The following is a 57,671-nucleotide window of genomic DNA, read 5'->3' as shown; positions in this document are numbered from 1 at the left end:
TGTCATCGCTGTTCACCAATCCGGCCGTGTTGTTCGCCTACATCGGTGGCGGTCTCCAGATGTTCACCGCCGCTGTACTTCTGGCGTGATTGCCGAGCTTCTTCAATCGCTACTACGATTTGGCCCCGGACAAGGCCGGCGTCACGGCTTCCGTGTTCGTCCTCCTGGTCGGGAGCGGGATGGTGGTCTGCGGTTTCATCACAGACAGATTCAGCCGCGACGATTCGGCGCGGAAATGGACCACCGCCATCGTCTATTGCGCTATCTCATTGGTTACGCTGAGCATCGGGCTCCGGTTGGGCACGGGGACAGCGCAACTCGTGTTGCTCGGTATCGGTGCGTTCTTCTCCGCCGGTTCGTCGGGGCCGACAGCGGCGATGGTCGCGAACCTCACCCATCATTCGATTCGAGCGTCGGCGATGGGCACGCTCACCGTTGCCAACAACCTTCTGGGACTGGCTCTCGGTCCCTTCGTGGTCGGCATTCTCGCCGATCACCTGGGCCTCCTCGGCGCGCTCCAGCTTTCGCCCTTCGTCTATGTCGTCGCGGCCCTCGCACTGATTGCGGGCAAGCGAGCCTACCCGGCGGGAATGAGGCGGCTGGCGACATTGCAGAAGGGGCCCGAAAGCCTCGGCGCCACTGAAGAACAGACGTTCGGAGTTCATGATGAATGAATCAACCACGGTAGTAATGGTTCCCGGTCTGCGGGATCATGTCGAGGATCATTGGCAGACTCACCTCGCGCGCAGGCTCGACAACGTTCTGACGGTTCCTCCCCTCGAGACCGACAAGCTCAGCCGCGATGCAAGGGTTGCGGCGTTGGACGAGGTGCTGACAAGTGTTGGCGGGCCGGTGGTCCTTATCGCGCACAGCGCCGGAGTCATGACCGTTGCTCACTGGGCGAGGGCGCATTATCGAGAGATTGCCGGCGCACTACTGGTCACGCCGGCGGATCTCGAACTTCCGCTGCCCGAGTCCTATCCGTCGCTCGAGGAGCTCGACCGGAACGGGTGGCTACCGATACCGCGTCAGCGTCTGCCTTTTCCGAGCACGGTCGCGGCGAGCCGGAACGATGCGCTCGCCGGATATCGCCGAGTAGTGGGTTTGGCTGAAGGATGGGGGAGTCGGTTGCTCGATCTGGGTGATGTCGGACATCTCAATCCGGCATCCGGATACGGGTATTGGCCGCGGGCGGAATCGATGGTGTGGGAACTGCTCGAGTCGGTGTCGCTAGTCGATTCCATGGAGCAGGAGGACCACAGTCATGCTTGACCTTGCGACTCTGCTGGAAGACTCGGCCCGGCGATACCCGGAACGGGATGCGCTGGTACTCGGGAAAGCGAGGCTGACGTATGCGCAGTTCGACGCCTACTCGAATCGCATTGCCCATCTGCTCGTCTCGCGGGGTGTCGAGCCAGGTGACAAGGTGGCGTTGTCCTGCCCGAACATTCTCGAGTTCCCGATCGTCTACTACGGCATTCTCAAGGCCGGCGGCGTCGTCGTTCCTCTGAACATTCTGCTCAAGGGACGCGAAATCGCCTATCACCTGGCTGATTCGGAAGCGAAGCTGTACTTCTGTTTCGAGGGAAGTCCCGAATTGCCGATCGCCGAGTACGCCATCGCCGGGTTCGAGCAGAGCGAGAGATGTTCGTCCTTGATCGTGATCAGTGCCGAGTCGGGTGCACCGTCGTCGATCCTCGGAGTCGAGACTCTAAGCGAAGCACTGGCATCCGTGTCCGGCACGGAAACGCCTGCAGCCGCGGTTGTTCGTGAACCGACGGATACCGCGGTCATTCTCTACACCAGCGGCACGACCGGAAAGCCCAAGGGCGCCGAACTCACTCACTCCAACATGGTCTTGAACGCACTGTCGACCAACCGGTTGTTCGAGAGCGTTCCGTCCAGGCATGAGCGATATCTCCTGACTTTGCCGTTGTTCCACTCGTTCGGCCAGACAGTGACCATGAATGCGGGAATCTGCGTCGGTGCCACCTTGGTGTTGATGCCGCGCTTCGATGCGACCGCGGCACTCGAGATCATGGAACGCGAAAAGATCTCGGTCTTCGCGGGCGTCCCGACCATGTACTGGGGACTCCTCGGCGTGCTGGACGAGGTAGTGGAATCCGGGGTGGATGTCGAGACCGTTGAACAGAACATGCGGTGCGCGATCTCCGGTGGCGCAGCGCTTCCCGTCGAAATCTTGACACAGTTCAAGGAACGCTTCGGTGTTCAGATTCTCGAAGGATACGGCTTGTCCGAGACCTCTCCGCTGGCATTGTTCAGTGACCCCGAGAGTGACCCCCGGCCCGGTTCGATCGGCGTGCCGATCTGGGGTGTCGAAGCGAGGCTTGTCGATGACTCTTGGCACACGATCACCGGCCCCGATGAAGTGGGCGAGTTGGCCATTCGCGGGCACAACGTCATGAAGGGCTATTTCAACCGACCCGAGGCGACGGCGGAAGTCATGTGCGAGGGATGGTTTCGCACCGGGGATTTGGCACGGGTCGATACCGACGGAAATTACTACATTGTCGATCGTGCGAAAGACATGATCGTGCGGGGCGGATTCAACGTCTACCCACGCGAAATCGAAGAGGTTCTGCTCACCCACCCAGCCGTCTCACTCGTCGCTGTCGTCGGGGTGCCGGACACGAGCCTCGGCGAAGAAGTTGTCGCGTTCGTGATCCGAGAGCCGAGTGAAGAGATCTCCGAATCGGATCTCGTGGAATGGTCGCGGGAACAGATGGCCGCCTACAAATATCCGCGCCGCATCGAGTTCGTGCCGTCGCTGCCGATGACGGCAACCGGAAAGATTCTCAAACGTGAACTGAATCAAGAATTTTCGATGGCCGGAGGAGATCGATGACTGACGTTCGAGCAAGTGAAGCATTTCCCGTCACCCAGGCCATGAAGGATTCAGGTGGCTGGAATCCGTTGTGGGACGGCCTTTCGGAGCTGGATCCCGAGTGGACCGAGCTGTACATGACGACAGCGATGCAGCCCTGGAACAGTGGGGTGCTGTCACCTCAGGTGATCCAGTTGCTGTGCATTGCCGTCGATGCGGCGAGCACACACATGTACGCGCCCGGCGTACGACGCCATATTCGCGCCGCGCTCGACATGGGAGTGACCCCGAAGGAGATTCTCGAGGTGCTGAAACTGACCACCGTCGTCGGGATTCATTCCTGCAATGTCGGCGTTCCGATCCTGATGGAGGAAATCGCGAACCGGTGAGGGCGGTCAGTCCCGCTCGCGGTTCTCCCGTTCCTCACGCTGACGCTGGAGGAACGGGCTGGGGTTCTGTCCACCGATCGGACCGTGGCCGAGGACTCCGTGCTCGTAGGCCGACTCCGCGTGCAGTGCAACGTCGATTCCGCGGGCCTCGTCTTCACGCGAAATACGGAAGCCGAAGGTCTTGTCGATGAGCTTTCCGAGACCGTAGGTCACACCGAAGGCATAGAGCGCGACCACGACGACACCGACGAACTGCTTGCCCAACTGCGAGAATCCACCGCCGAAGAACAAACCTTCCGGACCGCCCGTCATCACGGCCGTCGCGAGGAGTCCGATCAGCAACGAGCCGACGATTCCACCGACGAGGTGCACGCCGACGACGTCGAGGGAGTCGTCGTAGCCGAGCTTGTGCTTCCATCCCACGGCGTACGAGCAGACGATGCCGGCGATCAGACCGATGACGAGCGCACCGAACATGTTCACCGTTCCGCACGACGGGGTGATCGCGACCAGACCGGCGACGACGCCCGAAGCTGCGCCGAATGTGGTGGGGTGTCCGTCACGGTTCTGCTCGACGAACAGCCAACCGAGGAGTCCGGTGCAGCCGGCGACGAGGGTGTTGAGGAAGATCTGCGAGGCCATACCGTCGGCCGCAAGTGCCGACCCGGCGTTGAATCCGAACCAACCGAACCACAGCAGTCCGACACCGAGCAGGACGAACGGCAGATTGTGCGGACGCATCGACTCGGCCTTGAAACCCATCCGCTGGCCGAGGACCAGCGCCAATGCCAGGCCTGACGCTCCGGACACGATTTCGACCACGAGGCCACCGGCGTAGTCGAGTGCGCCCATCTGGGCGAGCCATCCCTGCGGATTCCACACCCAGTGAGCGACGGGGACATAGACGAGCAAGGACCAGATGGGGACGAAGATCATCCAAGCGGAGAACTTCGCGCGGTCGGCGATCGCACCACTGATGAGTGCTGCAGTAAGGATTGCAAACGTCAATTGAAAGGTTGCGAACAACACTTCCGGAACGTTCCCGTGCACGGTCGACGGGTCGATGCCCGCCATGCCGATGTGCTCGAGTCCGCCGATGATGCCACCGTGATCGTCGCCGAACACGAGGCTGTAGCCCACGAACAACCACGCAACCGTGACGAGTGCGATGGAGACGAAGCTCATCATGATCATGTTGAGTACGCCCGTCGAGCGGACCATGCCGCCGTAGAACAGCGCGAGTCCTGGCGTCATCAGAAGTACCAGTGCAGTACTGACGAGCAACCAGGCAGTTGCTCCGGCATCGATGGTGGCGGGCACAGTCTTCTCCTCACGCACGCGGACCAGCCCGCGTGCACGGAACCCACGATGAGTGCGCGCGGTTTCCTCCGCACTGCGATTGTGTTGCGAACATGTTTCGGGAGAAGTCGACAGTGCACCCGCACCGGACCACCTGTCGTGGGTCGCCGGTAGTCTTTGCGCGTGGCCCTGTACCGGAAGTATCGACCCGCGTCCTTCGCCGAGGTGGTGGGGCAGGAGCATGTCACCGCACCGCTCAGCACGGCCCTCGACACCGGACGCATCAACCATGCCTATCTGTTTTCCGGCCCGCGCGGCTGTGGAAAGACGTCGTCGGCGCGAATCCTGGCGCGTTCGCTGAACTGTGAGCAGGGACCGACGTCGACGCCGTGCGACGTGTGCGACTCGTGCGTTTCGCTGGGCCCGGGCGGCACAGGCAACCTGGACGTGACGGAACTCGACGCCGCAAGTCACGGTGGCGTCGACGACACCCGAGAACTCCGAGACAAGGCGTTCCACGCACCCGCCGCTTCTCGCTACCGCGTCTTCATCATCGACGAGGCACACATGGTGACGGCGGCGGGCTTCAACGCGCTGCTCAAGATCGTCGAAGAGCCGCCGGAGCACCTCATCTTCATCTTTGCGACGACGGAACCGGAGAAGGTTCTCCCGACCATCCGTTCGCGTACACACCACTACCCGTTCCGCCTGTTGGCGCCGTCGACCATGCGCGGACTCCTGGAAAAGATCTGCGCCCAGGAAGGGGTACCGGTCGAGCCCGCTGTATACCCGCTGGTCATCAAGGCTGGTGGCGGTTCGCCTCGTGACTCGTTGAGTGTCCTCGATCAGCTGCTCGCGGGAGCCGGCGAAGAAGGCGTCACGTATCCGCGAGCGCTCTCTCTTCTCGGGGTCACCGACGTCGCACTCATCGACGAAGCAGTCGACGCTCTCTCCGCCAGTGACGGTGCCGCCTTGTTCGGCACTGTCGATCGCGTGATGGACGCCGGTCACGACCCACGCAGATTCGCGCTCGATCTCCTCGAACGTCTGCGTGATCTGATCTTGATGCAGGCCGTCACCGACGCCAGCGAACGCGGGTTGGTCGACGCGCCAGAGGCCGAGCTGGTCACGATGCGTGAGCAGATTCAACGGGTTGGTCCCGCCACGCTCACCCGCTTCGCCGAAACCGTCCACGCTGGTCTCAGCGAAATGCGAGGGGCAACGGCGCCGCGGCTGCTGCTCGAAGTGATGTGCGCGAGAATGCTGCTCCCTTCGGCCTCCGACGCCGAGTCGGCCGTGTTGCAGCGGCTCGAGCGCCTGGAACAAGGTATTCCGGCTGCTGGAGTCGCGGCTGCCGCCGCCCCTCGCGCGGCAGCAGCGCCGGCACCGACCGTGCCGCCGCTCGAACCGGAGATTGCTTCCAAGTTCCAACGGCCCTCGCAACGCAAGGCCGAGCCTGAGGCACGGCCGGAACCAGCGGCACCTGCGCCAGCGGCGACGCCGCCGGTTGTGGAGGCTCCTGTCGTCGAACCGCCGGTAGCGGCAGTTCCCGTCGTCGAGCCTCCCACGGTCGAGATCGTCGATCCGCCAGTTGCCGAAGCTCCAGTGGTTGAAGCTCCGGCTGCCGAGGCTCCAATAGTTGAAGCTCCAGTCGTTGAAGCTCCAGTCGTTGAACCACCGGTTCCTGCTCCGGCCGAAGCGGAAGATCCCATCGGACTCTCGGAGCCAGAACCGGACTACGAGCCCGAGCCCGAGTACGAGGAGCCGGCGGCTGCAGAAGCTGCGCCGGTCTCGGCAGGCCCCACAGTCGAGACTCTCCGTGAATCGTGGAACACCTTGCGCAACAAGGTCGGTGAACGAAACAAGGTTCTTCCGGCCATGCTGTCCGCGGCGACGGTTCACGATGTGCGTGGACATGTCGTGGTCATCGCTCACGGCTCGCCGGTCCTGGGTGCTCGTGTGACACAACCGCACAACGCGGCGGTCATCTGCGAGGTCCTTGCCGAGATGTTCGGTGGCACTTGGCAAGTCGAGTATCAAGAAGGTGCACCTACGGCGCCGGCAGCGTCGAGTGCTCCCAAGTCGTCCGAAGCTCCGAGCCGCCCTGCCGCTGCGCCGCGATTCTCTCGCCCCAGCCAGGAGCGCGCAGCGCAGCAGCCCAAGGCTCCGCAGCCCCAGCGCGGGGATTCGGACGACATTCCGCCGCCCGAGGCCCCCGACTATCCGGAAGACCCTGGACCGGCCCCTGCTCCGGAGGTCGACTACGAGGCAACTCCTCCGCCTGCAACGCCGGAGGACGAGGATGAGATGTTCGCGGAAGCTGCTGAGCCCGCTGATCCGACTGCCAGACGTGATCCCGAGGATGTTGCAAAGGAACTCCTCAAGGACGTCCTCGGAGCTCGCCGCCTCGAAAGCTGAGTTGCCCCCTTGGTCTGTGTGCGTGAAACAGCTGTCGGAATGTCGCAGCACCACTGTGTGATCGAATTGTTATAAGTGCCGTTCCCTTGTGCGCGCACGTGCCGAAAGCGCACCTGCTCGGCCCGGCAAAGCTGAATTGTGTGTGGCCGGTTTGCTGGCACATTCGTTCGCTCAGTTCCGGTGTAACGAAATGCCGATCCGGACGATGGTCGCCGAAGAATATCTGGAATTTCTCGTAGTCTGATCGACATTCGAGTGCCGTTGTTAATTCTCTGTGTGTCACGAATGCCAGATTGAAAGTTGCCGGATGTTTGTTTTGCGGTGATCGACCAATTTGGGACATTCGGCGAATTGGCCACATATTCGGCATTGTGCCATTTCAGAGAGTACTCAACTAACTATTTGCCGATCTCGAGTAGATGATCGCCGTGACGCCGGGTTCCGGTACGTATGTTCAAACCCGCCATTGACCGGCCATGAAGCAAACAAGTAACTTCAAGTTACAGCTAACTATGGATTGCTGAAAAATTGCCGTGGTTCGTTCACGGTACTGAGCGACCTTTGTTATTTGTTTATGCCTTGAGGTGAATCTGCGTTTTACACACCGATGAATGCGTGGTTAGTCTTCGGTCGATTGAGTCTCCCGTGGATGCGCGTGAAAATAGGAAGTGTAAGATGACTGAAGATTCAACTAATCCCGCGATCGCGATAGTCGGGATGAGCATGTGGTCTCCCGGAGCCCATGATCTGCAAGGATTTTGGGAGAACGTCCTCGCGCGTCGGATGCAATTCCGAAAGTTTCCCGAGTCACGGATGTCCCTCGACGACTACTGGAGCGCGAGCCCTGACGACGTCGACAAGACATACGCCGACCGCGGCGCGTTCATGGATGGTTTCGAATTCGACTGGGTCGGTCGCCGGATACCGGAGCGGACCTTCAAGTCGACAGATCTCACGCACTGGTTGGCCCTGGAAACAGCACTCGGGGCTTTGACGGACGCGGGGTACAGCCGAGGATCGGTGCCCACCGGACGCAGCGCCGCAATCGTCGGCAACTCCCTCACCGGTGAAGAATCCCGGATGTGGTCGATGCGTTTGCGGTGGCCTTACGTCAAGCGCGCACTCGCTGTGGCAGCCGAAGCACGCCAGTTGGACCCTTCTGTCGTCGATGCTCTCGCCGAAACGATGGAAGAGGTCTACAAAGGCCCATTGGTGGAGCCGAGTGAAGACACCCTGGCCGGGATGTTGTCGAACACGATTGCAGGCCGGATCTGCAATTACCTCGATTTCAACGGCGGCGGGTACGTCGTGGACGGTGCGTGCGCGTCCGGAATGCTCGCGGTGGCGACTGCCGCCGAAAAGCTGGAGTCCGGCGCGGCCGACTTCGTCTTGGCCGGTGGAGTCGACGTCAGCTTGGATCCTTTGGAACTGGTGGGATTCGCCCGTTTGGGTGCACTGACCCGTGGCGACATGAACGTGTACGACGCAAGCCGAAGCGGATTCATCCCGGGTGAAGGTTGCGGATTCGTGGCCTTGAAACGACTCGAGGACGCCAGGGCGGACGGCGACTACGTGTACGCGACGATTCGCGGCTGGGGCATCTCCACCGATGGCAAGGGTGGAATTACCAAGCCCCGCGCCGAAACTCAGGCCGAAATGATCCGTCGCGCATATTCGGGAGCGGGATTCGCGGCCGGCGAGGTTGCCTTTGTCGAAGGACACGGAACTGGTACTCCCGTCGGGGACCCTGTCGAATTGGCCGGCGTCCAGCAAGCTGCGCAGACGGACGGGCCCGTCGAGGCTCGCAGCATCGGCATGACGTCGCTGAAGTCGCTGATCGGGCACACGAAGGCGGCGTCGGGCATCCTTGCGCTGATCAAGGCGACCATGGCCGTCAATCAACGAATCCTTCCGCCGCTCGCCGGTTGCACCGACCCGAACCCGGCGTTCGCAACCGAAGCACCGGCACTCTTTCCGCTTGTCAACGGCGAGATCAGAGATCCGTCGGAGAAGATGCGTGCCGGTGCGCAAGCCATGGGTTTCGGCGGTATCAACTGCCATGTCGCGATCGAATCGGCTGATGCACCGTCCAGCAAGCTGACACCCTCGCGGGACGTCCGCACGATGATGGCGTCGTACCAGGACACCGAGGTATTCGTACTCTCCGCGGATTCGGCCGTGGACTTGGCGACGCGAGCGCGCGATGTCGCAGATCTGGCAGTTCCGTTGAGTGTTGCCGAACTGCTGGACTTTTCGGCGAAGCTCTCGCGAGTGATCTCGCCGACGGCACCCTTCCGCGCTGCAGTGGTGGCTGGTCGTCCCGCGCAGTTGGCCGAACGTATGCGTCAGCTAGCCGTGATCTGCGAGAACTCCGCTCCCGCTTCCGGCCAGGTGAAGGTCGTGAGCAACGAGATCTCGATCTCGAACAACGTCCGCCACGACATCGGATTCCTGTTCCCTGGACAGGGATCCCAACAACTCGAGATGGCTCGTGTGCTGATCGAGCGCTTCGAGTGGGCACGCGAACTGGCGGCCAAGGCGGACGGCTGGTTGGAGGGAGTCGGAGCGGAGGCGATCACGCCGCGGATTCTGCGGAACCCGGTCAAGAGCGCTGACGCTGCGGAATTGGCGAAGTGGAAGCTGGACCTCGCCCAGACGCAGTTCACCCAGCCCGCCGTCGCCTTGGCTTCGCTGCTCTGGTTCGAGTACCTCCGACGATTGGGTGTCACACCCAGTGCCGTCGCCGGCCACAGTCTCGGGGAGTTGACCGCACTCTACGCGGCAGGAGCTTACGACCAGAAGACGCTGATCACCTTGGCTGCGGCGAAGGGCGCGGCCATGTCGGTCAGTGGTGGTGGAAACGGCGCAATGGCGAGCCTGGCCTGTGACCGATCGACGGCCGAGGCGATCATCGCGGAAGCAAAGGGTTACGCGACCGTCGCGAATCTGAATACGCCTACGCAGACTGTGGTTTCGGGAACCAAGGATGCAGTCGACGCTGTGGTTGCCATCGCGAAGGCGCGCGGAGTGTCGGCTCAGGCGCTTGCCGTGTCGAATGCTTTCCACTCCGAGATGATGAACGAGGCCGAACGGGAGCTGAAGTCCACTGCGCCCGTTGACGCGCAAGTCGATTCGTTGACTTGCACCGTGTATTCCTGCGTCGAAGGGGAACGCGTGCAGACGCCACTGGCACTTCGCGAATTGGTCACCAAACAGGTTGTCTCACCGGTTGACTGGGTCAAGACGGTAAGTGGGATCTCGCAGGAGGTGGACCTGCTCGTCGAGGTCGGACCCGGCCGTGTGCTGACCGGGCTCACCAAGGCGATCAATGGGACCGACGGCGTGCGCTGCTTCCCCGTTGCGTCCAAGTCCGGACGTGACGAGGACTTCAACGTCGCGCTGGCAGCGATGTACGTACACGGCGCTCAGGTTCGTTGGAACGAACTTTTCGACGGCCGGTTCGTGCGTGAATTCGTTCCTGCCGATCAGAAGGTGTTCATCGAGAACCTGGCCGAGGCGAAGCTGTCGGTTACATCTGCTCCCGAACCGCTCGAACTGGGTACGTCCGACGGGGATCCGGCTGCGGCGCTGGCCGATTACCTGAGCCGGCGCGGGACCTTCCTCGTCGACGTGATTCGTGCCGACGTGGGCAGTGGGGTGAGTGCTCCTTCCTCTCCGATCCCGCAGGCCGTCACCAACGGGCACGAATCTGCAGCAGTGAAAGCTACTGCGCCCGCTCCGGTTCCGGTTCCGGTCGTGGAAGTGCCGGCTGTCGTGGGTGCGACGTCCGTGGAAGGTGAGTTGATCAGGATCCTCGCCGACACCACGGGGTTCCCTGCCGAGTCGATCACGACGGATCTGCGTCTGCTCGATGATCTCAATCTCGACTCGATCAGTGCGGCAGAGGCCATTTCGAAGGTTGCGCACCAGTTCGAGGTTGTCGACCTCGACCCTGCCGAGTTGGCCAATGCCACCATCGGAGAAGCAGCATCGCTGATTCTTGCGGCATCACCGAATCCCGGCTCTGCCGTTCCGGCAACGCGTTCGGTGCAGTCGGACGTATCGCAAATACTGCTCGAGGTAATCGCGGAGGACACCGGATTTCCGGTGGAGTCTCTCGACGTCGATCTTCACCTTCTGGACGACCTGAACATGGACTCGATCAAGGCCGCGGATGCAATCGCGACGGTGGCAACACGATTGGGTGTTCAGGGCGACCTGGATCCGGCCGAACTCGTGAACGTCAGCCTGGGTGAACTGATCGAAGTGCTCGATCGGTCCGCGAAAGAGAAGTCGGGGCAGCAGCAGCCGGCTGCGCGAGCGCTGCCGGCGAAGGCGAAGGGTATGTCAGCCGACAGCTTCACCTGGGTTCGCGATTACACCCTGGAAAAGGTTCGGAGCGAGACAGCATTGCACGGAGTCCGAGACCTCACGGACACGACGTTTGTCGTCATCGGCGACGACACCGGTTTGGTCGGAAGGTTGGAATCCGAACTTCGAGGTCGTGGTGCTCGGGTCGACATTCGCACATTCTCTGACAGCGCTCCTGCGCATGCGCACCACGTGGTTGCCGTAATGCCGCGCGTGACAGATGATTCCGTCACCGAAATCGGTTTGCGCCGTGGGATCGAACACATGTACAAGATGGTTCCGGCGCAGCAAAGGGAAGGCGCGCGAACCACATTGGCAGTGGTCCAGTTCATCGATGTCGAGTTGGGCAATCCAGCGCCCGTGCCGAGTGCGGCGGCTTTTGCCGCTTCGGTGCATCACGAGCGCCCCGAGTTGGATGTACGCGTCATAGGATTCGACGGCTCGACTGCGGACGCGGAGGTGGCAGCCACCGTCGTCTCCGAGTTGGATTCGGTTGCACCCTATGTGTTTGCGACCTACGACGCCGAGATGGGACGCACGGCACTGCAACCGAAGGTTCTCACCTCGAGCGACTACACCGTCCGCGAGAGCGGGTTGGGAAGTTCGGATGTCGTGGTCGTGACCGGTGGCGCGAAAGGCATCATGGCCCAATGTGCTCTGGCCCTCGGTCGAAAGACCGGCGCCGAACTGGTGCTGATCGGAAGCTCTCAGCGACAAGCAGGTGACGAAATCGCCTCCACTCTTGCGGACTTCACGTCTGCCGGTTTGAGCGCTCACTACTATCGCTGCAACGTCACGGATGCCGCGGCGGTGGCCGGCGTCGTCGCCCAGATCGAGGTCGAGGTGGGGCCGATAACCGGGTTCGTCCACGGTGCGGGAGCGAATGTTCCGCGGCGGTTCGAGAGAGTCGACAGCGCTGCGGCTTTCACGGAGGTTGCACCTAAGGTCCTGGGCGCAGCCAACTTCGTCGAAGCGCTCGCTGATCGTGACTTGAAGCTGTTCGTGGGCTTCTCCTCCATCATCGGATTCACAGGTATGCCCGGAAACAGTTGGTATGCATACGGAAACGAGCTTCTCGACGACATGGTCGCGCGGTATGCCGCCGGTCACCCGAGGACTCGGACGTTCTCGCTCGCGTACAGTGTGTGGGGAGAGACCGGAATGGGCGCCCGCATGGGCAGTGTCAACCACCTCGCGAAGATGGGTGTCATGCCGATTTCGACGGCTGCGGGAGTGGATCATTTCCTTCGCCTGGTCGACAGCGGACCCGAGGCGAGTCGTATCGTCGTGACCAGTCGACTCGGCGGTCTCGACACCTGGGCGCCGGCAGCACCGGCTCTGCCGGCGGTGTCGCGATACATCGACCAAGTCGTGACGTTCGAGCCGCAGGTAGAACTGGTGACCCGGACGACGTTGTCCACCTCGGCGGATCCCTTTGTCCTCGACCATGTCTGGAAGGGATCGGCGCTGCTTCCGACGGTGTTCGGTCTCGAGGCGATGTCGCAGGCAGCGGCCTATGTCACCGGACGCGTGACCCTGGGCCGCGTCCGCATCGACGACATCAAACTGGATCGACCGATCGTCGTCGACACGGTCGAGGGCACCGGAGTCGAGATCAAGGCAAGCGTCGTGGAGCAGGATCGTGATGCCTCAGGAACGCGGGTGCATGTCACGATCGGCACCGAACGGACCGGATACGGGCGGCCCCATTTCTCGGCCGACTTCATCTTCGGGCTGGACGAAACACTGCCGGAGTTCGAGAAGGAGTTGCCGCGACCGGTGCTCGACATCGATCCGTTGGACGACCTCTACTCGTGGTTGCTGTTCCAGGAGGGCGATTTCCGCCGACTCGAAGAGATCTCGAGCCTCGATTCCGAGCACATCCTCTTCAGCGCCATTTCGCGGGCCGACCGTAAGCAGCACCTCCTCGGTGATCCCTACTTCCTCGATTCCCTGCTCCAATCGGGCCAGATCATGGTTCCGCGGGAGATCTGCCTTCCGGTCAACATTGCGCGAATCGACATGTACGACGGACGATTCGAGGCTCGGTCGTTCACTGCGTACGCCTACGACAAGGTGCAGACAGAGACCCACATGCAAGCCGACGTGGCGGTGGTGAAGGACGGACGAGTGGTGATGCAGCTCGAGGGATATCGCTCCCAGATTCTCTCCCACGACGAAAGCCGTCCTACGGCTGAGGAGATCGCGGACCCGACTGCGCGCGATGCACAGATCATTCTCGACAAGCTCGCGCAACACAGCCGGGCGTTGGGCGTGAAGAGCCCGCGGGTTGTGGTCGCGCATACCCCGGGGATTCACGAGTTGACCAAGTCGGAACGCCACGAGCAGGAGAAACCGATCGCCGAGGCGGCCGTGAACATTCATCTCGATGAGGATGCGGTGATCAAATGAGCAATGCTTTTGCCATCGAATGGCAAGAAACCGGAAAGCCCGTCGTTGTCGGTGACGTTCCACCCTCTGTGGATGTCTCGCTCTCGCACGACGGCAGTAAGTCACTCAGTTCGGCCGGCGACTGGCCTCAGGGGTGCGACATCGAACCGATTCGTTCCCGGACCGTCGTGCAGTGGAAGGCGCTTCTGGGGTCGGCACGGATTCCGCTGCTCGACGAGTTAATTGCAGGCGGCGAATCACTCGATCGTGCGGGAACCAGGTTGTGGGCGGCGGCCGAGGCGATCCGGAAGGCCACGGGGCAGATGTCGGTTTCTCTGGCGATGGGCGCCAGAGAGGACGACGCAGTGACCTTCCGCGGCGGCGCAGAGGCAAGCGTGGTGGTTCTGACCTTTCCAGCTCTGTTGACGGACAACGAGGAGCGGATTCTCGCGTTCGTGACTCATGAGGAGGATGCGGAAGAACCGGCGCAGGACTCGGCACCGCAGTTCGACTCCGGCCCGTTGTCGGCGAATTCTCTCGCGCAGTTCGATCCGATGGCGTACGGCTCCGACGTGCATGTGGTGGCCCGAAGCGGCTATCCGGCGGTGTCGATCCGATTCCCCGTCGGGTTCCGGGACGCGTGCAACGTCGGTGGATCAGTGGGGTTCGCGAGCTTCGCGTTGTGGTTGGGCGCTTTGCGAGAGAGGGGAACCGGACCGATCTCGAAGCAGATCGTGGAGGACATGGCGACGGGTCGTTGGGGCATGGTGACCAACAACTCCGAGGTGTTCATCGATGCGAACCTGTACACCGACGACATCGTCGAGGGGACGATCTGGATCACCGAGCTCACCGGTCCGGACCGGGCAACCACCAATCTGCATGTGGAATGGTGCCGGGTCGACGGTGAGACGCGCACTCATATCGGGTGGAGTGCGATGCAGACGACGTGGGTGGAAATCCTTTCCCACGGTGTGGTGGCGGCACGGCCGATGCCGCAGTATTTCCACGATTTCATCGAGCCGATGACGATTCCGACGGGGGCGAAGAACATCGCTGTCCCCACAGAACCGACGGACGTCGATCGTGGTTCCTTGATCCGCTCGGCTCCGATGGTGCCGCGCAATCCGTACCTGCTCGAATCCGAGGTGTTCTCGACGACGTTGCAGGACGGAAATGTCGTGGGCAACATCTACTTCGGCAACTATTACATCTGGCAGTCGAGGGTTCGGGACAAATTCCTCGTCCGTTCTCAGCGTGAAGCCATGGCGGCAAGAGGTGCTCTCGGGGAACTGCGTTGTGTGCACACAAGGGTGGAGCATCTGCGCGAGGTCATGCCGTTCGACGACGTCCTGGTCACGATGTCCTTGGCTGCCCTCTACGAGCGGGGGATCGACCTCGAGTTCGAGTACTTCAAGGTCAATCCGGACGGATCACGGGAGAAGCTCGCGATCGCTCGGCACAGAACTGTCTGGACGGTGCCGGGCGCTCCGGGAGAACTGGAAATCTCTCCGCCGTCGAAACTTCCGCAGTCACTGATCGATTCGGTGCTGGAGGCGATCGACGGAAAGTAGACGGGGGTTTTCCGAGATCGAAGTGGAGAGACGGGTTGCGTTTTCCTTGCCGGAGAACGCAACCCGTTTCGATGGGGAGGGGTATGTATGGGTATCGGGGTTTCGAGAAGGTCGGTTCTGAAGGGGTCGGTAGTCGGCACGGCGGCGATTGCATTGGGTGCAAAGGCAAGTGCTGTTCCGTCCGGGAGTGCGGACGTCGAGTCACCGTTGATTTTTCATTCGCCGGAGTTCGAGCCGTTCTGTGACGAACTGCCCTCGTTGTCGACGCTTTCCGGAAACGAGATCACGCTGACAGCGCAAGTCGGGCAACATGCTTTTCATCGGGATTTTCCATCGACCCCAGCATTGTCGTACCGCAGCGGAGAGACCGGTGGCGGTTATCTGGGCCCGACCGTCGAGGCGTATTCCGGCGAGCCGATCATGTTGACGTTCGAGAACGATCTGACCGGACATCCGTTGGCCGCGGACATGGATATGACGCTGCACGGAATGCAGGCCGACTTCCGCGCGAACCCGCCGACGTCGTTGCACTTGCACGGAGGAGTCACTTCACCCGAGAGCGACGGCCACCCGGAGCTGCTCGTGATGCCGGGACAGGCTGCGATGCATCACTTTTCGCACGGTCAGGAAGCCGCGCACCTCTGGTATCACGATCACGCGATGGGCATCACCCGGCTCAACGTCTACGCCGGTCTGATCGGCAACTATTTGATCAGGGATGAATTCGACACCGGCAAGCTGGGAAACCCGTTGGGGTTGCCGGCCGAGGAATTCGAGATCCCATTGATCCTGCAGGAGAAGATCTTCACACCGACCGGCGCCCAGAACGGCCGATCCACCATCTTGATCCCGGAAGGATCGTGGGAAGGCGGAGCCGTGGGCGACGTCGGCTTGGTCAACGGCAAGGTGTGGCCGGAACTGGCTGTGGCTCGGGGCCTTTACCGTTTCCGGATCGTCAATGCGTCGTCGGCAAGTGTGTGGAATCTTCACTTCTCGAACATGATGACGTTCTGGGTCATCGGTAACGACGCCGGAATGCTCGACGCGCCCGTCGCGGTCAATGCCTTCCGCTGCGCACCGGGGGAGCGGTACGACCTCCTCGTCGATTTCACCGGACTGTCGGAGGGATCGACGGTGGAGCTTCGCAACGACGAGGCGCCCCCGCTACCCGCTGCTGTCATCGGTGAAGTGACGATGCCGCTGTTCTGCCGGTTCCGCGGCGACTCCAGGCGCGGATTCACCGGTGGTGTTCCGTCGCAGCTGCGCGGTGGACGCCGGCAACGTGACGTTCTCGCCCCGTTGGAGCAGCCGACGGTAATTCGCACGGTGACGGTCAGCCAGCAACTGGAACTGCGGAATCCACCGGCTCAGATGACTCTGAACAACCTGACGTTCAGCACCACCGACGTCGAGAGGCCGCGGCAAGGCACCGTCGAGCAGTGGAACATCGTCAACACCACGCCTGACCCGCATCCGATACACCTGCACCTGGTGAATTTCCGGATTCTCGGCAGAACGCCGATGCGGACGTTGGAGTACCTGATCCGTCATCCCCAGCCGACGATCGGCAACAAGTGGGCTCCGTCTCCCGACGGGTTCGAGGCGGGGCCGATGATCTCGCCGGCGCCGTGGGAAGCAGGGATGAAGGACACCGTCAGGGTGGACGGTGGCACGGTCACGCGGATCATCGTGCGATTCCCGACCGCAGACGAGTTGGGTTTCGATCCCGACGCGATGTTCGATCGACTACCGAAGACTGTCATGACGGGCGGTGCGATGACGGGCGGCGATCAGGCGCATCAGGGAAACGGGCACCACGGTATGAGTGACCCTGGTCGACTCCAGGGGTACGTGTGGCACTGCCACCTGCTCGATCACGAAGATCACGACATGATGTTGCCCTATCGCATCGTGCCGTGAGCGCTTCCGAAGACGCTCGTGAAATGAACAGGAGCGGGCAGGCGCACGCACGTCGGATCACCTCGGTCACCTAGCAGGATCGCTTCGGTCCTTCCCATGAATTTGGAACACGTTCTACAGTGAAAGGGCTGAGGTCTGTACCTCGGCCATGCGCCACCACCGAAGGCGGCGCGGACGATCTGCAGACCGGTTCGACGAATTACACGGAAGGAACACCTCACAGTGACCACAGAGGCATTCATTTATGAAGCCATCCGTACCCCGCGAGGCCGCGGCAAGAAGACCGGGTCGTTGCACTCGGTCAAGCCGATCTCGCTGGTCACGGGTCTGATCCAGGAACTGCGCGTGCGCTTTCCCGACCTCGACGAGGATCGGATCTCCGACCTCATCCTGGGCGTCGTCACCCCCGTTGGCGATCAGGGAATGGACATCGCCCGCGTTGCAGTCAACGATGCAGGACTGCCCGACACCGTCGGTGGCGTTCAGCTCAACCGTTTCTGCGCTTCCGGCCTCGAAGCCGTGAACATGGCAGCTCAGAAGGTTCGGTCCGGCTGGGACGAACTGGTGATCGCCGGTGGCGTCGAGTCGATGTCCCGCGTTCCGATGGGATCCGACGGTGGACCGTGGGCGCTCGACCCCGCCACCAACTACGACAACTACTTCGTGCCGCAGGGCGTCGGCGCAGACCTCATCGCCACCATCGAGGGCTTCTCGCGTGACGACGTCGACGCATACGCCGTGCGCTCGCAGGACCTCGCCGCCAAGGCGTGGACCGGCGGATACTTCGCCAAGTCGGTAGTGCCGGTCAAGGACATCAACGGCATCACCATCCTCGACAACGACGAGCACATGCGTCCGGGCACCACGGCAGAGAACCTCGCCGGCTTGGCTCCCGCGTTCGGTGTGATCGGTGAAATCGGCGGATTCGACGCCGTATCGCTGCAGAAGTACCACTGGGTCGAGAAGATCAACCACGTTCACCACGGTGGCAACAGCTCGGGAATCGTCGACGGCGCTGCCCTCGTGCTCGTCGGTAGCGAGCAGGCCGGCAAGGACATGGGTCTGACGCCGCGCGCTCGCGTCGTCGCCACCGCCACCAGCGGCGCCGACTCCACCATCATGCTCACCGGCCCGACGCCGGCGTCGAAGAAGGTTCTGGCAGCTGCCGGCCTGACGGTCGACGACATCGACCTCTTCGAGATCAACGAGGCATTCGCTTCCGTCGTCCTGAAGTTCCAGAAGGACCTGAACATTCCGGACGAGAAGCTCAACGTCAACGGTGGTGCGATCGCCATGGGTCACCCGCTCGGTGCCACCGGCGCGATGATCACCGGAACGATGGTCGACGAGCTCGAGCGTCGTGGCGGCAAGCGCGCCCTCATCACCCTGTGCATCGGCGGCGGTATGGGCGTTGCCACCATCATCGAGCGCGTCTGACGCGGCGTCCGTCCTTCCAACGAGGCTTACCAGGAGTCAAGCAAAGTGACTGATCAGAACATCATCAACTGGGACCAGGACGCCGACGGCATCGTCGTGCTCACCATCAACGATCCCAACCAGGGCGCAAACACCATGAACGACGCGTACATCGCGTCGATGAAGGCCACCGTCGACCGTCTGGTCGCCGAGAAGGACTCCATCACCGGTGCCGTCATCACCTCCGGCAAGAAGACCTTCTTCGCCGGTGGCGACCTCAAGAACATGATCAAGGTCGGACCCGAGCAGGCCGAGGAGATCTACAACCACAGCGTCGAGATCAAGGCTGACCTGCGTCGCCTCGAAACTCTCGGCAAGCCGGTAGTCGCCGCGATCAACGGCGCGGCACTCGGTGGTGGCCTCGAGATCGCTCTCGCGACCCACCATCGCATCGCGGCAGACGTCAAGGGCGTCAAGATCGGCCTGCCCGAGGTCACCCTCGGCCTGCTGCCGGGTGGCGGTGGCGTCGTGCGCACCGTGCGGATGCTCGGTCTGCAGAACGCGCTCATGGGCGTCCTGCTCCAGGGACAGCAGCGCGGACCCGTTCAGGCCAAGGAAGTCGGCCTCATCGACGAGGTCGTCGGCTCGGTGGAGGAACTGGTTCCGGCTGCGAAGGCATGGATCAAGGCCAACCCCGAAGGCGGCGTTCAGCCGTGGGATGTCAAGGGCTACAAGATCCCTGGCGGAACCCCGTCCACCCCGGCATTCGCTGCCAACCTTCCGGCGTTCCCCGCGAACCTGCGCAAGCAGCTCAAGGGTGCTCCGATGCCGGCTCCGCGCGCCATCATGGCTGCAGCCGTCGAAGGCTCGCAGGTCGACATCGACAATGCGCTGCTCATCGAGGCTCGCTACTTCACCTCGCTGGTGACCGGCCGCGTCGCGAAGAACATGATTCAGGCGTTCTTCTTCGACCTGCAGTCGATCAACGGCGGCGGTTCACGTCCGGCAGGCATCGAGAAGTCCACCATCAAGAAGGTCGGCGTCCTCGGCGCAGGCATGATGGGCGCGGGCATCGCGTACGTCTCCGCGAAGGCCGGCTTCGACGTCGTCCTCAAGGACGTCACCATCGAGGCCGCCAACAAGGGTAAGGCGTACTCCGAAGGCATTGAGGCCAAGGCACTCTCGCGCGGCAAGACCACGCAGGAGAAGTCCGACGCACTCCTCGCCAAGATCACCCCGACGGCTGACCCGGCCGATTTCGCCGGCGTCGACTTCGTCATCGAAGCCGTCTTCGAGAGCCAGGAACTCAAGCACAAGGTGTTCCAGGAGATCGAGGACATCGTCGATCCCAAGGCGCTGCTGGGCTCGAACACCTCGACGCTGCCCATCACGGGTCTCGCCACCGGCGTGAAGCGTCAGGAAGACTTCATCGGCATCCACTTCTTCTCGCCCGTCGACAAGATGCCGCTGGTGGAGATCATCCGCGGTGAGAAGACCTCCGACGAGACTCTGGCTCGCGTGTTCGACTACGTCCAGGCGATCCGCAAGACGCCGATCGTGGTCAACGACTCGCGTGGCTTCTTCACCTCGCGTGTCATCGGAACCTTCATCAACGAGGCCATCGGCATGCTCGCCGAGGGCGTCGAGCCTGCCACCATCGAGCAGGCCGGTATGCAGGCCGGTTACCCCGCTGCGCCGCTTCAGCTTTCGGATGAGCTCAACCTCACCCTCATGCAGAAGATCCGCAAGGAATCTGCCGACGCCGCCAAGGCCGAAGGCAAGGAACTGCCGGCAGATCCGGCCGGCGAGGTCATCAACACCCTCGTCGAGAAGTTCGATCGTAAGGGCAAGCTCGGTGGAGCGGGCTTCTACGATTACGCAGAGGGCAAGCGCACCGGCCTGTGGTCCGGACTCCGCGAGAACTTCAACTCCGGAACCTCCGACGCCCCGATCCAGGACCTCATCGACCGCATGCTGTTCATCGAGGCGATCGAGACGCAGAAGTGCTTCGACGAGAACGTCCTGATCACCACGGCGGACGCCAACATCGGCTCCATCATGGGCATCGGATTCCCGGCCTGGACCGGTGGCGTTCACCAGTTCATCGTCGGTTACGAGGGCGGCACAGCCGGCTTCGTCGCTCGCGCAAAGGAACTCGCTGCGCAGTACGGCCCGCGGTTCACCCCGCCGGCGTCGCTGGAGGCATAACCCCCCGTGCGCGGTTAGGGAGTCTCAGCACTTCCTAACCGCGCACAGCTTTATCCACAGGTTGGTTTTTTCGGCGAAATCCGTCTGTATGTTTTTGCAGGCTCGGCGTATGCCTTCACATACAGAAATCGATGAACTGCAGACAGTCGTCGATGCTCAGCACGGACTGGTCAGTCACACCCAACTTCACGCCATCGGATTTCCTCGCTCCCGCGTGAAACAACGAGTCGAGGTCGGGCGCTGGCAAACTGTTCTTCACGGCGTCTACTCCGTCACCACGGGCCCATTGACCAGGCATGCAGTCCTCGAGGCCGCGCTCCTGTACGGCGGCGGTTCGTCGATGCTCAGCCATCGCACTGCCGCTGAGGAATGGTCGATGCGTCGGCCGGACAGCACTGCGCCAGTACATATCACCGTTCCGTACGGGAAGTCTGCGATCTCTCAGGCTGCCACTTTCGTTCGTGGCCTCGGCGCCGAACGGCATCCGTCACCCCTGATCGGCACCGTCCTCCATCCTGGCGTAGTGGTCCACCGTTCGAGGGCTCATCGTCACATCGGTGTCGACGCGCAGATGCCGCGAACCAGCAAGGCTGATACGGCTCTCGATCTGGCCGTCGCAGAACCGACTCCGCGCGAGGCCTATGTCTGCCTCATCACCACAGTCACCAACGGCCGCATCCGTTTGACGGACATCCGTCGACGCATGGAGGAGCGCTCACCCCGTAGATACCGGAAGGCCCTCGACAGTGCGGTGAAGCTTTTGGCAGACGGGGTGCAATCGACTCTCGAATATCACTATGCGGTGGATGTGGAGCAGGCACACGGGTTGCCGTCGGCCAGACGCCAGTCGCCGGTTCGCGTCGACGGTCGCACGCTGTACGAGGATTGCGATTACAGCGAAGTGAGTGTGCCGTTGACAGTTCGTCTCGACGGTCGGTGGGCGCATTCCATGGCCGAGGTGGCATTCCGTGATCGTCGCCGTGACAATGCGGCAGAGCTGGCAGGTCGTCCGCGGTTGGTCTACGGATTCGACGAGGTGGTGAAGACCCCGTGCGAGGTTGCGCGCGAGGTGGAGACGGTCTTGCGACGTGGAGGTTGGGAGAGAACGGGGGAGAACCCCTGCGGGGCCTGTGAGTGGTTAAGGAGTGCAGAGACTCCTTAACCACTCACAGGGAGCGGAGCTCCCTAGGCCTTCCACCACGGGCGAAGCGGCACATGCGCCTCACCCTTGGGGCCGAGCTTGACGGCCAGAACCTGGTGCAGCTGAACGACATTGCGCTCGAATCCGAGGCGAGAGCCGGCCATGTACAGGCCCCAGACGCGTGCGGTTCCCTCGCCGACCTCGGCAACGCAGGCGTCCCAGTTGTCGACGAGGTTCTGGCACCATCCGGCGAGTGTCAGTGCGTAGTGCTCGCGCAGGTTCTCCTCGTGCCGCACCTCGAGACCGACGTTCTGGATCTCGGAGATGATGCGTCCCGATCCGGTGAGCTCCCCGTCGGGGAAGACGTACCGGTCGATGAATCCGCCTGCCTTGGCGCTGCTTCGGTTGTCCGGACGGGTGATGCAGTGGTTGAGCAGACGCCCACCCTCACGCAGCTTGCCCTTGAGGAACTCGAAGTACGCCGGGTAGTTTCCGACGCCGATGTGTTCGGTCAGGCCGATGGACGATACTGCGTCGAAGCCGGTCTCGGCCACGTCGCGGTAGTCGGAGAAACGGACCTGGGCGAGATCGGCGAGACCCTCGTCCTCGATGGCCTTCTGTGCCCAATCTGCTTGCTCGCGTGAGAGAGTCACACCGATCACCTTGACGCCGCGCCGGGCGGCGTAGCGGACCATCGAGCCCCAGCCGCAACCGATGTCGAGAAGTCGGTCACCCTTCTGGAGTCCGAGCTTCTCGAAGACCAGCCGGTACTTGTTCTCCTGGGCTTCTTCGAGGGTCTGCTCCGCATTGTCGTAGGCGGCGCAGGTGTACGTCATGGACGAGCCGAGTACGTACTCGTAGAAGGTGTTGGAGACGTCGTAGTGGTGGTGAATGACTTCGGCGTCACGAGTCTTGGAGTGACGCAGGCCTTCTGCAACGCGACGCCAGCGAGGAAGGTGTTCCTGGGGCGGCGGAGCGATGGGCCGCAACAGATCCCAGCCCAGCGAGCGGGTGATGCTGGCGAGGGTCAGCGCCGACGGGCGCTTGAGGTGGAGTTCGTCACCCATGATGCGCAGAATCTCGTACGGATCACCGGGGTGAACACCCTCGGCTTCGAGATCGCCGGAGACGTACGCGCGGGCCATGCCGAGATCGCCGGGCGCCGTTGCGAGATAAGTGGTTCCGCGAGTCGACTTGAGATGCAGTCCGTAGTCGGCATCTTCGGGGCCGGCGGTGCTGCCGTCGTACGCGGTGAATCGAAGCGGCAGCATACCGTCGGAAAGCGTCTCGAGAATCTCTGCGATAGAGAGCTTGTCCTGGCTTTTGGAGTCTTTGAACGTGGTCATTTACGTTGCACCGCCTTAGAGAATAGATCCAATAAACGGGATTTCGGGTCGTAGCGTTCCTTGAGTCCGATGTACCGGTCGCCGCCGTAGTACAGCTCCTCGAAGTCTTCCCTCGAGTAGTAGGAGTCGGAGTAGAGCGATTTGTGTCCGTCGAAATCGCTGACCTTTTCTTCGATCAGTCGATTTGCTGCCCCCTCGCGCTCACCGGGAACGATCGGCACCGAAGACCAGAAGCCGATGTTGACGTAGGTGCGCTTGGGTTCGAGGGGGTAGAGGGGCCACGGCCGCGATGCGGAGGCAGCGGCCGGGCTGGGCTCACGTAGGCGCAACGGGCACAACCACAGTGGTTCGATCGGGATTTCCTCGAGGAACCACGAGACGAAGTCCGCGGTTCGTTCGATGGGTACCTCGACGTCCTGGACGACGCGTTCGCGCGGGGGCTTGCCCTTGCGCTTCTCGAGGCGATCTCCGATGTCGTACTTGTGGTCGAGGGCGATCAGCTTCCAGTAGAAGCTGCTGCGCAGGTACTGCTTGGGCCAGAAGCGTCGAATCTTCGGGTTCTGTGCACCGAAAGCCCGTGAGCACCAGAACCAGTCGGTGTCCCAGCGCCACAGGTAGTCCCGAATGGTCAAGCGATCCGTCTTGGGCTGGGTGAGCGACGAGTGCTGGATCGACCGGTAGAAGATGTCCTGATCGGTGTAGTCACTGACCGGGCCTTCCTCGTCGGTCTGCACGCCGAGGGTGAGGTAGCTCTCGGAATCGGTGAAGACCACCCCGTCGAGATAGTCGACGGCAATTCCGTCGTACTCGCGCTCGGTGACGATGCGGTCCATCGTTTCTTCGAGCTTCTTCAGCGAATCGAAGCGCACGTGACGCAAGGCGACGTACTTCTTCACAGGCTCGAGTGCGATCTTCAATCGCGTCGAATAGCCAAGGGTGCCGTAGGAATTGGGGAAACCGAAGAACAACTCGGCGTGTTCACCGTCCGGTGTTGCGGTGATGATCTCGCCGCTCCCAGTCAGCACGTCGATCTCGAGTACCGACTCGTGCGGCAGTCCGTTGCGGAAGGAGGTGGACTCGATGCCCAGGCCTGTCACCGCACCGCCCAGGGTGATGGTCTTGAGCTGAGGGACGACCAACGGCGCCAGCCCGTAGGGCAGCGTCGCGTCGACGAGGTCCTCGTACGTGCACATGCCGGCGACGTCGGCTGTGCGCGCCTGCGCATCGACGGCGATGACACCGGCCAGACCGCTGACGTCGAGGCCGGGGGCCGACGTCTTGGCGCGAGCGCGGAACAAATTGGATGTCTTCTTTGCCAGGCGTACAGAAGCATCGGCGGGAATGGCGCGGTATGACGCGAGTAGGCGTTCGACGCCTTCTCTGTGCTGCTCGAACCCCATTTCACGCGCAGCATCGGAACCCGGGCCTTGCTTTGTCCGGATTCGATCTAACTTCTGAACTACCCCATTGAACGAGAGAGTCACACCCTGACGCTATCGGTAGTTGCGTGTGCAAGCTATCTGGAGGGGTCTTAATGCCCGAATTTGATCGAGTTGTTGCAAACGAACTCGGTAAATGCGCCGAGTGGTGAACCAGCTCACACGGAATGGGTAGATGGTCGAGATACCCGGGCGCAGCAGGCAGTATGGAAAGGAATATCTGCGCAGTTCGAGGTGCGGATTCGGGTAGTCAATCGCGGTATCGAGCCGCGTTGGTCGAGCAAGGAGACGTAGGGCATATGGGTCAGGTCAATGCAATGAGTTCGATAGTCGTCACAGCGGCACCCGACAAGGTGCTCGCGGCGCTCTCGGACTACGAGACGGTTCGCCCGCGAATCCTGTCCGAGCAGTACCTCGACTACAAGGTCGTCGAAGGCGGCCAGGGTGACGGCACCGTCGCGCAGTGGACGCTGAAGGCGACGGAAAAGCGCTCGCGCAACGTCAAGGCCACCGTGACGGTCGACGGCAACGTCATCACCGAGAAGGACGCGAACTCCAGTCTCGTCACCACCTGGACCGTTGCCCCCAACGGCACCGGAACGACGGTGACGACGCTCACCCAGTGGCAGGGTGCCACCGGTATCGGTGGTTTCTTCGAGCGCACCTTCGCTCCGAAGGGTCTGCAGCGTATCCAGGCCCAGGTCCTCGAGAACCTCAAGCGCGAACTCGTCTGACTGATCCTGCATCACCGAGATGGCGTCGTACCTTCACCGGTACGGCGCCTTCTTTCATGGGCCGGTAATGATCCGCCCCAATTCGGTGAGTGCGGGGTTTCCGCTTTCCCAGTAATCGCTGTGAACTCCGAACCCAGGCTCTCCGGGTGATCCGGTGAATACCTGCGCGCCGAATTCCGGGTCCGAGGGGTCGAACCCGTGGATTCCGAGGATCTTGGGGATCAATTGGACCGGATCCCAGTAGGCCGTCGTCGAATGAACATGGCGCGCCACCTCGGCCGCGTCGACGCGGTCCAGGCTCAGTTCGTTCACGCGCTCGGCATCGACGCCCGGGCTGGCGACGAAAACCAGTTCGTCGACGTCGAGGGAAGCGCCACGGGTAGTCGCAGCACCGACGACGGTGCTGCCGTAGGAATGACCGATCACCACGTTGTGTGACGGCGGACCGTCGTGTGAGGCGCGTAGCCCGCTTTGAAAACTGTCCAGCCTCGGCGCCGCGGAGTTGGCGTAGAGATCCGATGCTGCGTCGGGAATGCCTGGGGGAGAGTCGTATCCGGACCACAGGATCACTGATGTGGCTTCCGTTGGTACCGTTCCGACGGCCGCGTCGTACATGGCCTTGGTTCGTTGCAGATCGCCGCCGACGCCGGATAGCCCGGAGCCGGTTCCGGGAACCAGTGTTGCGACGTTGTCGGCGGCATCGGGATTACCGACTGCCACGACGGCGTGCCCATCCGTGACCGAGAGAAGGAACGTGTCCGGTCGAAGTTCGCCGTGCACGGCCGCATATCCCGCGGCTACCGTTCGATCCGGCAACCGCTCGAGCACAGTGAGGTACCGCCGGTTGTAGTAGTCCCGGTCGAGAGCGGGAAGGCCGTCGAGGCTACCGATGGACGGATCCCACCTCGCCAACGCGTCTTTCTCGCCGGGGCTCAGTGTTTCCCACAGTCGGTGTAGTTCTGCGGGTGTCCCGGGGAGTGTCGACCTCCCGTCGAGAATGTCGACGACTGTGCGGCCCAGAGAATCAGGCTGACTACCTAAAAGTGATCCGATCTCCCGGAATGCCTCACCCAGGGCAGTCGCGGCCCGGTTGTCTTGGTCGTCGAGCAACGTCAACGCAGTGGAGATCTTCTGCTGAAAAATCTGTGCAGCCGTGGCGTTTTCGGAATCCTGCATGACGTCGGCCACATTCCACGGCTGCTTCGGCGCGGGTGCCGATACAGCCCCACTGTCTGACACCGTCAAGCCGTGTTCGAGCGTCGCCTCCTCGACCAGATCCAGAACTGATTTTCGCGCCACACCAATCGTATTGGCCGCTCCGCCATACAGATCCGCAACTACGCGAACCGCGATCGACAGCCGAGACGAGGAAAGCGAGATGCCCGACCACAGCACTGCCGCCGCGCTCGACGCTTGTCCCTGCCAGAATTCACGGACGGCGTCGACGCTGCGTCCGGCGTCATCGCCGAGAACTTCGATCTGCCGGTCGATTTCGATCAGTTCCGAAGCGCTTGTGCGCAATTTCTCCGGTGACCACTCGCGAAGCTGAGAAACGGTGGGCCGCATCAGTAGGCTCCGCGCAGTTCGGACACCACTTCTGCCTCGGCAGCGTCGTACAGACCTGTTGCGGCAGCGGTTGCCGACGCCATGAGTCCCAACTGCGTAGCCAGGTGCCGGTACGCGTCCGCGATGACGTCTGCATTCCCGATCGACACAGCCGTGACGGCGGACGAGTTCAGGGCCGCCGAGGCTTCGAAGATCGGGCCGGCAGAATCGATCCCCGAGATCTGATCCGCAATTCGAGACAGATCAGCCGAAAGTTGCTGCAACGCAGCAATGTCTACCTGAAGTATCGGCCCCATGGCAGAACCGTATCCAGGTGAGCGGGCTACCGGGGTGGTGACGACTTTCCTGTGGACAAGCGGGATTTCTCCACAGAAGCGAGGTCAGGGGGTTGTCAGGAAGGCGGTGACTCCGCTGGTGACGGCGGCTGCGTACTCCTGCTGACCGTCCGGGCTCGTCATGCGCGCTGCCTCGTCGGCATTTCGCATGTTGCCGAGTTCGACCAGAATCGACGGCCGCTGCGACAGGTTGAGGCCAGTGAGGTCGGCGCGTGGTGCCAGCCCGTCGTCACCGATGTAGGTCGACGGGGTGAGTCCGGCTGTGACGAGTGAGTCGCGCATGGTTTCGGCGAAAGCCACGGACGGGCCGGCCTGAACCGTGTTCAGCGGGGGAGCGGAGTAGCAGACGTGGAAGCCCTCGGCGCCAGCTGCTGCGCCGTCCGCGTGAATGCTCACCACGACGTCGGCGCCGGAGGAATTGGCCGCTTCGGCGCGTGCGTCGACGCATGATCCGACGCTGACGTCGTCGGGTCGACTCAGGACGACTGTGGCGCCTCGGCCTTCGAGTTCGCTCTTGACCAGGCTCGCGACTTCCCAGTTGAAGGTGTGCTCGGGGAACCCGGCATCGGTGTTGGTGCCGGTGGTCTGGCAGTTCTTGGTGCCGCCGCGGCCCGTGGGGACCTGGGTATTGATGCTGTCGTCGTTCACCCCGCTGTGCCCGGGATCGAGGAAGACGACCTTGCCGGTGAGCGCAGCGGGGACGTCAGCGGCGACAGTGCTGAGCGGAGACACCTCGACCGAGGTCGTGGCCTCGGCAGTCTCAGTCGGAATCGTGCACGCAGCGCTCAGAAGCCCGGCCCCGACCACGGCAATCAGGGCAGTGGAGCGGAACACACGTGATGCCATGTTTGACCTACCTGACGGTTTTACGGTGTCTGACTGGTTCCGGCGCACCCGCTCACGGTAGCGCGCACCGACTACGCTGGTGGGGATAACTCTGTAGAAAGGACCGCTCGTGCAACCAGGTGGAGCACCCGACATGTCTGCTCTGTTGGCTCAGGCTCAGCAGATGCAGCAGCAATTGATGGCGGCGCAGCAGGAAATGGCTCAGGCCGAAGTGACCGGTCAGGCCGGTGGCGGACTGGTTGTCGCCACGGTCAAGGGCACCGGCGAGGTTGTCGGTCTGCAGATCGACCCCAAGGTCGTCGACCCCGAAGACGTCGAGACGCTGCAGGATCTGGTGATCGGCGCGATCGAGGACGCTTCGCGCAAGGCACAGGAAGTCGCTGCTGAGAAGCTCGGCCCGTTGGCCGGCGGACTCGGCGGAGGCCTTCCCGGTCTCCCCGGCTTCTAGAAACGAGAACGCGTGTACGAAGGTCCGGTTCAGGATCTGATCGACGAACTCGGGAAGCTTCCCGGAGTCGGGCCGAAGAGCGCTCAACGCATCGCTTTTCACCTGCTTTCCGTGGAGCCTCCCGAGATCGACCGTTTGAAGAATGCATTGCAGCGCATCCGTGACGGGGTTCAGTTCTGCACGGTGTGCGGAACTGTGTCCGATCAGGAGAAGTGCCGCATCTGCGCCGACGCACGTCGCGACCGCACGGTGATCTGCGTCGTAGAGGAGCCGAAGGACGTCCAGGCTGTCGAGCGCACCCGGGAGTTCAAGGGTCGCTATCACGTGCTCGGTGGTGCGCTCAATCCGCTCTCGGGGATCGGGCCGGACCAGTTGCGCATCCGGGAGTTGTTGGCTCGCATCGCAAATCAGGAGGACGGTGTCGACGTGTCCGAGGTCATCATCGCCACCGACCCCAATACCGAGGGCGAGGCGACAGCTACGTATCTCGTTCGCATGATGCGAGACATCCCGGGGCTGACGGTGTCTCGGTTGGCTTCGGGCCTTCCGATGGGTGGCGATCTCGAATTTGCCGACGAGTTGACGTTGGGTCGGGCATTGTCCGGCCGTCGTGAATTGTCGCGGAACGCTTGATGAGCGGCACGGGGCAAGGTCAGCAAGTGCGGCGTACGTCCGAGCAGACCCGTGCGGAGATCATCGCGTCGGCCGGGAAGGCGTTTGCGACTCGGCCGTACCGCGAGATCACGCTCAAGGACATTGCCGAAGACGCGGGAGTCAGCGCTCCGCTGATCATCAAGTACTTCGGATCCAAAGAGCAGTTGTACGACGAGTTGGTCGACTTCCGCGCGGCGGCGATAACGGTATTCGACGCACCGAACGACTCGCTGGGCGAACGCATGGTCTCTTTGTTCACCAAGCCGCTGGAGTCGTACAAGCCGCTGTCCATGAGCTTGTTGTTCATGAGCGGTGTCAGCGAAGAGAGCAACCGCAAGCTGCGCGAGAACTATTCGACGCAGATGATCGACACTCTCGCCGCTCGCCTGTCCGGCCCCGACGCCAGATTGCGCGCGGAACTGGCGATGTCGATGGTGGTCGGAGTGGCGATCATGCGCCGACGGATGATGGCCGGCCATGCCACCGGCACCCAGGACGAGGTGGTTGCGCTGTACGCACCACTCGTCCAAAAGCTCCTCGACGGGTGAGCGGCGTCACAATTCTTGCTTGGTAAATATCCGTTCACCTAATGTAGGTGAACGGATATTTACCTAGTGGGAACAGGCGGTGTGGGGTGACGACGCTCGACCGTCCACCGGGCACACCAGCAATCCCCACCCTCGATACGAGTCCGGTGCTGCCGCGCTCCCGCTTCCTGTTTCCCATCGTTGTCGCCGCCGCCGTGTTCCAGGCAGTTCTGCAGACCGTCATCGTTCCGCTGCTGCCGGAGTTGCCTCACTTCACGGGTGCCGGGCGCACGGCCGTGTCGTGGTTGGTGACCGTCACGCTGCTGGTCGGCGCCGTGGTCACTCCCATCTTCGGCCGGCTCGCAGACATGTTCGGCAAGAAGAAGATGCTTCTCGTCGCTTTCTCGATGATGACTCTCGGCTCGATGTTGTGTGCGCTGTCGTCGGACATCGCGGTCCTCATCTTCGCGAGAGCGTTGCAGGGAGCCGGGTCGGCAGTCATTCCCATCGGAATCTCCATGCTGCGCGACGAGTTGCCACGCAACAAGGTCAACGGCGCAGTGGCGATGATGAGTTCGACGCTCGGCGTCGGAACAGCTTTGGGCATACCGTTTTCCGCGATGATCGCGCAGTACTCGAACTGGCACGTCCTGTTCTGGGTAACCACCGCCATCGGGCTGTCCGTGACTCTTGCTGCGGTGCTGTTCATTCGAGAGTCCGAGCCGAATCCGTCGGGAAGATTCGACGGCGTCGGGGCTGCCGGTTTGAGTGCCGCGATGATCGCGCTACTGGTGCCGATCACTCAGGGGTCGAGTTGGGGATGGACCAGCGGGGCGGTGATCTCCATGCTGGCCGCGTCGGCGGTGCTGTTCACGCTCTGGGTAATTCAACAGCGGCGCAACGTCAATCCGCTGGTCGACGTCCGTGCTCTCGTGAAGCGTGCGGTGTTGATCCCGCATCTGGCGGCTCTGCTGGTCGGGTTCGCATTTTTCGGGAACACACTGATCACTACACAACTCCTCCAGGGGATGAAGGGGCCGGGCGCCGGGTACGGCCTCTCGATCATCGCAGCAGCGCTCTGCCAGATTCCGGCGAGTATCGCGATGGTGCTGTTCTCACCGGTTGCGGTGCGAATCACCGACCGCTTCGGTTCACGGACCGCGATGTTGACCGGTGCCGTGTTCCTCGCCGGCGGGTATGGGATTCACGCCGTTGCCGGTAAGCCGCTGTGGGGAGTGGTTGCAGCACTGGGTATCACAGCAGTCGGGACCGCCATCGTCTACAGCACGCTCTCGCTGCTGATTCTGGTTGCCGTGCCGCGTCAGCGACTGGCTGCAGCCAACGGCGTGAACTCACTTCTGCGGACGTCCGGAAGCACGATCTGCAGCGCGACGGTGGCAACCATCCTCGCGGCATTCGTGATCAGCGGTTTGGAACATTCCACGTCGTGGACCGGATTCTCCGTCGCCTACCTGGTGTGCGCGGGTTGCGCGGTGGTCGTGTTCGCAGTGTCGATCCTGTTGCCGCAGGGGCGAACCCCGAAACACATTGATCTGCCGGATCTCGTCAGGCGACCCTGAATCCCGAGAGGAAGAGCGTGATCATCAGATCCGCGAACTCTTCGGTGGTGTACTTCTGGCGGTCCGGCCAATGCGTTGTCGACCACAGGGTGTCGCGTACGGATCGATAGAAAATCTCCGGGGCCACGTCTTTGCGGAAGATTCCCTGATCGACACCTTCGGCAATCGCTTTCATCCAATGCTCGCGGACCTGGCGGGAAGGCTCGTCGACGGATTGCAGGAGATCGTTGTCGCGTAAGTAGGCCCGATCGTTCTGGTAGATCGCCGTCGGGTGGGGGTGCAGTTCGATGACGATCAGCGTCTCGCGGATCAGGCCGCGTAGGACGTCCTCGGGGCCGTTCGCCGTCTGCTCCACCTGATCGAAGCGGAGTTGAATGTCGGTGATGAAGCCGCGCATGAGCTCGGCAACTATCGCATTCTTCGACTTGAAGTAGTGGTAAAGGCTGCCCGAGAACACTCCGGCGGCGTCGCCGATCTCGCGAACGGTCGTGGTGGCGACACCCTTCCTTGCGAACAACTCGGCTGAGCTCTCCAGGATCTTCTCCCGACGATCTGGTGATGCCACTGAAATCTCCACTGGTTGTCGGTCCTGCTCAGGGCAGGGTTTCGCGGGTGCCGGGCTGCCGGCGTCGAACGTAGCGCAATCCTGCCTGATAGCTCCGGCTCGAACCAATTCGTCGCTGAGATCGCGTGTTTCCACTTCCGGATTCCTATGCTAGCTTCAGAATCAAGCGCTTGCTCAACTTTCGTTCACGGAGGATTTCAGTGCAGAGCCTGCAGACGCAATTTCCGAATTTCATCGGCGCAGAGGCCGAACCTGCCCGGGTCGCCCGCTACGCGGTCAACGAGGCGATGATCCGCAACTGGGTCGAGGCGCACGACGACCGCAACCCGATCTACGTCGACGCCGAGGCCGCCCGCAGTACCGGCCGTCGAGACGTCGTCTGTCCACCCGCCATGATTTCGACCTGGGTGATGGCGGGTTACCGACGTTATCGGCAGGTCCAGCAACTTCGTGCCGACGGAGCCTCCGAGGACTTCGCGTATTCACGACTGCTGGCGTTGTTGGACGAGGCCGGATACTCATCCGTTGTCGCGACCAACGTCGAGCAGGAGTATTTCGCGGAGCTGAGCCCCGGAGACCACGTCACCGCGCATTTCACCATCGAAGCGATCTCGCCGTTCAAACAGACTGCCCTCGGTCACGGGTGCTTCATCACTCTGTTCAAGAAGTACGTCGACCAGGACGGAAAGACGTTGGTCGAAGAGCGCTTTCGATTGCTCAGGTTCAAACCAGATGCCCAGCCCGATACCCGGCTCGATGCCCAGGAGGTAATCGCATGAGCGAGACCGGCTCCCGCAACACTGCTGTACCGAGACTTACCGTCACCGACGACAACGATTTCTTCTTCTCCGCCGCAAAAGAGGGTCGCCTCGAGATCCAACGGTGCGCGGATTGCAAGACGCTGCGCCACCCACCCGCGCCCGCCTGCCCGGAATGCCGCTCGTTCAGTTGGGACACAGTCGAATCCACGCGTCGATGCACGTTGCACAGCTTCACAGTCATCCATCACCCGAAGGATCCTGCCTTCGAGTACCCGCTCGCCGTCGGGCTCGTCGACCTCGAAGAAGGCACGCGACTGGTTGCCGACATCGCGGGGATCGATCACGAGGAACTCGAATTCGGCATGGAACTCGAAGTGGCGTTCTCCGAGCACGCTCACGGCGAGATGCTGCCGCAACTGAGGCGACGGGGATCGGTGCAATGACGAATCTTTTTGATTACGAGGTGGGTTCGGCCCTCCCCAGCCTCGAACTGCCGTTGGACCGAACGCTCATCGTCGCCACCGCGATCTCTTCGCAGGATTTCGAGGACGTGCATCACGATCCGGGTAAGGCACAGGGTCGCGGAACCCCCGACATCTTCATGAGCATCAACACCACCAACGGGCTCATCGACCGCTATATCACCGACTGGTCCGGCCCGGGATCGCGAATCGTCAAAACATCACTACGGCTTGGTGTTCCGAACTTCCCCGGAGACACAATGACATTCACCGGCAAGGTCACCGCCGCAGACGGCCGGGCGCTCACCGTGACAGTTCTCGGGCAGAACGCGCGCGGAACACACGTGACGGCCGACGTGACTCTCGAACCGGTGGAAAGGGTAATCGCATGACACGAGGATTTTCGAGGCAAGCCGCCATCGCCGGGATCGGCGCCACCGAGTTCTCCAAGAACTCCGGCCGCAGTGAATGGCAGTTGGCGTGCGAATCCGTGATCGCCGCGCTCGACGACGCTCACATCGAGGCAGAAGAGGTGAACGGATTTGCGCTGTTCACCATGGAGAACAACCCCGAGATTGCGGTCGCACGCGCCCTCGGGATCCCGGAACTGACGTTCTTCAGTCGTATTCCACACGGTGGCGGCGGTGCCTGCGCACCGGTTCAACAAGCAGCGCTTGCCGTCGCCAGTGGTGTCGCAGACGTCGTGGTCGTCTACCGTGCCTTCAACGAAAGATCAGGTCACCGATTCGGCGCCGGGCCACCGCCCTTTGCGTACAACGCGTCGACGGACCAGGAGTATCGGAACTGGATCAACCCGTACGGGCTTCTGACCCCGGCGCAGCAGGAAGCCTTCCTGGCCAAGCTGTACATGTACAAGTACGGGGCAACCAGCGCCGACTTCGGTCAGATCTCGGTTCTCTCACGCAAGCACGCCGCGAACAACCCCAAGGCCTGGTTCTACGAACGCCCGATCACTATCGAGGACCATCAGAACTCACGCATGATCGCCGACCCCATTCGCCTGCTCGACTGCTGCCAGGAAAGTGACGGCGGACAGGCGCTGGTCATCGTCAGTGCGGAGCGCGCCCGCGACCTGCCGCACAAACCGGCGATCATCAGCGGTGCTGCGCAAGGCGTAGGTCCGCAACAGATCTCGATGAGCAGCTACTACCGCGACGACATCGACAGCATGCCGGAAGTCGAACTCGTGGCGCGCCAACTGTGGGACCAGGCCGGTATCGGCCCGGACGACATCGATGCCGCAATTCTCTACGACGCTTTCACCCCGATGGTCCTGCTTCAACTCGAGGAGTACGGATTCTGCGGTCGGGGCGAGGCCAAAGACTTCATCGCCGACGGCAATCTCGAGCTGGACGGTCGCCTGCCGATCAACACCCACGGCGGTCAACTCGGTGAGGGATACATCCACGGCGTCAACGGTATTGCCGAAGGTGTTCGCCTGATCCGCGGCACCTCCACCAACCAACCCACCAAAACTCTGGACAACGTGCTCGTGACCGGCGGCTCTCCCGTCCCGCACAGTGCGCTCGTCCTCTCGGCAGATCGCTGAATCTGCCGCCTATTCGAGAAAGCAGGAACAAGATGAGCGAGCGGATCACCTACGCCAGGGCCACCCACGGCGAGGAAGAAATACAGGCGGTTGTCGACGTCTTGCGCAGCGGGCATCAAGGATTGCGCATCGGCAAGAACGTCTTCGAGATGGAAGAACGCATCGCGGCCTTGGCAGGCAAGAAGTTCGGCGTCATGTGCAACTCGGGATCCTCGGGTTTGTACTTGGCAGTCGAGCTGCTCGGGCTGCCTGCCGGAAGCGAGATCATCACGTCGCCGCTGACGTTCTCCACCGACATCGCACCGATCGTTCGTGCCGGTCTGGTGCCGGTGTTCGTGGACGTCGAACCCAACACGTTCAACGTCGACGTCACCAAGATCGAAGCCATGGTCACCGAGAAGACCGGTGCCATACTGATGCCGAACCTGGCCGGCAACTGCCCGGACTGGGACGTCATCCGCGACATCGCAGATCGACACGGACTCAAGGTGATCGAGGATTCGTGTGATGCGATCGGCGCCACGCTCCGCGGCACTCCTACCGGCTCTCGGGCCGACATCGTCGTCACCAGTTTCTCGATGGCACACATCATCACGTGCGCGGGAACCGGCGGAATGGTGTGCGTCGACGACGAAGCCAGCCGAGACAAGGCTCTTCTGCTTCGCCGTTGGGGCCGTCGTAGCGAGCCGAACCTGTTCGGCAGCACCAAGTCCGGTCGAGTCTTCCGTGAAGAACTCGACGGCGTCGACTACGACAACGATTTCATCTTCGAGCTCATGTCGTGGAACTTCGAGCCCTCCGAACTCGGCGCAGCCTACGGCGTGGTGCAGCTCGACAAGCTGGAAGAGAACTACAAGACGCGAAAGGCCACCTTTGCGGCGTTCACAGCGGCATATGGTGCTCACCCCGAATTCTTCACGACGCCGGTAGAACTCGACGGTCTCGATACCGCATGGCTGTGCTACCCGGTGATGATCAACGAGAACGCACCCTTCACGCGTAGCGACCTGCAGGAAGCCATCGAGGCCGACGGTATCGACACACGAACTGTGTGGAGCGGCAATGTCACTCGCCACCCGATGATGAACAACATCGAGTTCCGTCAGCCGGCCGAGGGCCTGCCGGAAGCCGACGCGGTCTTTGCCCGCGGCATGACACTCGGTATGAGCCACGGCCTGCGTGACGACGAAGTTGCTCGGATTGCAGAGAGCATCAATCGCTTCGCTTCGAAGTTCAAATAGCATGACGAGGCGCTTTGACGGCCGCCGAGCGCTTGTCACCGGTTCCAGCCGCGGAATCGGTGCGGGCGTAGCAGAGCGACTGGCAGCTGAGGGTGCCGACGTCGCCCTTGTGGCTCGGACACTCGGCACGCATGCAACCCTGCCGGGCAGTCTCGAAGAGACTGCGGCTCGAATTGCCAAGTACGGAACCAGAGTCGAGATAGTTGTCGCAGATCTGACGGACGAGCAGCAGCGCGACACCGTTGTGCCGCTGGCGATCGAGAAGCTTGGCGGGACGATCGACATCCTGGTGAACAACGCGGCAGCGGCGATCTATCAGCCGCTGTCGGATTACCCACTGCGGCGACGACGTTTGATGTTCGAGGCAAATGTCCATGCACCGCTCGATCTGATGCAAGCCGTGGTGCCGGGGATGGTGGCAAACGGATACGGCTGGATCGTGAACGTGTCCAGCGGCACCGTCAAACCGTGGCATGGCCCGCCTTTCACGTGGGTCGAACCGGGAACTGCCATGACCGTGTACGGCGCCTCCAAGGCGGCGCTCAACAGGCTGAGCAACGGTATGGGCGTGGAACTCTACGGCCAGGGGGTTCGCGTCAACACGGTTCAACCGCGGGCAGCGGTGCTCAGTGAGGGCGCAAGAGTCCTGGTCGGTGAGACTATCCGGCCGGATCAGGTCGAATCTATGGAACAAATGGTGGAAGCGGTCACAGCGTTGTGCGATTGCGACACCGAGTTCACCGCTCGATCGTGCGTCAGCTTGGACCTGATCGACGAGTGGTCTCTGACCGTACGTGGTCTGGACGGAACGGCACTACGAACCGAGGAGTTGGCATGAAGCCCGTCATCGTGGACGCAGCACGAACGCCGTTCGGCAAGCGTGAGGGTTGGCTGTCCGGAGTCCACGCGGCGGAACTGTTGGGTTATGCGCAGAAGGGCGTGCTGGATCGGGTCGGCGTGGATCCTGACGCGGTCGACCAGGTCATCGGTGGCTGTGTGACGCCTCTCGGTGAGCAGTTCGGCAACGTCGTGCGTACGTCCTGGATGCATGCGGGCCTTCCGTTGAAAGCGGGCTGCACCACGATCGACGCGCAATGCGGCACAGCGCAGCAGTCGGTGCAGTTGATCGCCGGGCAAATTGCCATCGGTGCAGTCGAGGTGGGGGTGGCGTGCGGAGTCGAGCTGATGTCCCGAGCTCCGTTGACGTACAAGGTGGGTACGGGCCTGGGGACACCCCGGCCCGAGTCGTGGTCACTCGATACCGTCGACCAGTACACCGCTGCCGATCGGATTGCGGTCAAGCGCGGTTTCAGCCGCGAGGATCTCGACGCCTTCGGGTTGCGCTCGCAGCAGCGAGCCGCAGCAGCCTGGGAGGCAGGACGCTTCGACTCGCACATCATCGACGTGGTCGCTCCGGGCTCCGACGTTCCGGTTCACCGGGATCAGGGACTGCGCGAATCGAGCCTCGAAGGACTCGCGAAACTGCGCACCGTCCAAGAGGGCGGATTGCACACCGCTGGAACGTCTTCGCAGGTCTCGGACGGTGCGAGTGCGGCTCTGCTGATGTCCGAGGATCGAGCCAAGGCCCTCGGCGTGCGGCCGCGGGCAAAGATACTGGCGCAGTGCGTCATCGGCGGGGACACCGAGTTCATGCTCGACGGTCCCGTCGACGCGGCGAATATCGTGCTCGGACGCACCGGTCTGACGATCGACGACATCGATCTGTTCGAGGTCAACGAGGCATTTGCTTCGGTACCGATGTCGTTCGCAAAGGTTCACGGCGTCGATCCCGAATTGCTGAACGTCAACGGTGGCGCAATTGCACTGGGCCATCCAGCCGGTGCAACAGGAATCAGGCTGTTGGCCAATGTCATCGACGAATTGGAGCGCCGGGACAAGTCCATCGCCCTGATCGCGATCTGCGCGTCCGCCGCAACCACCTGCCTGATTCTCGAACGCATCTGACCAGAACCGAAGATTGAGGAATCTGCCATGGCACTACCCCTGCTCGAAGATCACCGTGACCTGGCGGAAGCGGTAGCCGCATTCGCGAACCGCTTCGGCGGAATCGCCGATACGCGGAGCAACGTCAAGCGGTACGCCGCCGGTGATCGGCCGGACTCGTGGGATGGGTTGGTCCGTCAGGGCCTGCACGCAGTGCACCTGCCGGAGCAGTACGGCGGTGACGGGGCGGGTCTTGCCGAACTTGCAGTGGTAGTCGAGCAATTGGGTGATGCGCTCTATCCGGGACCGTACGTTCCGACGGTCATCACGAGTGGGATTCTCGCGACAGCCGCCGGATCTGCTGCGGAAACAATGCTGACCGAATTGGCTACCGGTGCAACCGGAGCAGTCTGTACCGGCGCGGGGTTGCGTGCCGCTCGCGGCGATGCGGGGTGGACAGTGAGCGGTTCTGGCGACCCAGCTCTTGGTCTGCCCGGAGCCGATGTTGTTCTCGTACGGGCGAACAGCGCAGACGGCGATTTGTGGTTCCGGCTCGGACCGTCGACTTCCGCTGCGGTGGCGATCGAGGACGGGGTGGATCTGACACGGTCGATCGGGACCCTGACGTTGACCGAATACCAGGTCGACGACGGGCTGATCGTCGACGGCCTCCAGGCGCACCGAGTCGAACTGATCGCCAACACGGTGTTGGCTGCGGAGGCGAGCGGTATCGCCGGTTGGGCGCTACGCACCGCGGTCGACTATGTGAAGTCCCGGCAGCAGTTCGGCCGTCCGGTCGGAAGCTTCCAGGCAGTTCAGCACAAGGCGGCCATGATGCTGGTCCGCTCCGAGATTGCCTGTGCCGCAGCGTGGGATGCGGCTCGGTCCGAGGATCACGACGAGGATCAGCAGAAACTCGTCTCTGCTCAAGCTGCGTTGGCGGCTTTGCCCGTCGGCATCGAGAACACCCTCGAATGTGTGACTTTGCTCGGCGGAATCGGATTCACCTGGGAGCACGACGCGCATCTGTACTGGCGACGGGCGATCAGTATTGCCGCGGTAGCAGGATCCGAGGTCAAGTGGGCACACACCTTGGGGGACCGGTCTGCTGATTCGGCCCGCGACTTCTCCTTTGTCGACCCGGAGATGCTGCCGGAACTGCGGGAGCAGGTTCGCCGGGTTCTGGACGAGGTCGCGCTGCTGCCTGACGACGGAACCACCAGCGCGAGTTGGGCCCCGGCCAAAGGTAGTGCTCGACGGGCGCGATTTGCCGAAGCCAAACTGGTTGCCCCGCACTATCGGGCGCCGTACGGCCTGGGAGCGGGACCGAGGGAACAGGCTGTCATCGCACATGAATTCGCGATGCGAGGTTGGGCTCAGCCGTCCACGGTGATCGGGGAATGGGTGCTGCCCACGATCCTCGAACACGGTAACGCCGAACAGCAGGACAGGTTCGTCGAGCCCTCTCTGCGAGCCGACATCATCTGGTGCCAGCTCTTCAGCGAGCCGGGCGCGGGATCAGACCTGGCCGGTCTGAGTACGAAAGCGCGGAAAGTCGACGGTGGCTGGTTCCTGTCGGGGCAGAAAGTGTGGAACTCGGGTGCGCACGAGGCAGATTGGGGAGTATGCCTGGCACGCTCCGACGCCGACGCTCCGAAACACCGTGGGCTGTCGTACTTCCTGGTCGACATGACCTCGAAGGGCATCGACGTACGTCCGCTCAAACAATCCACCGGAAAGTCGGAGTTCAACGAGGTATTCCTCGACGACGTGTTCGTGCCGGACGACTGCCTGGTCGCGGAACCGGGGCAGGGTTGGAAGTTGGCTGCGACCACACTGTCCAACGAGCGCCTGAGTATGGGCAGCACACTGCACCACGGTTCGAGCGATCAATTCCGCCAGGTGATAGCCGAGGCGAGCCACGACTGCCCCCGCGAGGAGGCGGTGGAAGGCCTCGGCCGCAGTATCTCTCGCGAACTGGCGCTGTCCGCGATGAATCTGCGCGGGGTATCGGCGCGACTGGCGGGTCAGGAACCGGGTGCCGAGATCAGTGTCTCGAAGGTGTACAACGCCCTGGCGCAACGTGAGGGCTCGCGGGATCTGTTGCGACTGCTCGGACCGCGCGCTGCCGTTGTCGATCCGGCAGCGAATTACGCGATAGACCACATCGGACTTCCCTCGATTCTGTTCGGCGGCGGAACCGTCGAAATTCAACTCAACGTCATCGCGCAGCGCGTACTCGGCCTGCCGCGTTCGTAGATCTTAGGAGCTTCACCATGTATCTGGATTTGTCGGAGGAGTCGAAGACTCTGCGCAAGGAATTGCGGGCTTACTTCGCGGAGATCATCAACGAGGAAGATCGCCGCGCTCTGGTCGATCAGACCGAAGGGGGCCCCGTCTTCGATCGCATCCTGCGCCGGATGGGCAAGGACGGCTGGTTGGGCTTGGGGTGGCCGGAGGAATTCGGCGGACGGGGTGAGGACCCCGAGGCTCTGTACGTGTTCTACGACGAGGTGATTCGCGCCAATGCACCGCTGTCGCTGGTCACGCTGAACACCGTTGGCCCAGCCTTGATCAAGCACGGAACGCAGGCGCAGAAGGATTTCTTCCTACGCCCGATCCTCGCCGGCGAGTTGATCTTTGCCATCGGCTACACCGAACCGAATGCGGGCACCGATCTCGCGGCACTGGAAACTCGCGCCCGCATCGAGGGCGACGAACTGGTCATCAATGGCAACAAGATCTTCACCAGTGCCGGTGTGTTTGCCGACTGGGTCTGGCTGGCCGTTCGTACCGATCCGGATGCGCCGACGCATCAGGGTATTTCCGTGGTCCTGGTGCCGACGAACTCCCCGGGGTTCTCGGTCACCGAAATTCACACCGTGGGCGGAATCAGTACTTCGGCAACCTATTACGAAGATGTTCGGGTCCCGATCGCCAATGTCGTCGGTGAGCTCAATCAGGGGTGGAAGCTCATCACCAACCAGCTCAACCACGAACGTGTCGCCCTGGCAGCACGCGGAGGCATCGCCAACGAGCTCTTCGCCGAGGTGGTCGAGTGGGCGAAGACAGAACCCGCGGGTGACGGCCGCGTCTACGACATCGGCTGGGTACGTGAGAAATTGGCGGAGGTCTACGCGCTGCTCAGTGCTGCTGATCTGATGAACCTGCGACTGGTGGCGGACGTCGCCGCCAACACCTTGGGCGGTGGGGATTCGGCCGCCGCCAAGATCTTCGGTACCGAAGCCGTCGTCAGTGCGTACGGCATGCTGCAGGAAGTGCTGGGCGCCAAGGGCTTGCTGCGCCCCGGTACACCCGGAGCTGTACTCGAAGGGCGAGTCGAGAACCTGGGTCGCCGTGCCCAGAACAACACCTTCGGCGGCGGTACCAACGAAGTGATGCGTGAAATTGTCGCAGCCAAGTGCCTGGATATGACGCTCGCTGCGCGTCGCCGGCCCGCTGCACAGAACGAAAAGAGCTGACATGGAATTCGAATTCGACGACAATCTTTCCGCCGTGCGGGATCTGAGTGAATCGATCTTCTCGGCGAAGTCCGGAGTGGACCGACTGCGGGAAGTGGAGGGCGCCGGCGGTTTCGACGCCGAACTGTGGAAGCTCCTCGCCGACTCCGACGTCCTGGGGATTGCTCTGCCAGAGGAGGTCGGGGGAGCGGGACTCGGAATGCTCGGGCTCGCCGCCGTTCTCGAACAACAGGGCCGACGCGTTGCTCAGGTTCCGTTGTGGTCGGTAGTTGCAACGGCGGCGCTACCGATTGCCGAGTTCGGCAGCACGGAGCAGAAAGCGTCGTGGCTTCCGGGACTGCTCGACGGCTCGGTGATCGTCACCGGTGCCTTCGACACCGGCTACAACGCCGAGACGGCGGTTCGCGCCGAGCCCGCCGCGGACGGCTGGGTACTGTCCGGACGTGTCGACTCCGTCCTGGCGGCCGAGTTCGCTGCAGCACTGGTGCTTCCGGTGACGATGCCGGACGGCAGTGTCACCGTCATGATCGTGCCGACGGACCGGGTCGCGCTGGTGCGTACACCGCTACAGGTGACGAACCGCGAGAACAACAGCGCTGTGCAGTTCGACGGGGTTGCGGTTACTACAGCTGACGCACTTCCCGCGGACGGCGCGGTGGTTCGAGACTGGACGTTGCGGCGAGCACGGGTCGCGCTGGCGGCCCTGGCCACCGGCGTTTGCGAGGAAGCGCTGGCGATGACGGCGAAATACACCTCCGAGCGAGTGCAATTCGGTCGTCCCCTCTCGACCAACCAGGCAGTTGCCGTCCGGGCCGCCGACGCGTACCTCGACACCGAGAGCACAAGGTTGACCACGCACCGTGCTGCCTGGCTGATGGACAGCGGAGTCGAGAGTGAAGCGGAAGCAGCTGCGCTGGTCGCCAAATGGTGGGCGTCGCGCGGTGGCCTGCGCGTGGTCCACGCGACCCAGCACATGCACGGCGGAATCGGCGCGGATGTCGACTACCCGATTCACCGCTATTTCCTGTGGGGACGGCAGATCGCCTTCACCTTGGGGAGCGCGGGGGCGATAGGCGCCGAACTCGCCGATCAGTTGGAGATCCGAGCCCAGATCGGCGCGTCGGCGTGAATATCTGAGACGACAGGTTCCAGTGACGGGCAGCGCGTCGGCAATCGTCGCGCTACTCTGCCCTTCGTGAATCGCACCAGTTCGTTCATCAGGCCGTTGGTTCCGCGGGATCCGCACGAGCCGCATCGGGTGGCGACGCCGCTCGAGCTGCTCACCGACCTCTGCTTCGTCGTGGCGGTCGCTCAAGCGGCGACCGGTCTGCACCACGCGATCAGCGAAGGGCACGCAGCTTCGGGCGTCGGACACTTCGCGATGGCATTCTTCGCGATCTGGTGGACGTGGCTGAACTTCACGTGGTTCACCTCGGCGTACGACAACGACGACGGAATCGCCCGGCTGCTGACCATCTTCCAGATCCTCGGATCGCTGGTCCTTGCAGCCGGCATCGTCCGCTTCTTCAACGACGACGCCCTGCTCATCATCGTCGGCTACGTCATCATGCGAATAGCCCTGGTCATCCAATGGCTCAGGGTGTCGCGGAACGACCCCGAACATGCGCTCACGGCTCGTCGATACGCTCTCGGGATCGTCTTGGTCCAGATCGGTTGGATCGGTTTCTACTTCGTGCCGTCCGCCATTTACGTCCCGACGTTCCTGGTGTTGGTTCTGTGCGAATTCGCGGTACCGATCTGGTCGGAGAAGCCGGGCATGACACCGTGGCACCCGCATCACATCGCAGAGCGGTACTCGTTGTTCTTCATCATCGTTCTGGGCGAGACGATCCTCTCGACCACCATCGCGATTCAGGACGCCGTGGACGGTGAGCATCCGGCAGCCCAGGTCACCTACGTCGTGATCGGCGGCATTCTGATTGTCTTCAGCCTGTGGTGGCTCTACTTCCAACGCAATGCAGGCGAAGTGATCGGCGGTGACAACGTCTCACCCTTTGTCTGGGGGTTCGGTCACTACTTCATCTTCGCCGCCGCTGCCGCCATCGGTGCGGGGTTGGCCTCGCGCGTCGACTTCTGGACTCACCACGGTGACGGCAGCGCGCTGGTGACGGGTGCTGCAGTCACCATTCCGGTCGCGGTCATCCTTGCAGCGTTGTGGTTCATCCACATTCGACTGCACGACTCCTCGGTACGCACCCTCGCACCGTTCTCGGTAGCGATAGTCGTCGTGCTCGGCGGCACCTACACCGCGGTGCCCGAACTTGTCGCGGGACTGGCTTGCGCCGCGCTGTTGGCCGTGGAACTGATTCTGACCGAGGGTAAATCGGAAACCGTCTGAGCGCTCATTCGGCGGCAAGGAATATCGCCTTGGTGACGGCGACGGTTTCCAGCGGTCCCTTCGACGGTCCGACCAGCACGGTCCACCGATCTTCGGAACGATCGATCGGATAGGTGCTTTCGGCCCATACGATGGGTGTATCCGTCCCCTGCCCTCGGCAGGAGTAGGCGCCCGCCAGACGTGGGTCGGATTCGGGAGAAGGCCACGAACCGCCGTACCGGACGCGGCAGAGAAGGCCGTTCTCGAGTTCGAGCCCGAAGGGACTCGGGTCGGCGGGCCGCGGATATGCCTCGACGCCGTCCACACCCCGAGCGGTGATCAGTTCTGTTCCCCAGGGAAATTGCAGGCAGAGAATCGAATCGGGCTCCGGGCCGACCCAACACGCGTCCGCCCCGTCTGCGGTGCTTCCGCAGGTGATGACTCCCGGCGTGATTGCCGATTGCGATGCTGCGTAGCACTCGCTGATCTTCATGACCGGTGTCTTGACACTCCAACCGGGTTTGGGTTCGCCTGAACTGTCGACGGCAACAAGATTCACAATCTCGGTGGGTGTACCACCCGCCGATGACCCCGCAGTTGCGGGCAAACACCGGCAGAGGACTATGCGGGTGATAGTTCCCTCATCCGCTTTCTTGCCTTCGGGTGTGAAGGTGATGCGATACCCGATACCTGCTTCGGAGTCGGCCGGAAAGACCGCAACCGATTCGCCGTCGGAATTGGTTGTGGCAGTGAAGGGACCGTACAGTTCGGCGGCGCGCTGCATCTTCTGGCCGACGGTCAGTCCGTCCAGTGTGGCAGCGCCGGTCCGGGGCGCAATTTCGACGAGAACGCCGTCGGTGAAGGTCAATTCGCAGTCTTGCCATTGGACGACTACAGTTCCGGTCTTCGACACCGGTGCCAGGTCGCCGGCAACCTCTCGCGCCTCGCTCTCAGTCATCCCGATACGAAGGTTGCGGAAGCCGCTGGTGGAGAGTCGCTCCCGCGCGGACTCGGGGTTCGAGGCGACCGCAAGGCGTGCGGTGAGTTGGGCCGCATTGGCGGCGTCGATCGCCATGCCCCCGGTGGCGTCGGCGATGCACTTCAGCTGGCCGGACGCAGCGGCGTCGAGCTTGAATCCGATGGTGTGGATGGTCAGGTCAGGATCGTGAGGTATCGCTTCGGTGGACTCGCACGGAGGTTCGGGTGAGCAGGTGTCCTCCCCGTCGGAGACGAGGATGATCGTGCGCTCACCATCGGTGGGGAGCGCGGCGGCCGCTTGCTGAAGTGCAGACATGATCGGCGTGTATCCCGACGCGGACAGCCCGTCGATTCCCGCTGCGAATGCGTGTCGATCAAGTGGACCGAGTGGCACGACGGTCTTGATGTCGCGGCAACCCGCGTCCTTCTCGGCGTCGCTGCTACCTGTGGCGGTGCCGTACGCGATCAAACCGAGCGCAGCATCGTCTGGAAGACCACTGACAAGAGTGTGAATCGCGTTCTTGGCGGCATCGATTCGAGGACCGGGAGCGTCGTCCTGCTTCATCGACCCCGAGGCGTCCAGCACGATGACGGTAGGCGCCGTTGCTTCTGCAGCCGGATCAGCAGCGACAGTTGCCTGCTGGGTCCCGCCTACTTCCTGGGTCCCACCCACTTCCTGGGTTCCACCGCCGCCCTGCGTCGAACACCCGACGGCAATGATCGCAGTCGCCGCAATACAGATCGCCACCCGAAGACGCATGGAACGAGGCTACGAGGTGCCGCGGCCCACCAACAGTCGTCCGAACGGACGACATGGGCTCAGCGAATTGCGAGTCGCTCCTTGCGGAGCTTGTCGACCTCGGGCAGGTGCAGGGGTTCGAGCTCGTCGACGCCCAAGGCCCGCATGAGCAGGAGGTCCGCGAGTTCCGGGTTACGCGCCAAAGCGGGTCCGTGCATGTACGTCCCGATCACCGAACCCTGCACGACGCCTTCGAATCCGTCACCGACGCCGTTTCCGACGCCGTGGGTGACTCGCGCGAATCCAGAGGCGGAGCTGCCCAGAGTTGTTCCGCCGCGGTGATTCTCGAAACCCGAGAGAGGAGCGGTGAGTCCGTCGATCAACGGTTTCGTGATGACCTCGCCGATGGAACGCTTCTCCTGCGGAGAGGTCGTGACGTCGAGCATCGAGACACCTTCGACGCGTTCGCCACTGGAGGTTTCGTACCAGTTGCCGAGCACTTGAATGGCAGCGCAGATCGCCAGAACCGGTGCACCGCGCTCGGCGGCGCGTTGCAGGCCAGGGTATTTCGCGAGGTGACGTGTCGCGAGTCGCTGAGCGGAATCCTCGGCGCCACCCAACGTGTACACGTCGAGTGAATCCGGGACGGGATCGCTCAAGGTGATGTCCACGATCTCGGCGTCGTAGCCGCGCATCCGCAGGCGCTGACGCAGGATCAGGGCATTGCCGCCGTCTCCGTAGGTGCCCATGACGTCGGGGAGTACCAGACCGATGCGAATTGTCGAGTCAGACATTGCGAGACTCCTTCGCGATGGCGGTGTTGAGATCACGGAAGGCCGTGTAGTTCGCCAGTACCTCCACCCGTCCGGGAGGGCAGGAAGCGATGGCGCGCAACGGATCCGGATCGAGGGTGTGCTCGACGCCTGCGTACGTGAGGCGAACGGCGAGATCGGTTCCGCGTTCGCCGGCGGCCACTACCTTGACGCCTTCGAAGTGCTCGAACTTCACGTCCCACAGCCAGGAGAGGTCCTCGCCGTCCGGCACCTGACCGTTCACCGCGATGACCAGGCCGTCCACCGTGGGATCGATCATCGACAGTGCTTCCTGCCAACCGGCCGGATTCTTCGCGAGCAGCATGTGAACGGAGTGCGGTCCGACCTCGACGGTGCTGTACCGGCCGGCGACTTCCTGGACCGTCGACGCGGCGGCAACTGCCCCGACCGGATCTGCGCCCAAAGCCGCCGCTGCCGCTACGGCCTGAGCGGCGTTACCGCGGTTGGCTTTTCCGGGGAGAGTCAACGTCATCGGAATCTTCAGGCCGTCGGGGCCGTAAAGATTGTCGTCGTCGAGCCACCAGGTCGGCTCGGGCCGCGCGAAGTCGGAACCGGTACTGCGCCAGTGCTTTCCCTCCCACACGATGGGTTCGCCGGTCCGCGGGCAGCTGACGGAATCGCCGGCCCAGCCGCCGCCGGCAGCAACCCACACGACGTTGGTGGCGTCGTATGCCACGGAGGTGACCAGTACGTCGTCGCAGTTGGCGACGATCACCGCGTTCGGATGAGCATTGACGCACGCGCGGAGCTTCCGCTCGATCATGTTGATCTCGCCGACCCGGTCGAGCTGATCGCGGCTGAGATTCAGCAGCACGATCACTTCCGGGTTCACGGCGTCGGCTACGTGGGGGACGTGCAGCTCGTCGACCTCGAGTGCTGCCAGCGTCGCGTCCGTACGCGCAGCCAGAGCGGCCACGATCCCGGCATCCATGTTGGCGCCGTCGGCCTGCGTGGCGACGTCACCGAGCGTCGCGAGCGCTGCGGCGGTCATACGCGTGGTCGTCGACTTGCCGTTGGTGCCTGTGACCACGACGGTGCGCTTGCCGCGTCCGAGTTGAGTCATGAGCGTCGGGTCGATCTTGAGGGCGATCAACCCGCCGATCATCGAACCCTTGCCGCGCCCGGCCTTCTGCGATGCCCAAGATGCTGCTGCGGCAGCTCGCATGGCGAGCTTTCCGCGCGCTGTGATCGATAGTCCAGTTCCCACGGCCCGAGTTTGGCACAGGGGGTCGTCAGACGCCGAGTCGCGCCGGTGGTGAGGCTGCAGGTGTGTCCGAGAAAACAGTGCCGGCGGGTTTGCGCCTCATCTGCGCGGCACTCGCTCCGGCAATCACGATGACTGCCCCGACCAGTGACAACGGGCTCGGATCCTCGTGCAGGAACAACCAGGACGCGCCGATACCCACAACCGGCACCAGCAAGGAGAGCGGAGCCACCATGCCGGCGGGATAGCGTCCCATGAGCATCGTCCAGAGCCCGGATCCGGCGATGGTGCCGAGCAGAATGATGTAGGCCAACCCGACCAGTGACGGCCAGGCGTCGGCGCTGAACGCGGTGCCGAGTGCGTGCCAGCCGACAGTGGGGCCTTCGACCACCGCGGACAGGGCGAGCATCGGCAACGGCGGGATGACGCACATCCACAACATCAAGCGCATCGGTGCGGGCTCGCCGACGGTGTTCGCCGCGGCCAAACGGCTGCCGAGATTACCGAACGCCCAGGACAGACCGCCGAGGAGCGTCAGGATGACGGGCAGCAGTGCCGCGTGGTGTGAACGGTCCCAGCCGATCAAGGACATCCCGGCAACGGCGACGGCGATCCCGGAGACCTGCCAGACGCTGAGCTTCTCGCGGAGCAGAAACGCGCCGAGTACGACGGTGAACGGCGCTGACGACTGCAGAACCAGTGATGCAAGACCCGTCGGCATCCCCGAGTGCATCGCCCAGAAGAGGAAGACGAACTGGCCGAATCCGAAACCGAATCCGTAGAGCAGCAGCCAACGGAGCGGTACCTGCGGACGCGGCACGAAGACGACCACCGGAATTGCGATGATCAGAAACCGGAGCGCAGCGAAGAAGAACGGTGGGAAATGATCCAGGCCGACACGAATGGCCAGGAAGTTCAGACCCCACAAGACGATCACGGTCAGGCCGAGGAGACGGTCGCGGGGAGTCATGACGTTAATCGTGAGCCGTACAAAGCATCAGAACAAGCGAATATAGATGCACTATCCATGTAGTTTTGCTACATGAATCCAGGGCGCTGCAAAGAAGCTGGTCACTAGATGGACGCCACACGTTTGCGAATCCTCCGCGAGCTCGCCGATCGAGGAACTGTCGGTGCCACTGCTCTCGCTCTGTCGATGACGCCGTCAGCGGTCTCGCAACAACTCAAGATCCTCGGACGAGAAGCGGGGGTCTCGCTCCTCGAACCGGACGGGCGCACGCTGCGCCTCACCGACGCGGGCCGAGCGCTGGTACTTCGCGCCGACGACGTGGTGGCGGCTCTCGACCGGGCAGCGGACGAGATGGCGTCGTACCGAGGCTCGCCGCGCGGCAAGGTGCGAGTCGCGTTCTTTCCTTCCGGTGCGGCACTCCTGCTGCCCGGTGTCCTGACGGCGCTGAAGAACTCGGATGTGGACATCGACGCCTACGACGTCGACAAACCGGCGTCGGCCGTCCCTGGGCTGTTGGCCGATCACGACGTGATCCTCACTCACCGTGACGAACGCGGAGCCGGGACGTCGTTTCCCCGGGTCAGCGTGCAACCGCTGATGCGTGAACCGATCGATCTGGTGCTGCGGCCTGATCATCCACTCGCCGAGCAGGATTCGGTTCGGTTGGAACAATTGGCCGACGAGAACTGGATCAGCGTGCGCGGCGGGTTTCCGGTCGACGACGTTCTGTTGTCGGTTGCGTCCGTTACCGGCGTCCAGCCTCGCGTCGCTCATCGGATAAACGATTTCCGCGTCATCGAAGAACTCGTGGCGGCCGGTCACGGCGTGGCTTTGATGCCGCGTTACGCCATCACGCATCCCGGAGTGTCGAGGAAACCGGTGGCGGGAGTGCGCGCTGCCCGCGTTTATGAATTGGCAACTCGGTTACATGCCAACCGCAGTCCGGCGGTCGGAGTGGTTCTCGACGCTTTTCGCGACGTCGCGCGTGCTGTTGGTGAATGAAGGGCTGTTGGTGATGGAGGGCTGTTGGTGAATGAACGGCTGTTGGTGAATGAACACAAAACGGGAGCGACACGATTAGTGTCGCTCCCGCTTCGGTAGTGAAATCCTCACGGATTGGTGAGGGCCGCTTAGTGAGGGCCGGTATCAGGCGAGAGCCTTGGCCTTCAGTGCTGCGAATTCTTCTTCGCTGATGGTTCCGGCGTCGAGAAGGGCCTTTGCATCTGCGATGGATTCGGCCGGGGACTTTCCGGCAACCTCACGGATGTAGCTGTCCTGTGCGTTCTTGACCTGCTGCGCAGCCTCGAGGGACCGCTGTGCCATTCCGTCGCTGCGAACGATCAGGTAGACGAGCGAGGTGAGCAGCGGAATGAAGAACAGGAAGACAATCCAGATTGCCTTCACCCATCCGGAGGTCTTGTGATCGCGGAACAGGTCGGTGATGATCGAGAAGAGCAGGATCAGGTACGCGATGAACGCGAAGCTGATGATGATCAGCCAGAGGAAGTCCCAAAAGGAATCCATTGTCGAGCTCCATTTCACAAGTCGGATTTGTCTGAGCTGACTATCTCACGCGCACGTGGCGTCTGCATCATCCTCGATGGGTGAATTCTTTTTGTTAACTTCGCTAACCGACTCTTTCGGGACCAATGTCATGTGGAATCGAAATCATGAAGCGATAGTCTTCAGCGCCCTGAAAACGACCCTGGTCTCACCCGAAAATCGGGTGAGACCAGGGTTTGTTCAGAAGCAGGGTTTATCAGGCGTTGAGTGTCAGCTGGCGCGGTTCACTGCCGAGACCACGGCACGCAGCGACGCTGTCGTGATCGACGTGGCGATACCCACACCCCAGACGACGGTGCTCTGACCGTCCGGGCCGGTCACGGCGCACTCGACGTAGGCCGCGGCCTGGGCGTCGTCACCGGCGGACATCGCGTGCTCGGAGTAGTCGAGGACACGGACGTCGAAATTGATGCTTCCCAGCGCGTCGACGAAGGCAGCGAGCGGGCCGTTACCGGTACCCGAGATCTCCTGCTCCTTGCCGTTCACCTTGACGATCGCGGTGATCGCGTCGGTGCCGCCGTCTTCCTCGGACGCGGTGACCTTCTGCTTCATGCGCTCGAGCGGGGTGATGGGGGCGAGGTACTCCTCGTGGAATACGTCCCACATTTCCTTCGGCGAGACCTCGCCGCCCTCGCCGTCGGTGATCTTCTGGACCGACTGCGAGAACTCGACCTGCAGACGACGCGGCAGCACCAGACCGTGATCGGCCTTCATGATGTACGCGACGCCGCCCTTGCCGGACTGCGAGTTCACGCGGATGACGGCCTCGTAGCTGCGGCCGACGTCCTTCGGGTCGATCGGCAGGTAGGGGACCTGCCAGAGAATGTCGTCGACGTCGGAGTCCTGGCTGTCGGCGTCGACCTTCATGGCGTCGAGGCCCTTGTTGATCGCGTCCTGGTGGCTGCCGGAGAACGCGGTGTAGACCAGGTCGCCGCCGTACGGATGACGCTCGTGGACGGGCAGCTGGTTGCAGTACTCGACCGTGCGACGGATCTCGTCGATGTTCGAGAAATCGATCTGCGGGTCGACGCCGCGCGTGAACATGTTCAGAGCGAGGGTCACGAGGCAGACGTTGCCGGTGCGCTCGCCGTTGCCGAACAGGCAGCCTTCGATGCGGTCTGCGCCGGCCTGGTAGCCCAGTTCGGCTGCAGCGACGCCGGTGCCGCGGTCGTTGTGGGGGTGCAGCGACAGGATGACCGAATCGCGGCGAGCCAGGTTGCGGTGCATCCACTCGATGGAGTCGGCGTACACGTTGGGTGTTGCCATCTCGACGGTGGCGGGCAGGTTCAGAATGACCGGGTTGGCAGGCGTCGCACCCAGGGTTTCGGTGACGGCGTCACATACTTCCTTGGCGTACTCGAGCTCGGTACCGGTGTAGGACTCGGGCGAGTACTCCCAGCGCCAGTTGGTGTCCGGGTACTTCTTCGACTCGGCCAGGACCAGTTCGGCGGCGTCGGTGGCGATCTTCTTGATCGTGTCCTTGTCGGCGCGGAACACGACGCGGCGCTGCAGGATCGAGGTGGAGTTGTAGAAGTGCACGATCGCGTTCTCGGCACCTTCACACGCCTCGAAGGTTCGCTTGATCAGTTCGGGACGCGACTGCGTCAGCACCTGGATGGTGACGTCGGACGGGATCGCGCCGTCTTCGATGATCTCGCGAACGAAATCGAAGTCCGTCTGGCTCGCGGACGGGAAGCCGACCTCGATCTCCTTGTAGCCCATACGAACCAGGAGATCGAACATACGACGCTTGCGTGCCGGGCTCATCGGATCGATCAGTGCCTGGTTGCCGTCGCGCAGGTCAACGGCACACCACTGCGGTGCTCGGTCGATGATCTTGTCCGGCCAGGTGCGGTCGGGCAGCGTGACCGTCTCGACCTCTTCGGCGAACGGGCGGTAGCGGAACGTCGGCATCGACGAGTTCTTCTGCGTGTTCCACGCAGGCTGGTCGGAAGGTGCCGGCTTCGTGGGCGGGGTGATGGTGCGAGTGCCGGTGGTGAATGCGTCAGCGGGGGACATGGGTGTGATCTCCAGGATTGTGGACCCGGCCTGTTGACCTGTTGGTCAAGACCATGAGTCCGGAAGGCTTGGTCGACCGGCGCACAAAAACCCCGCGGCGGGAGGCCAGTCTGGATCAGACCCCGTCGCGGCAACCAAGAAGGAGTGCGCGCTGCATGCAGAGCACTCTACTCCTGGATTTCGGGAGAAATCGGTGGGGTTCGCCCTCATGTCCAATTTGTCGCCGAATTGTGCTGCCGTTTCGGCCCCGAAAATGGTGGACTGTCGTCCATGGATCCCCGAATCGCCGTGGCGAGCACGTACCTCGACGCGCTCCGCAGCCACGATGGCAGTTCCGTACCGCTGGCTCCGGGCGCGGTTCGTCACGAGGTCGGGCTGAAGACCGGGTTTTCGGGGAATCATTTGCGGCGCAGCCTTTCCGGAGGTCCTCAGTATCGCGTGATCCGCGACATTCGTGAGGTGGAGTGGACGGTCGACGGGGACGACCTGACGGCTGACTACCTCCTTGACGCCGGGTTGTTCGGGCGGAACCTGATGACCGTTCGGGTTACCGAGACCTTCCGGATACCCGCTGACGATCACCGCATTCACCACATCACCGCGAAGATTCGACCGGCGCGCGCCAAGCACACGTGATGCGCTCGATCCGCTGGATCGTCTGTTCACTGCTGATCGTTCTCGCTGGTCTCGGTTCTGCCGGCTCGGTGCTCGCGCTGTTCGTCCACACCCAGGTGAACGACACCGACAGCTACGTCGAGACGGTTGCCCCGTTGGCCGCCGACCCCGCTGTCCAATCGGCGGTCGTCGACCGGCTGACCGAGGAATTGACGCAGCGGTTGGACAGATTTCCGCAGGTGGTGACGAGACAAGCCGAGAGACTCGTTCGCGAGGCCGCTCAGTCGTTGGTCTCGAGCGATCAGTTCGCGACGCTCTGGACCGCAGCCAACCGACAGGCTCACGCGCAACTTGCCGCGATGGTGACCGGCCGAGCCACCGACGGCATCGTTCGCGCCGACGACAGCGGAACGGTCACCCTCTCCCTCGAACCGATCATGACGGAACTGCGAACGAACCTCCGCGATCGCGGATTCACCGTGGTCGATCGCCTCCCGACCTTCGATCCTCAGTTCGAGATCGTGCAATCCGACGAGTTGGTGCGGGCTCAGGACTTCTCGGACACTCTCGACCGAGCAGCGGCCTGGCTGCCGTGGGCTTCGGTGGCCTGCGCGATTGCGGCCGTCGCGGTTGCGCCGGGGCGAATGCGCGCGCTGTCCCTGGTCGGGCTGGCGACGGCGGTGGCGATGATCGCCCTGTTGGTGGCGCTGGCCGTCGTGCGCCGGGTCTATTTACAGAATTCAGACATACCGTCGTCCGAGGCGGCAGTCGCGGTGTACGACGCGCTGGCAGTTTCCCTGATCAGCAGTATCCGCATGCTTCTCGCCTGCGGAGTTGCCGTCGCGGTGGTCGGTTACGTTGCCGGTGGTTCGCGTTCTGCGACATTGATGCGAGCGCGGATCTCGCAACTGATCCCGCGCGGATCTGAGGCGAACAGCAGTACGCATCGGGAAGTCCCAGGACCACCTCGGTAAGCTCGACCTCTGGTATCTGTAAACAATTTCGACCTGGAGGTAGAAACGCGTGGCTCTCGTCGTCCAGAAGTACGGCGGATCCTCGGTGGCAACCGCCGAGCGCATCCGACGAGTCGCTGAACGGATCGTCGAGACCAAGAAGGCCGGCAATGATGTCGTCGTCGTGGTGTCAGCGATGGGCGATACCACCGATGAGCTGCTCGATCTGGCTCAGCAGGTGTGCCCTTCCCCGCCGGCCCGTGAAATGGACATGTTGCTGACCTCGGGTGAGCGCATCTCCAACTCCTTGGTAGCGATGGCAATTCACTCCCTCGGCGCCGAAGCTCGTTCGTTCTCGGGCTCACAAGCCGGAGTCATCACGACCGGCAGCCACGGAAACGCCAAGATCATCGACGTCACGCCCGGCCGTGTTCGCACTGCGCTCGACGAAGGCTCGATCGTTCTGGTCGCCGGATTCCAAGGCGTCAGCCAGGACAGCAAGGACATCACGACGCTCGGACGCGGTGGCTCCGACACCACTGCCGTGGCGTTGGCAGCTGCACTCAACGCTGACGTCTGCGAGATCTACACCGACGTCGACGGCGTTTTCTCCGCCGATCCGCGCATCGTCCCCGACGCTCACCGCCTCGAGACGGTTTCCTTCGAGGAAATGCTCGAACTCGCAGCGTGTGGCGCCAAGGTGCTCATGCTCCGGTGCGTCGAGTACGCCCGTCGTTACAACGTGCCTGTGCACGTCCGTTCGTCATACACCACCAAGCCCGGAACAATCGTGTCCGGATCGATGGAGGACATTCCTGTGGAAGAGGCCCTGATCACCGGAGTCGCGCACGATCGCGGCGAAGCCAAGATCACCGTTGTCGGATTGCCGGACACACCGGGACACGCTGCCAAGGTGTTCCGCGCAGTTTCCGATGCCGAGATCAACATCGACATGGTGCTGCAGAACATCTCCAAGGTGGAGACCAACAAGACGGACATCACCTTCACGCTTCCGACGGCCGACGGCCCCCGCGCCGTCGAGATCCTGACCAAGCGCCAGGAAGACATCGGCTTCACCCAGATCTTGTTCGACGACCACATCGGCAAGGTTTCCCTGGTCGGCGCCGGAATGCGGAGCCACCCGGGCGTCACCGCCACGTTCTGCGAGGCGCTGGCCAAGGCCGACATCAACATCGACCTCATCTCGACCTCTGAGATTCGCATCTCAGTGCTGGTCAAGGACACCGAATTGGACGACGCTGTACGTGTCATCCACGACGCTTTCGGGCTCGGTGGCGAAGAAGAAGCAGTAGTACACGCTGGAACGGGACGGTAATTTCTCATGACGACTATCGCTGTTGTCGGTGCGACCGGTCAGGTCGGCATCGTCATGCGCACTTTGCTCGAAGAGCGGAACTTCCCCGCGGACAAGGTGCGGTTCTTCGCATCTGCACGCTCCGCCGGTAAGAAGCTGCCCTTCCGCGGCGAAGAGATCATCGTCGAGGATGCGGCCGCCACATCGGATGAGGACCTGAAGGGCATCGACATCGCCCTCTTCTCCGCCGGTGCGACGCTCTCGCGCGCCCAGGCTCCGCGCTTCGCTGCTGCCGGAGCAACGGTTGTCGACAACTCTTCGGCATGGCGTAAGGATCCCGAGGTTCCCCTCGTGGTCAGCGAGGTCAACCCGCAGGACACGAAGAACCTGGTCAAGGGCATCATCGCGAACCCCAACTGCACCACCATGGCAGCGATGCCGGTGCTCAAGGTTCTGCACGACGAAGCCGGTCTGCAGCGTCTGATCGTCTCCAGCTACCAGGCTGTGTCCGGTAGCGGCATCGCCGGCGTCGAAGAACTCCTCGGCCAGGTGCGCGCCGTTGTCGGTGACGCCGAGAAGCTGGTTCACGACGGAAGTGCCGTCGACTTCCCGGCCCCGAACAACTACGTCGCCCCCATCGCGTTCAACGTTCTGCCGTTGGCCGGTTCGCTGGTCGACGACGGAAGCGGCGAGACCGACGAGGATCAGAAGCTCCGCAACGAGAGCCGCAAGATCCTCGGACTTCCTGATCTGCTGGTTTCGGGCACGTGCGTGCGCGTTCCCGTCGTGACTGGGCACTCGCTCGCGATCAACGCAGAGTTCGCCAACCCGCTCTCTGTTGCTCGCGCCAAGGAAATCCTCGCCGACGCTCCGGGCGTCGAGCTGGTCGAGGTTCCGACGCCGCTGGCCGCTGCCGGTGGCAACGCGTCGCTGGTCGGTCGTATCCGTCAGGATCCGGGTGTCCCGGAGGGCCGCGGACTCGCGCTCTTCGTTTCGGGTGACAACCTGCGTAAGGGTGCCGCGCTCAACACCATTCAGATTGCCGAGCTGTTGGTCGGCTAGATCTTTCGTTCGGTACCGGCCCCGCACCTAGGTGCGGGGCCGGTGTCGTTTTGCTGGTGGGTATCAGTCGAGTTCGGAGATCGCGACCAGGCCGCCGAGGTAGTCTGCATCCGAATACGCTTTGGCGAGAAGCGCTCCGAGTTCACCGAGAGCTTCGTTGTCGCCGCCGTACGCAACGAACATGCCGGCTTCGGGATCGGTGCCGAATCGACCTTCCAGATGCGGTGCATCCCGACCCGCCACTGCATGGGCCACCGAAGCCCAGTCGTAGCCGGAACCTTCGAAGCCTTCTACCTGCTCGAATACCGCTGCAACCTTGCCGAAGTGCTGGTCGGTGAGCATCAGCGACCAGTTTCCGGGAGACGTTTCGAAAAGCTGCAGCGGTTCGATCGATGGTGATGTCATGCGTGTATTGAAGCAGATCCGACCGACAGGTTTCGGGTCTCTGTCTAACGGCCTACCGACTGTGCGAGAGCCACGGCGAAGCTGGAAAGCCGTTCTCGGGTATAGGTTTCGGGGTCGCTGACCGCCAACCGTCCAAGCATTTCGGCAAACGACATCATGGTGTGTGCGAGGAGAACCGGATCAAGGCCTTCGAGCTTCGGTTCGAGTGCAATCCCTGCACGGGCCAGTTCTTCGGCGCGGGCGAAAACAGCTCCGCGAGAGAGTTTCAACAAGCCGTGATACTCGCTGGGGGCGTTCTCGACAGACGTCAGAATCAGGCGCCAGCGCGTCGGGTTCTCGAGTACGGCGTCGACGAAGGCGCCAACGGTCCCGGTGTACGACGCCGCTGGGCCGAGCTCGCTCAGATCAGTCGGCATGGTTTCGAGCACCTGAGCGATGGCTCGCTCGTGCTCGCGGCGCAGGAGTGCGGCGACGAGATCGGTCCTGGTATCGAAAATCGTGTAGAGGACGGGCTTGCCGACGCCGGCTTCGGCGGCAACTGATTCCATGCTGAGGTTGTGCAGGCCAACACGGCCGGTGACCTCGAATGCTGCGTCGAGGAGCTGTTCGCGTCGTTGCTGGGGCGCCATACGAGGGGCGTATTTGCGTCGCGGTGTATCCGTTGCGTCAGCTTGTGACCTGGTCATCGTGTGCCTCACCTCCGCTCCCACCCTAATCTGCCTGCCACTTCCTCGTGAATCATACGCAACCGTTGTATTCGAGGTCTGCAATTGTTACGGTGGCGTTGTATTCGAAGAGGCGGTCAGTGAGGCGCCTCTGCCGAGATCTCTAGGAGAACAACCGCGATGACAGCGCCGACCTCTTCAGTGCCGAATGATCTGTTGCTCCATCCCTCTACATACGATCGGCCGGAATTCGACGCGACCACGCGGAGACTGCTGGGTGCGACCGTCGACTGGTTCGAGGCGCGTGGAAAGAATCGACTTCTGGCCGACTATCACGACAAGACCTTCTACTCCGACTTCCTCGACTTCGCGGCAAAGGAAGGCCTGTTCGCGACTTTCCTGACGCCCGCCCGCGACAGTAGCGGTGACTCCGACAAGCGCTGGGATACCAGCCGTATCGCCGCGTTGTCCGAGATTCTCGGTTTCTACGGACTCAACTACTGGTACCCGTGGCAGGTGACCATTCTCGGGCTCGGGCCGG

At 62.6% G+C, this 57,671-nt stretch carries 47 protein-coding genes and 1 pseudogene (2 of these 48 cut by a window edge); 33 read left to right on the top strand and 15 right to left on the bottom strand.

Translation table 11 applies throughout. From position 1 onward, the window contains the following. From G8767_RS22895 to G8767_RS22880, 4 genes and pseudogenes are all read left to right on the top strand, one after another. Nucleotides 1-667, top strand: a pseudogene (locus G8767_RS22895) (MFS transporter) (it extends 694 nt beyond the left edge of the window). Next, nucleotides 667-1,272 carry an alpha/beta hydrolase gene (locus G8767_RS22890; RefSeq protein WP_166811942.1) on the top strand — a complete coding sequence of 202 codons (606 nt, stop codon included), beginning with the start codon at nucleotides 667-669 and terminating at the stop codon, nucleotides 1,270-1,272. Before G8767_RS22895 ends, G8767_RS22890 begins: the two are co-directional and overlap by 1 nt. Beyond that, nucleotides 1,265-2,866, top strand: coding sequence for a long-chain fatty acid--CoA ligase (locus tag G8767_RS22885; protein ID WP_166811940.1), 1,602 nt, complete (start codon nucleotides 1,265-1,267; stop codon nucleotides 2,864-2,866). Before G8767_RS22890 ends, G8767_RS22885 begins: the two co-directional genes overlap by 8 nt. After that, a complete protein-coding gene (locus G8767_RS22880) occupies nucleotides 2,863-3,234 on the top strand; it encodes a carboxymuconolactone decarboxylase family protein (RefSeq protein WP_095969600.1) in 372 nt (123 codons plus the stop codon). The genes G8767_RS22885 and G8767_RS22880 overlap by 4 nt, the downstream gene beginning before the upstream one ends. Nucleotides 3,235-3,240: 6 nt before the next feature. Here the strand turns inward: G8767_RS22880 and G8767_RS22875 are convergent, their stop codons facing one another. After that, complete coding sequence (locus tag G8767_RS22875; protein WP_095969698.1) at nucleotides 3,241-4,554, bottom strand: ammonium transporter; 1,314 nt, start codon at nucleotides 4,552-4,554, stop codon at nucleotides 3,241-3,243. A gap of 162 nt (nucleotides 4,555-4,716) precedes the next feature. Here G8767_RS22875 and G8767_RS22870 point away from each other — a divergent pair, with 162 nt between their 5' ends. The 7 genes from G8767_RS22870 (at nucleotide 4,717) to G8767_RS22840 (ending at nucleotide 21,993) form a co-directional block, all read left to right on the top strand. Continuing rightward, on the top strand, nucleotides 4,717-6,951 hold the full coding sequence (locus G8767_RS22870) for a DNA polymerase III subunit gamma and tau (RefSeq protein ID WP_166811938.1): 2,235 nt from the start codon (nucleotides 4,717-4,719) through the stop codon (nucleotides 6,949-6,951). Between the two features lie 675 nt (nucleotides 6,952-7,626). Continuing rightward, nucleotides 7,627-13,734, top strand: a complete 6,108-nt coding sequence (locus G8767_RS22865; protein WP_166811936.1) for a type I polyketide synthase — start codon at nucleotides 7,627-7,629, stop codon at nucleotides 13,732-13,734. Further along, nucleotides 13,731-15,287, top strand: coding sequence for a hypothetical protein (locus G8767_RS22860; protein WP_124566706.1), 1,557 nt, complete (start codon nucleotides 13,731-13,733; stop codon nucleotides 15,285-15,287). Before G8767_RS22865 ends, G8767_RS22860 begins: the two co-directional genes overlap by 4 nt. Before the next feature lie 87 nt (nucleotides 15,288-15,374). Next, a complete protein-coding gene (locus G8767_RS22855) occupies nucleotides 15,375-17,207 on the top strand; it encodes a multicopper oxidase domain-containing protein (protein WP_166811934.1) in 1,833 nt (610 codons plus the stop codon). A gap of 222 nt (nucleotides 17,208-17,429) precedes the next feature. After that, nucleotides 17,430-18,644 (top strand): acetyl-CoA C-acetyltransferase, encoded by a 1,215-nt coding sequence (locus G8767_RS22850; RefSeq protein ID WP_007731553.1) that lies wholly within the window; start codon nucleotides 17,430-17,432, stop codon nucleotides 18,642-18,644. A gap of 45 nt (nucleotides 18,645-18,689) precedes the next feature. After that, nucleotides 18,690-20,831, top strand: a complete 2,142-nt coding sequence (locus G8767_RS22845) for a 3-hydroxyacyl-CoA dehydrogenase NAD-binding domain-containing protein (protein ID WP_095969605.1) — start codon at nucleotides 18,690-18,692, stop codon at nucleotides 20,829-20,831. 109 nt (nucleotides 20,832-20,940) lie between these two features. After that, a complete protein-coding gene (locus G8767_RS22840) occupies nucleotides 20,941-21,993 on the top strand; it encodes a hypothetical protein (RefSeq protein ID WP_166811932.1) in 1,053 nt (350 codons plus the stop codon). 23 nt (nucleotides 21,994-22,016) lie between these two features. On the opposite strand, the gene G8767_RS22835 is transcribed toward G8767_RS22840, so the two are convergent. Together G8767_RS22835 and G8767_RS22830 are read right to left on the bottom strand one after the other, a co-directional pair. Continuing rightward, complete coding sequence (locus G8767_RS22835; RefSeq protein WP_095969607.1) at nucleotides 22,017-23,318, bottom strand: class I SAM-dependent methyltransferase; 1,302 nt, start codon at nucleotides 23,316-23,318, stop codon at nucleotides 22,017-22,019. Then, nucleotides 23,315-24,718 (bottom strand): FAD-binding oxidoreductase, encoded by a 1,404-nt coding sequence (locus G8767_RS22830; RefSeq protein ID WP_095969608.1) that lies wholly within the window; start codon nucleotides 24,716-24,718, stop codon nucleotides 23,315-23,317. Before G8767_RS22830 ends, G8767_RS22835 begins: the two co-directional genes overlap by 4 nt. A 338-nt stretch (nucleotides 24,719-25,056) precedes the next feature. Between G8767_RS22830 and G8767_RS22820 the strand changes: the two genes are divergently transcribed. Beyond that, nucleotides 25,057-25,491 carry an SRPBCC family protein gene (locus G8767_RS22820; protein WP_095969610.1) on the top strand — a complete coding sequence of 145 codons (435 nt, stop codon included), beginning with the start codon at nucleotides 25,057-25,059 and terminating at the stop codon, nucleotides 25,489-25,491. A gap of 54 nt (nucleotides 25,492-25,545) precedes the next feature. Here the strand turns inward: G8767_RS22820 and G8767_RS22815 are convergent, their stop codons facing one another. From G8767_RS22815 to G8767_RS22805, 3 genes are all read right to left on the bottom strand, one after another. Continuing rightward, nucleotides 25,546-27,057 (bottom strand): alpha/beta hydrolase, encoded by a 1,512-nt coding sequence (locus G8767_RS22815; protein WP_166811930.1) that lies wholly within the window; start codon nucleotides 27,055-27,057, stop codon nucleotides 25,546-25,548. Then, a complete protein-coding gene (locus G8767_RS22810; RefSeq protein WP_166811928.1) occupies nucleotides 27,057-27,353 on the bottom strand; it encodes a hypothetical protein in 297 nt (98 codons plus the stop codon). The genes G8767_RS22815 and G8767_RS22810 overlap by 1 nt, the downstream gene beginning before the upstream one ends. Nucleotides 27,354-27,437: 84 nt before the next feature. After that, complete coding sequence (locus tag G8767_RS22805; protein WP_166811926.1) at nucleotides 27,438-28,238, bottom strand: Rv3717 family N-acetylmuramoyl-L-alanine amidase; 801 nt, start codon at nucleotides 28,236-28,238, stop codon at nucleotides 27,438-27,440. A 109-nt stretch (nucleotides 28,239-28,347) separates the two neighbouring features. Here G8767_RS22805 and G8767_RS22800 point away from each other — a divergent pair, with 109 nt between their 5' ends. The 4 genes from G8767_RS22800 to G8767_RS22785 all read left to right on the top strand — a co-directional run bounded on the left by G8767_RS22800 (nucleotide 28,348) and on the right by G8767_RS22785 (nucleotide 31,447). After that, complete coding sequence (locus tag G8767_RS22800; protein WP_003943929.1) at nucleotides 28,348-28,686, top strand: YbaB/EbfC family nucleoid-associated protein; 339 nt, start codon at nucleotides 28,348-28,350, stop codon at nucleotides 28,684-28,686. A gap of 12 nt (nucleotides 28,687-28,698) precedes the next feature. Next, complete coding sequence (recR, locus tag G8767_RS22795) at nucleotides 28,699-29,319, top strand: recombination mediator RecR (RefSeq protein WP_003943917.1); 621 nt, start codon at nucleotides 28,699-28,701, stop codon at nucleotides 29,317-29,319. After that, complete coding sequence (locus G8767_RS22790; RefSeq protein ID WP_095969614.1) at nucleotides 29,319-29,888, top strand: TetR family transcriptional regulator; 570 nt, start codon at nucleotides 29,319-29,321, stop codon at nucleotides 29,886-29,888. Before recR ends, G8767_RS22790 begins: the two co-directional genes overlap by 1 nt. 86 nt (nucleotides 29,889-29,974) lie before the next feature. After that, nucleotides 29,975-31,447: an MFS transporter gene (locus G8767_RS22785; protein WP_166811924.1), complete on the top strand. Its 1,473-nt coding sequence runs from the start codon at nucleotides 29,975-29,977 to the stop codon at nucleotides 31,445-31,447. Here the strand turns inward: G8767_RS22785 and G8767_RS22780 are convergent. Continuing rightward, nucleotides 31,434-32,147 carry a TetR/AcrR family transcriptional regulator gene (locus G8767_RS22780; RefSeq protein WP_346843022.1) on the bottom strand — a complete coding sequence of 238 codons (714 nt, stop codon included), beginning with the start codon at nucleotides 32,145-32,147 and terminating at the stop codon, nucleotides 31,434-31,436. The two genes, G8767_RS22785 and G8767_RS22780, sit on opposite strands and share 14 nt — an antisense overlap. Nucleotides 32,148-32,212: 65 nt before the next feature. Between G8767_RS22780 and G8767_RS22775 the strand changes: the two genes are divergently transcribed. The 11 genes from G8767_RS22775 to G8767_RS22725 all read left to right on the top strand — a co-directional run bounded on the left by G8767_RS22775 (nucleotide 32,213) and on the right by G8767_RS22725 (nucleotide 43,830). Further along, complete coding sequence (locus G8767_RS22775) at nucleotides 32,213-32,791, top strand: MaoC family dehydratase N-terminal domain-containing protein (protein WP_166811922.1); 579 nt, start codon at nucleotides 32,213-32,215, stop codon at nucleotides 32,789-32,791. Continuing rightward, on the top strand, nucleotides 32,788-33,216 hold the full coding sequence (locus G8767_RS22770) for an OB-fold domain-containing protein (RefSeq protein WP_007731532.1): 429 nt from the start codon (nucleotides 32,788-32,790) through the stop codon (nucleotides 33,214-33,216). Before G8767_RS22775 ends, G8767_RS22770 begins: the two co-directional genes overlap by 4 nt. Continuing rightward, nucleotides 33,213-33,626, top strand: a complete 414-nt coding sequence (locus G8767_RS22765) for an acyl dehydratase (RefSeq protein WP_095969618.1) — start codon at nucleotides 33,213-33,215, stop codon at nucleotides 33,624-33,626. Before G8767_RS22770 ends, G8767_RS22765 begins: the two co-directional genes overlap by 4 nt. After that, complete coding sequence (locus tag G8767_RS22760) at nucleotides 33,623-34,804, top strand: lipid-transfer protein (RefSeq protein ID WP_166811920.1); 1,182 nt, start codon at nucleotides 33,623-33,625, stop codon at nucleotides 34,802-34,804. Before G8767_RS22765 ends, G8767_RS22760 begins: the two co-directional genes overlap by 4 nt. 32 nt (nucleotides 34,805-34,836) lie before the next feature. Next, the gene (locus G8767_RS22755; RefSeq protein WP_166811918.1) at nucleotides 34,837-36,045 is read left to right on the top strand and encodes a DegT/DnrJ/EryC1/StrS aminotransferase family protein; all 1,209 of its coding nucleotides are present in this window, start codon (nucleotides 34,837-34,839) and stop codon (nucleotides 36,043-36,045) included. A gap of 1 nt (nucleotide 36,046) precedes the next feature. Further along, nucleotides 36,047-36,883, top strand: a complete 837-nt coding sequence (locus G8767_RS22750) for an SDR family NAD(P)-dependent oxidoreductase (RefSeq protein WP_166811916.1) — start codon at nucleotides 36,047-36,049, stop codon at nucleotides 36,881-36,883. Continuing rightward, nucleotides 36,880-38,010 (top strand): steroid 3-ketoacyl-CoA thiolase, encoded by a 1,131-nt coding sequence (locus tag G8767_RS22745; RefSeq protein ID WP_124566718.1) that lies wholly within the window; start codon nucleotides 36,880-36,882, stop codon nucleotides 38,008-38,010. The genes G8767_RS22750 and G8767_RS22745 overlap by 4 nt, the downstream gene beginning before the upstream one ends. 27 nt (nucleotides 38,011-38,037) lie before the next feature. Continuing rightward, nucleotides 38,038-40,248: an acyl-CoA dehydrogenase gene (locus G8767_RS22740; protein ID WP_166811914.1), complete on the top strand. Its 2,211-nt coding sequence runs from the start codon at nucleotides 38,038-38,040 to the stop codon at nucleotides 40,246-40,248. A gap of 17 nt (nucleotides 40,249-40,265) precedes the next feature. Continuing rightward, the gene (locus G8767_RS22735; RefSeq protein ID WP_166811912.1) at nucleotides 40,266-41,471 is read left to right on the top strand and encodes an acyl-CoA dehydrogenase family protein; all 1,206 of its coding nucleotides are present in this window, start codon (nucleotides 40,266-40,268) and stop codon (nucleotides 41,469-41,471) included. 1 nt (nucleotide 41,472) lies between these two features. After that, a complete protein-coding gene (locus tag G8767_RS22730; RefSeq protein WP_166811910.1) occupies nucleotides 41,473-42,600 on the top strand; it encodes an acyl-CoA dehydrogenase family protein in 1,128 nt (375 codons plus the stop codon). A 66-nt stretch (nucleotides 42,601-42,666) separates the two neighbouring features. Then, nucleotides 42,667-43,830: a low temperature requirement protein A gene (locus G8767_RS22725; RefSeq protein ID WP_124566722.1), complete on the top strand. Its 1,164-nt coding sequence runs from the start codon at nucleotides 42,667-42,669 to the stop codon at nucleotides 43,828-43,830. A 4-nt stretch (nucleotides 43,831-43,834) separates the two neighbouring features. On the opposite strand, the gene G8767_RS22720 is transcribed toward G8767_RS22725, so the two are convergent. Genes G8767_RS22720 through G8767_RS22705 form a run of 4 tightly spaced genes read right to left on the bottom strand, consistent with a single transcriptional unit; the run spans nucleotide 43,835 to nucleotide 48,533 of the window. Beyond that, on the bottom strand, nucleotides 43,835-45,547 hold the full coding sequence (locus G8767_RS22720; protein ID WP_166811908.1) for a VWA domain-containing protein: 1,713 nt from the start codon (nucleotides 45,545-45,547) through the stop codon (nucleotides 43,835-43,837). Nucleotides 45,548-45,606: 59 nt separating this feature from the next. Further along, complete coding sequence (locus G8767_RS22715) at nucleotides 45,607-46,320, bottom strand: glutamine amidotransferase (RefSeq protein WP_095969627.1); 714 nt, start codon at nucleotides 46,318-46,320, stop codon at nucleotides 45,607-45,609. Next, nucleotides 46,313-47,566: a MurT ligase domain-containing protein gene (locus tag G8767_RS22710; protein WP_003943457.1), complete on the bottom strand. Its 1,254-nt coding sequence runs from the start codon at nucleotides 47,564-47,566 to the stop codon at nucleotides 46,313-46,315. Before G8767_RS22710 ends, G8767_RS22715 begins: the two co-directional genes overlap by 8 nt. A gap of 25 nt (nucleotides 47,567-47,591) precedes the next feature. Beyond that, nucleotides 47,592-48,533: an EamA family transporter gene (locus G8767_RS22705; protein WP_124566724.1), complete on the bottom strand. Its 942-nt coding sequence runs from the start codon at nucleotides 48,531-48,533 to the stop codon at nucleotides 47,592-47,594. Between the two features lie 108 nt (nucleotides 48,534-48,641). Here G8767_RS22705 and G8767_RS22700 point away from each other — a divergent pair, with 108 nt between their 5' ends. Further along, nucleotides 48,642-49,535 carry a LysR family transcriptional regulator gene (locus G8767_RS22700; RefSeq protein WP_166811906.1) on the top strand — a complete coding sequence of 298 codons (894 nt, stop codon included), beginning with the start codon at nucleotides 48,642-48,644 and terminating at the stop codon, nucleotides 49,533-49,535. Nucleotides 49,536-49,679: 144 nt separating this feature from the next. Here the strand turns inward: G8767_RS22700 and G8767_RS22695 are convergent, their stop codons facing one another. Further along, nucleotides 49,680-50,057, bottom strand: coding sequence for a PLDc N-terminal domain-containing protein (locus G8767_RS22695; RefSeq protein WP_003943489.1), 378 nt, complete (start codon nucleotides 50,055-50,057; stop codon nucleotides 49,680-49,682). 249 nt (nucleotides 50,058-50,306) lie between these two features. Then, nucleotides 50,307-52,115: a 2-isopropylmalate synthase gene (leuA, locus tag G8767_RS22690; RefSeq protein WP_095969630.1), complete on the bottom strand. Its 1,809-nt coding sequence runs from the start codon at nucleotides 52,113-52,115 to the stop codon at nucleotides 50,307-50,309. Nucleotides 52,116-52,385: 270 nt separating this feature from the next. Between leuA and G8767_RS22685 the strand changes: the two genes are divergently transcribed. From G8767_RS22685 to G8767_RS22670, 4 genes are read left to right on the top strand one after another with little or no spacing between them, the layout of a single operon-like run. Then, on the top strand, nucleotides 52,386-52,751 hold the full coding sequence (locus G8767_RS22685) for a hypothetical protein (RefSeq protein WP_166811904.1): 366 nt from the start codon (nucleotides 52,386-52,388) through the stop codon (nucleotides 52,749-52,751). Further along, nucleotides 52,751-53,704 (top strand): hypothetical protein, encoded by a 954-nt coding sequence (locus G8767_RS22680; protein WP_166811902.1) that lies wholly within the window; start codon nucleotides 52,751-52,753, stop codon nucleotides 53,702-53,704. Before G8767_RS22685 ends, G8767_RS22680 begins: the two co-directional genes overlap by 1 nt. A gap of 49 nt (nucleotides 53,705-53,753) precedes the next feature. Further along, complete coding sequence (locus G8767_RS22675) at nucleotides 53,754-55,019, top strand: aspartate kinase (protein ID WP_003943494.1); 1,266 nt, start codon at nucleotides 53,754-53,756, stop codon at nucleotides 55,017-55,019. 6 nt (nucleotides 55,020-55,025) lie between these two features. After that, nucleotides 55,026-56,060: an aspartate-semialdehyde dehydrogenase gene (locus G8767_RS22670; protein ID WP_042447794.1), complete on the top strand. Its 1,035-nt coding sequence runs from the start codon at nucleotides 55,026-55,028 to the stop codon at nucleotides 56,058-56,060. 63 nt (nucleotides 56,061-56,123) lie between these two features. Here the strand turns inward: G8767_RS22670 and G8767_RS22665 are convergent, their stop codons facing one another. Both G8767_RS22665 and G8767_RS22660 read right to left on the bottom strand, forming a co-directional pair. Further along, entirely contained in the window at nucleotides 56,124-56,465 is a 342-nt protein-coding gene (locus G8767_RS22665) for an Imm51 family immunity protein (RefSeq protein ID WP_166811900.1), read from the bottom strand. A gap of 44 nt (nucleotides 56,466-56,509) precedes the next feature. After that, nucleotides 56,510-57,151 (bottom strand): TetR/AcrR family transcriptional regulator, encoded by a 642-nt coding sequence (locus tag G8767_RS22660; protein ID WP_166811898.1) that lies wholly within the window; start codon nucleotides 57,149-57,151, stop codon nucleotides 56,510-56,512. Between the two features lie 159 nt (nucleotides 57,152-57,310). Between G8767_RS22660 and G8767_RS22655 the strand changes: the two genes are divergently transcribed. Then, a protein-coding gene (locus tag G8767_RS22655) for an acyl-CoA dehydrogenase (RefSeq protein ID WP_166811896.1) crosses the window boundary here: on the top strand, nucleotides 57,311-57,671 show its 5' portion. 1,421 nt of this gene lie beyond the right edge of the window; 361 of the gene's 1,782 nt are visible here — the first part of the coding sequence; it begins with the start codon at nucleotides 57,311-57,313; its stop codon lies off the right edge, out of view.

Source organism: Rhodococcus sp. IC4_135 (genome assembly GCF_011602025.1).
Lineage (GTDB): Bacteria > Actinomycetota > Actinomycetes > Mycobacteriales > Mycobacteriaceae > Rhodococcus_F > Rhodococcus_F baikonurensis.
The sequence above is the reverse complement of the archived record's forward strand: the minus strand, read 5'-3'. Positions and strand labels throughout refer to the sequence as shown.

Coding starts and splice junctions, on each gene's coding strand:
- G8767_RS22890 (WP_166811942.1), top strand. CDS start 667: ATGAATGAATCAACCACGGTAGTAATGGTTCCCGGTCTGCGGGATCAT.
- G8767_RS22885 (WP_166811940.1), top strand. CDS start 1,265: ATGCTTGACCTTGCGACTCTGCTGGAAGACTCGGCCCGGCGATACCCG.
- G8767_RS22880 (WP_095969600.1), top strand. CDS start 2,863: ATGACTGACGTTCGAGCAAGTGAAGCATTTCCCGTCACCCAGGCCATG.
- G8767_RS22865 (WP_166811936.1), top strand. CDS start 7,627: ATGACTGAAGATTCAACTAATCCCGCGATCGCGATAGTCGGGATGAGC.
- G8767_RS22860 (WP_124566706.1), top strand. CDS start 13,731: ATGAGCAATGCTTTTGCCATCGAATGGCAAGAAACCGGAAAGCCCGTC.
- G8767_RS22855 (WP_166811934.1), top strand. CDS start 15,375: ATGGGTATCGGGGTTTCGAGAAGGTCGGTTCTGAAGGGGTCGGTAGTC.
- G8767_RS22840 (WP_166811932.1), top strand. CDS start 20,941: ATGCCTTCACATACAGAAATCGATGAACTGCAGACAGTCGTCGATGCT.
- G8767_RS22835 (WP_095969607.1), bottom strand. CDS start 23,318: ATGACCACGTTCAAAGACTCCAAAAGCCAGGACAAGCTCTCTATCGCA.
- G8767_RS22830 (WP_095969608.1), bottom strand. CDS start 24,718: ATGGGGTTCGAGCAGCACAGAGAAGGCGTCGAACGCCTACTCGCGTCA.
- G8767_RS22820 (WP_095969610.1), top strand. CDS start 25,057: ATGGGTCAGGTCAATGCAATGAGTTCGATAGTCGTCACAGCGGCACCC.
- G8767_RS22815 (WP_166811930.1), bottom strand. CDS start 27,057: ATGCGGCCCACCGTTTCTCAGCTTCGCGAGTGGTCACCGGAGAAATTG.
- G8767_RS22810 (WP_166811928.1), bottom strand. CDS start 27,353: ATGGGGCCGATACTTCAGGTAGACATTGCTGCGTTGCAGCAACTTTCG.
- G8767_RS22805 (WP_166811926.1), bottom strand. CDS start 28,238: ATGGCATCACGTGTGTTCCGCTCCACTGCCCTGATTGCCGTGGTCGGG.
- G8767_RS22790 (WP_095969614.1), top strand. CDS start 29,319: ATGAGCGGCACGGGGCAAGGTCAGCAAGTGCGGCGTACGTCCGAGCAG.
- G8767_RS22770 (WP_007731532.1), top strand. CDS start 32,788: ATGAGCGAGACCGGCTCCCGCAACACTGCTGTACCGAGACTTACCGTC.
- G8767_RS22765 (WP_095969618.1), top strand. CDS start 33,213: ATGACGAATCTTTTTGATTACGAGGTGGGTTCGGCCCTCCCCAGCCTC.
- G8767_RS22760 (WP_166811920.1), top strand. CDS start 33,623: ATGACACGAGGATTTTCGAGGCAAGCCGCCATCGCCGGGATCGGCGCC.
- G8767_RS22755 (WP_166811918.1), top strand. CDS start 34,837: ATGAGCGAGCGGATCACCTACGCCAGGGCCACCCACGGCGAGGAAGAA.
- G8767_RS22750 (WP_166811916.1), top strand. CDS start 36,047: ATGACGAGGCGCTTTGACGGCCGCCGAGCGCTTGTCACCGGTTCCAGC.
- G8767_RS22745 (WP_124566718.1), top strand. CDS start 36,880: ATGAAGCCCGTCATCGTGGACGCAGCACGAACGCCGTTCGGCAAGCGT.
- G8767_RS22740 (WP_166811914.1), top strand. CDS start 38,038: ATGGCACTACCCCTGCTCGAAGATCACCGTGACCTGGCGGAAGCGGTA.
- G8767_RS22735 (WP_166811912.1), top strand. CDS start 40,266: ATGTATCTGGATTTGTCGGAGGAGTCGAAGACTCTGCGCAAGGAATTG.
- G8767_RS22730 (WP_166811910.1), top strand. CDS start 41,473: ATGGAATTCGAATTCGACGACAATCTTTCCGCCGTGCGGGATCTGAGT.
- G8767_RS22720 (WP_166811908.1), bottom strand. CDS start 45,547: ATGCGTCTTCGGGTGGCGATCTGTATTGCGGCGACTGCGATCATTGCC.
- G8767_RS22715 (WP_095969627.1), bottom strand. CDS start 46,320: ATGTCTGACTCGACAATTCGCATCGGTCTGGTACTCCCCGACGTCATG.
- G8767_RS22705 (WP_124566724.1), bottom strand. CDS start 48,533: ATGACTCCCCGCGACCGTCTCCTCGGCCTGACCGTGATCGTCTTGTGG.
- G8767_RS22700 (WP_166811906.1), top strand. CDS start 48,642: ATGGACGCCACACGTTTGCGAATCCTCCGCGAGCTCGCCGATCGAGGA.
- G8767_RS22695 (WP_003943489.1), bottom strand. CDS start 50,057: ATGGATTCCTTTTGGGACTTCCTCTGGCTGATCATCATCAGCTTCGCG.
- leuA (WP_095969630.1), bottom strand. CDS start 52,115: ATGTCCCCCGCTGACGCATTCACCACCGGCACTCGCACCATCACCCCG.
- G8767_RS22685 (WP_166811904.1), top strand. CDS start 52,386: ATGGATCCCCGAATCGCCGTGGCGAGCACGTACCTCGACGCGCTCCGC.
- G8767_RS22680 (WP_166811902.1), top strand. CDS start 52,751: ATGCGCTCGATCCGCTGGATCGTCTGTTCACTGCTGATCGTTCTCGCT.
- G8767_RS22670 (WP_042447794.1), top strand. CDS start 55,026: ATGACGACTATCGCTGTTGTCGGTGCGACCGGTCAGGTCGGCATCGTC.
- G8767_RS22665 (WP_166811900.1), bottom strand. CDS start 56,465: ATGACATCACCATCGATCGAACCGCTGCAGCTTTTCGAAACGTCTCCC.
- G8767_RS22660 (WP_166811898.1), bottom strand. CDS start 57,151: ATGACCAGGTCACAAGCTGACGCAACGGATACACCGCGACGCAAATAC.